This is a genomic window from Stenotrophomonas sp. YJH_SMC_122 (genome assembly GCF_059369535.1).
In genome coordinates this window covers 166507-222583 of the sequence record NZ_JCAFST010000001.1, presented here as the reverse complement: position 1 = coordinate 222583, position 56077 = coordinate 166507, and the positions used below count along the sequence as shown (strand labels likewise).

At 67.2% G+C, this 56077-nt stretch carries 55 protein-coding genes (2 of these 55 running past the window's edge); 33 read left to right on the top strand and 22 right to left on the bottom strand.

The features are described from left to right. The 3 genes in view from minD to AC5P66_RS01085 are tightly spaced (at most 46 nt apart) and all read left to right on the top strand, a layout consistent with a single transcriptional unit that may run on beyond the window. Positions 1–649 carry the 3' portion of a septum site-determining protein MinD gene (minD, locus tag AC5P66_RS01095; RefSeq protein WP_006424120.1) on the top strand. Its footprint begins 161 nt before the window's first position, so the window shows 649 of its 810 coding nt (coding positions 162–810); its start codon lies beyond the left edge, outside the window; its stop codon occupies positions 647–649. 2 nt (positions 650–651) lie between these two features. Continuing rightward, complete coding sequence (minE, locus tag AC5P66_RS01090) at positions 652–912, top strand: cell division topological specificity factor MinE (RefSeq protein WP_005408532.1); 261 nt, start codon at positions 652–654, stop codon at positions 910–912. A 46-nt stretch (positions 913–958) separates the two neighbouring features. Continuing rightward, positions 959–1438, top strand: coding sequence for a hypothetical protein (locus AC5P66_RS01085; protein ID WP_099495258.1), 480 nt, complete (start codon positions 959–961; stop codon positions 1436–1438). Between the two features lie 226 nt (positions 1439–1664). Here AC5P66_RS01085 and AC5P66_RS01080 read toward each other — a convergent pair whose 3' ends face one another. The 3 genes from AC5P66_RS01080 to AC5P66_RS01070 form a co-directional block, all read right to left on the bottom strand. Then, a complete protein-coding gene (locus AC5P66_RS01080; RefSeq protein ID WP_099495269.1) occupies positions 1665–2909 on the bottom strand; it encodes a DUF819 family protein in 1245 nt (414 codons plus the stop codon). A 140-nt stretch (positions 2910–3049) separates the two neighbouring features. Continuing rightward, a complete protein-coding gene (locus tag AC5P66_RS01075; RefSeq protein WP_099495257.1) occupies positions 3050–5128 on the bottom strand; it encodes an alpha/beta hydrolase family protein in 2079 nt (692 codons plus the stop codon). 208 nt (positions 5129–5336) lie between these two features. Continuing rightward, positions 5337–7301, bottom strand: coding sequence for an OPT family oligopeptide transporter (locus tag AC5P66_RS01070; protein WP_069139069.1), 1965 nt, complete (start codon positions 7299–7301; stop codon positions 5337–5339). Between the two features lie 199 nt (positions 7302–7500). Here AC5P66_RS01070 and AC5P66_RS01065 point away from each other — a divergent pair, with 199 nt between their 5' ends. Beyond that, entirely contained in the window at positions 7501–8649 is a 1149-nt protein-coding gene (locus AC5P66_RS01065; protein WP_099495256.1) for an acetyltransferase domain-containing protein, read from the top strand. Between the two features lie 79 nt (positions 8650–8728). Continuing rightward, entirely contained in the window at positions 8729–10483 is a 1755-nt protein-coding gene (locus AC5P66_RS01060; protein ID WP_099495255.1) for a peptide MFS transporter, read from the top strand. 56 nt (positions 10484–10539) lie between these two features. On the opposite strand, the gene AC5P66_RS01055 is transcribed toward AC5P66_RS01060, so the two are convergent. After that, positions 10540–12528: an alpha/beta hydrolase family protein gene (locus tag AC5P66_RS01055; protein WP_049438601.1), complete on the bottom strand. Its 1989-nt coding sequence runs from the start codon at positions 12526–12528 to the stop codon at positions 10540–10542. Positions 12529–12690: 162 nt separating this feature from the next. Then, on the bottom strand, positions 12691–13326 hold the full coding sequence (locus AC5P66_RS01050; RefSeq protein WP_049438600.1) for a LysE/ArgO family amino acid transporter: 636 nt from the start codon (positions 13324–13326) through the stop codon (positions 12691–12693). 138 nt (positions 13327–13464) lie between these two features. Here AC5P66_RS01050 and AC5P66_RS01045 point away from each other — a divergent pair, with 138 nt between their 5' ends. The 15 genes from AC5P66_RS01045 to AC5P66_RS00975 all read left to right on the top strand — a co-directional run bounded on the left by AC5P66_RS01045 (position 13465) and on the right by AC5P66_RS00975 (position 29259). Further along, entirely contained in the window at positions 13465–14370 is a 906-nt protein-coding gene (locus tag AC5P66_RS01045) for a LysR family transcriptional regulator ArgP (RefSeq protein WP_049416399.1), read from the top strand. A 158-nt stretch (positions 14371–14528) separates the two neighbouring features. Further along, on the top strand, positions 14529–14963 hold the full coding sequence (locus AC5P66_RS01040; protein ID WP_099495254.1) for a tetratricopeptide repeat protein: 435 nt from the start codon (positions 14529–14531) through the stop codon (positions 14961–14963). Between the two features lie 198 nt (positions 14964–15161). After that, positions 15162–15746 (top strand): hypothetical protein, encoded by a 585-nt coding sequence (locus AC5P66_RS01035; protein WP_049416396.1) that lies wholly within the window; start codon positions 15162–15164, stop codon positions 15744–15746. 174 nt (positions 15747–15920) lie between these two features. Then, positions 15921–16367, top strand: coding sequence for a GNAT family N-acetyltransferase (locus AC5P66_RS01030; protein ID WP_099495253.1), 447 nt, complete (start codon positions 15921–15923; stop codon positions 16365–16367). A gap of 191 nt (positions 16368–16558) precedes the next feature. After that, entirely contained in the window at positions 16559–18247 is a 1689-nt protein-coding gene (gene mqo / locus AC5P66_RS01025; protein ID WP_099495252.1) for a malate dehydrogenase (quinone), read from the top strand. Between the two features lie 357 nt (positions 18248–18604). Beyond that, positions 18605–20812: a TonB-dependent siderophore receptor gene (locus tag AC5P66_RS01020; protein ID WP_099495251.1), complete on the top strand. Its 2208-nt coding sequence runs from the start codon at positions 18605–18607 to the stop codon at positions 20810–20812. A 157-nt stretch (positions 20813–20969) separates the two neighbouring features. Beyond that, entirely contained in the window at positions 20970–22613 is a 1644-nt protein-coding gene (gene mdcA, locus AC5P66_RS01015; RefSeq protein ID WP_099495250.1) for a malonate decarboxylase subunit alpha, read from the top strand. 10 nt (positions 22614–22623) lie between these two features. After that, positions 22624–22944: a malonate decarboxylase acyl carrier protein gene (gene mdcC, locus AC5P66_RS01010; RefSeq protein WP_049438596.1), complete on the top strand. Its 321-nt coding sequence runs from the start codon at positions 22624–22626 to the stop codon at positions 22942–22944. Further along, positions 22941–23849 (top strand): biotin-independent malonate decarboxylase subunit beta, encoded by a 909-nt coding sequence (locus AC5P66_RS01005; RefSeq protein ID WP_099495249.1) that lies wholly within the window; start codon positions 22941–22943, stop codon positions 23847–23849. The genes mdcC and AC5P66_RS01005 overlap by 4 nt, the downstream gene beginning before the upstream one ends. A 2-nt stretch (positions 23850–23851) precedes the next feature. Further along, on the top strand, positions 23852–24556 hold the full coding sequence (gene mdcE, locus AC5P66_RS01000; protein WP_099486878.1) for a biotin-independent malonate decarboxylase subunit gamma: 705 nt from the start codon (positions 23852–23854) through the stop codon (positions 24554–24556). Beyond that, entirely contained in the window at positions 24549–25190 is a 642-nt protein-coding gene (gene mdcG / locus AC5P66_RS00995; RefSeq protein ID WP_049438593.1) for a malonate decarboxylase holo-[acyl-carrier-protein] synthase, read from the top strand. Before mdcE ends, mdcG begins: the two co-directional genes overlap by 8 nt. Then, positions 25187–26044 carry a triphosphoribosyl-dephospho-CoA synthase MdcB gene (mdcB, locus tag AC5P66_RS00990; protein ID WP_049438592.1) on the top strand — a complete coding sequence of 286 codons (858 nt, stop codon included), beginning with the start codon at positions 25187–25189 and terminating at the stop codon, positions 26042–26044. Before mdcG ends, mdcB begins: the two co-directional genes overlap by 4 nt. Beyond that, a complete protein-coding gene (gene mdcH / locus AC5P66_RS00985; protein ID WP_049438591.1) occupies positions 26041–26961 on the top strand; it encodes a malonate decarboxylase subunit epsilon in 921 nt (306 codons plus the stop codon). Before mdcB ends, mdcH begins: the two co-directional genes overlap by 4 nt. A 105-nt stretch (positions 26962–27066) precedes the next feature. After that, positions 27067–28434: an SLC13 family permease gene (locus AC5P66_RS00980; protein WP_262258142.1), complete on the top strand. Its 1368-nt coding sequence runs from the start codon at positions 27067–27069 to the stop codon at positions 28432–28434. Between the two features lie 105 nt (positions 28435–28539). After that, the gene (locus AC5P66_RS00975; protein ID WP_049414197.1) at positions 28540–29259 is read left to right on the top strand and encodes a GntR family transcriptional regulator; all 720 of its coding nucleotides are present in this window, start codon (positions 28540–28542) and stop codon (positions 29257–29259) included. Between the two features lie 92 nt (positions 29260–29351). On the opposite strand, the gene AC5P66_RS00970 is transcribed toward AC5P66_RS00975, so the two are convergent. Further along, positions 29352–29684 (bottom strand): hypothetical protein, encoded by a 333-nt coding sequence (locus tag AC5P66_RS00970; protein WP_495216044.1) that lies wholly within the window; start codon positions 29682–29684, stop codon positions 29352–29354. A gap of 152 nt (positions 29685–29836) precedes the next feature. Between AC5P66_RS00970 and AC5P66_RS00965 the strand changes: the two genes are divergently transcribed. Continuing rightward, positions 29837–30784, top strand: coding sequence for a nucleoside hydrolase (locus AC5P66_RS00965; protein WP_049414213.1), 948 nt, complete (start codon positions 29837–29839; stop codon positions 30782–30784). Positions 30785–30788: 4 nt separating this feature from the next. Here AC5P66_RS00965 and AC5P66_RS00960 read toward each other — a convergent pair whose 3' ends face one another. From AC5P66_RS00960 to AC5P66_RS00940, 5 genes are all read right to left on the bottom strand, one after another. After that, positions 30789–32048, bottom strand: a complete 1260-nt coding sequence (locus tag AC5P66_RS00960) for an MFS transporter (RefSeq protein ID WP_495216043.1) — start codon at positions 32046–32048, stop codon at positions 30789–30791. 184 nt (positions 32049–32232) lie between these two features. After that, the gene (locus tag AC5P66_RS00955) at positions 32233–33546 is read right to left on the bottom strand and encodes a sensor histidine kinase (RefSeq protein WP_495216042.1); all 1314 of its coding nucleotides are present in this window, start codon (positions 33544–33546) and stop codon (positions 32233–32235) included. Next, a complete protein-coding gene (locus AC5P66_RS00950) occupies positions 33543–34283 on the bottom strand; it encodes a response regulator (protein ID WP_005415664.1) in 741 nt (246 codons plus the stop codon). The genes AC5P66_RS00955 and AC5P66_RS00950 overlap by 4 nt, the downstream gene beginning before the upstream one ends. Positions 34284–34340: 57 nt before the next feature. Beyond that, complete coding sequence (locus AC5P66_RS00945; protein WP_099495242.1) at positions 34341–34886, bottom strand: redoxin family protein; 546 nt, start codon at positions 34884–34886, stop codon at positions 34341–34343. A gap of 3 nt (positions 34887–34889) precedes the next feature. Continuing rightward, positions 34890–35684 (bottom strand): alpha/beta fold hydrolase, encoded by a 795-nt coding sequence (locus AC5P66_RS00940; RefSeq protein WP_049416535.1) that lies wholly within the window; start codon positions 35682–35684, stop codon positions 34890–34892. A gap of 336 nt (positions 35685–36020) precedes the next feature. Here AC5P66_RS00940 and AC5P66_RS00935 point away from each other — a divergent pair, with 336 nt between their 5' ends. From AC5P66_RS00935 to AC5P66_RS00915, 5 genes are all read left to right on the top strand, one after another. Continuing rightward, positions 36021–36665 (top strand): HvfX family Cu-binding RiPP maturation protein, encoded by a 645-nt coding sequence (locus tag AC5P66_RS00935; RefSeq protein WP_049416534.1) that lies wholly within the window; start codon positions 36021–36023, stop codon positions 36663–36665. Between the two features lie 100 nt (positions 36666–36765). Then, positions 36766–37242 (top strand): HvfA family oxazolone/thioamide-modified RiPP metallophore, encoded by a 477-nt coding sequence (locus AC5P66_RS00930; RefSeq protein WP_049438583.1) that lies wholly within the window; start codon positions 36766–36768, stop codon positions 37240–37242. 56 nt (positions 37243–37298) lie between these two features. Further along, entirely contained in the window at positions 37299–38144 is an 846-nt protein-coding gene (locus AC5P66_RS00925; RefSeq protein ID WP_099495241.1) for an HvfB family MNIO-type RiPP peptide maturase, read from the top strand. Further along, positions 38137–38871, top strand: a complete 735-nt coding sequence (locus AC5P66_RS00920) for an HvfC family RiPP maturation protein (RefSeq protein WP_099495240.1) — start codon at positions 38137–38139, stop codon at positions 38869–38871. Before AC5P66_RS00925 ends, AC5P66_RS00920 begins: the two co-directional genes overlap by 8 nt. Then, on the top strand, positions 38832–39698 hold the full coding sequence (locus tag AC5P66_RS00915; protein WP_495216041.1) for a hypothetical protein: 867 nt from the start codon (positions 38832–38834) through the stop codon (positions 39696–39698). The genes AC5P66_RS00920 and AC5P66_RS00915 overlap by 40 nt, the downstream gene beginning before the upstream one ends. On the opposite strand, the gene AC5P66_RS00910 is transcribed toward AC5P66_RS00915, so the two are convergent. From AC5P66_RS00910 to AC5P66_RS00885, 6 genes are all read right to left on the bottom strand, one after another. After that, the gene (locus AC5P66_RS00910) at positions 39667–40803 is read right to left on the bottom strand and encodes a metallophosphoesterase (protein ID WP_099486820.1); all 1137 of its coding nucleotides are present in this window, start codon (positions 40801–40803) and stop codon (positions 39667–39669) included. The two genes, AC5P66_RS00915 and AC5P66_RS00910, sit on opposite strands and share 32 nt — an antisense overlap. Positions 40804–40923: 120 nt before the next feature. After that, entirely contained in the window at positions 40924–42465 is a 1542-nt protein-coding gene (locus tag AC5P66_RS00905) for a TerC family protein (protein ID WP_099495238.1), read from the bottom strand. 43 nt (positions 42466–42508) lie between these two features. Further along, positions 42509–42733, bottom strand: coding sequence for a helix-turn-helix domain-containing protein (locus tag AC5P66_RS00900; protein WP_049416521.1), 225 nt, complete (start codon positions 42731–42733; stop codon positions 42509–42511). Further along, positions 42733–43200: a DUF2975 domain-containing protein gene (locus AC5P66_RS00895; RefSeq protein WP_099486882.1), complete on the bottom strand. Its 468-nt coding sequence runs from the start codon at positions 43198–43200 to the stop codon at positions 42733–42735. Before AC5P66_RS00895 ends, AC5P66_RS00900 begins: the two co-directional genes overlap by 1 nt. Before the next feature lie 203 nt (positions 43201–43403). Next, complete coding sequence (locus tag AC5P66_RS00890) at positions 43404–43985, bottom strand: NMCC_0638 family (lipo)protein (RefSeq protein WP_099495237.1); 582 nt, start codon at positions 43983–43985, stop codon at positions 43404–43406. A gap of 95 nt (positions 43986–44080) precedes the next feature. Then, positions 44081–44512, bottom strand: coding sequence for a pyridoxamine 5'-phosphate oxidase family protein (locus AC5P66_RS00885; protein ID WP_099495236.1), 432 nt, complete (start codon positions 44510–44512; stop codon positions 44081–44083). Between the two features lie 380 nt (positions 44513–44892). Here AC5P66_RS00885 and AC5P66_RS00880 point away from each other — a divergent pair, with 380 nt between their 5' ends. Together AC5P66_RS00880 and AC5P66_RS00875 are read left to right on the top strand one after the other, a co-directional pair. After that, positions 44893–45231, top strand: a complete 339-nt coding sequence (locus tag AC5P66_RS00880) for a hypothetical protein (RefSeq protein WP_258390894.1) — start codon at positions 44893–44895, stop codon at positions 45229–45231. Between the two features lie 35 nt (positions 45232–45266). Then, complete coding sequence (locus AC5P66_RS00875; RefSeq protein WP_049438577.1) at positions 45267–45773, top strand: PaaI family thioesterase; 507 nt, start codon at positions 45267–45269, stop codon at positions 45771–45773. Between the two features lie 9 nt (positions 45774–45782). On the opposite strand, the gene AC5P66_RS00870 is transcribed toward AC5P66_RS00875, so the two are convergent. The 4 genes from AC5P66_RS00870 to AC5P66_RS00855 form a co-directional block, all read right to left on the bottom strand. Then, positions 45783–47525 (bottom strand): GGDEF domain-containing protein, encoded by a 1743-nt coding sequence (locus AC5P66_RS00870; RefSeq protein ID WP_099486884.1) that lies wholly within the window; start codon positions 47523–47525, stop codon positions 45783–45785. Positions 47526–47687: 162 nt separating this feature from the next. Continuing rightward, a complete protein-coding gene (locus tag AC5P66_RS00865) occupies positions 47688–48713 on the bottom strand; it encodes an AI-2E family transporter (RefSeq protein WP_072168658.1) in 1026 nt (341 codons plus the stop codon). A gap of 116 nt (positions 48714–48829) precedes the next feature. Then, positions 48830–49882 carry a sensor domain-containing diguanylate cyclase gene (locus AC5P66_RS00860; protein ID WP_099495234.1) on the bottom strand — a complete coding sequence of 351 codons (1053 nt, stop codon included), beginning with the start codon at positions 49880–49882 and terminating at the stop codon, positions 48830–48832. A 148-nt stretch (positions 49883–50030) separates the two neighbouring features. After that, a complete protein-coding gene (locus AC5P66_RS00855) occupies positions 50031–51035 on the bottom strand; it encodes a LacI family DNA-binding transcriptional regulator (protein WP_049438606.1) in 1005 nt (334 codons plus the stop codon). A 95-nt stretch (positions 51036–51130) separates the two neighbouring features. Between AC5P66_RS00855 and AC5P66_RS00850 the strand changes: the two genes are divergently transcribed. From AC5P66_RS00850 to AC5P66_RS00830, 5 genes are read left to right on the top strand one after another with little or no spacing between them, the layout of a single operon-like run. Beyond that, positions 51131–52183, top strand: coding sequence for a sugar phosphate isomerase/epimerase family protein (locus AC5P66_RS00850; RefSeq protein ID WP_099495233.1), 1053 nt, complete (start codon positions 51131–51133; stop codon positions 52181–52183). A 27-nt stretch (positions 52184–52210) separates the two neighbouring features. Further along, complete coding sequence (locus tag AC5P66_RS00845) at positions 52211–53428, top strand: nucleoside permease (protein WP_099495232.1); 1218 nt, start codon at positions 52211–52213, stop codon at positions 53426–53428. Between the two features lie 12 nt (positions 53429–53440). Beyond that, a complete protein-coding gene (locus tag AC5P66_RS00840) occupies positions 53441–54565 on the top strand; it encodes a Gfo/Idh/MocA family protein (protein WP_099495231.1) in 1125 nt (374 codons plus the stop codon). 19 nt (positions 54566–54584) lie between these two features. Continuing rightward, entirely contained in the window at positions 54585–55451 is an 867-nt protein-coding gene (locus AC5P66_RS00835; protein WP_049416503.1) for a sugar phosphate isomerase/epimerase family protein, read from the top strand. Between the two features lie 18 nt (positions 55452–55469). Beyond that, a complete protein-coding gene (locus AC5P66_RS00830; protein WP_099486834.1) occupies positions 55470–55766 on the top strand; it encodes a c-type cytochrome in 297 nt (98 codons plus the stop codon). 10 nt (positions 55767–55776) lie between these two features. Here the strand turns inward: AC5P66_RS00830 and AC5P66_RS00825 are convergent, their stop codons facing one another. Further along, on the bottom strand, positions 55777–56077 hold the end of the coding sequence (locus tag AC5P66_RS00825) for a 3-keto-disaccharide hydrolase (RefSeq protein WP_099495268.1). It continues 458 nt past the right edge of the window; 301 of the gene's 759 nt are visible here — the last part of the coding sequence; its start codon lies beyond the right edge, outside the window; its stop codon occupies positions 55777–55779.

Here is a 56077-nt window from a genome sequence, read left to right as displayed (position 1 = left end):
CCGCGTGGTGTATGACTTCGTCAACGTCGTGCACGGCGAAGCCACCCTCAAGCAGGCCCTGATCAAGGACAAGCGCTTCGACAACCTGTACGTGCTGGCCGCCTCGCAGACCCGCGACAAGGACGCGCTGACCCAGGAAGGCGTGGGCAAGGTCCTGAAGGACCTGGCTGCCGACGGCTTCGACTACATCATCTGCGACTCCCCGGCCGGCATCGAGAAGGGCGCCTTCCTGGCGATGTACTTCGCCGACCGCGCGGTGGTGGTGGTGAACCCGGAAGTGTCGTCGGTGCGCGACTCCGACCGCATCATCGGCCTGCTCGACTCGAAGACCCACAAGGCCGAGTCCGGGCAGGACGTGCCGGCCTTCCTGCTGCTGACCCGCTACACCCCGGTGCGCGTGGAAAGCGGCGAGATGCTGAGCATCGCCGACGTCGAGGAAGTGCTCGGCCTGAAGGCGATCGGCGTGATTCCGGAATCGGGCGACGTGCTCAACGCCTCCAACAAGGGCGAGCCGGTCATCCTGGATGTCGAATCCGCTGCCGGCCAGGCCTATGAAGACGCCGTCGCGCGCATCCTCGGCGAAGAACGCCCGATGCGCTTCACCAACGTCGAGAAGAAGGGCTTCTTCAGCAAGCTGTTCGGAGGGTAAGCATGGGCCTGTTTGATTTCCTCAAAGCGAAGAAGACCACCGCCGAAACCGCCAAGAACCGCCTGCAGATCATCATCGCGCAGGAACGCAGCCACCGTGGTGGCCCGGACTACCTGCCGCTGCTGCAGCGCGAGCTGCTGGAAGTGATCAAGAAGTACGTGAACATCGACGTCGATGCGGTGAAGGTCGACCTGGTAAAGGATGGCCAGCACGACGTGCTGGACATTTCCGTGGCGCTGCCCGAAGGCCCGGACAAACCCTGATCCCCTGCCCCGCCCGTGCCTGCATGGGCGGGGCTGCCTGACCCGCATGACCGATACGACAACCGCCGTGGACATCACCTGCGTGGGCGACATCGCCTTCGCCGACGCGCAGCGCCTGCTCGCCGCGCATGGCCTTCGGCTGCACCACGTGGCGCCCGGCGAACCGATTCCCGGCAGTTACTGGGGCGAGCCAGAGGCCGGCATCATCGCCAGCAACGTATACGTGCGCGATGACACGCCCGTGCACTCGATGCTGCATGAGGCCTGCCACCTGATCGTACTGCCGCCGGAGCGGCGTGCGCAGGTGCACACCGATGCCACCGACTCGGTGGCCGAGGAAGACGCGACCTGCTACCTGCAGATCGTGCTGGCCGGGCAGCTGCCCGGTGTCGGCAGCCAGCGGCTGATGGCCGACATGGATGCGTGGGGGTATACGTATCGGCTGGGATCTACGAAAGCGTGGTTCGAGCAGGATGCCGAAGACGCGAAGGCGTGGCTGGTCGAACGCGGCTTGCCGGTGGCGTAAAGCCGCGCGCGCGGTTGGCCACGGGCGCGTGGCGACGCGCCGGACCTTGCGGCGCCCCTCTTTTCACTCGGCGCGGTTTGAACAGGACGCCGAAGACGCGAAGGCGTGGTTGATCGAACGCGGATTGCCGGTCGCGTAACGCATCGGTAGTGCCGGCCGCTGGCCGGCAACCAGGTGATGCTTCACGGGTTCATGAGGTTGCCGGCCAGCAGCCGGCACTCCCCCATCAGCCCTGCCCGGCCAGCGTCCGCAAGGTGATGCCGACGATGTAGGCCAGGTACGTGCCGGTGGCATAGCCCATCGTCCCCAGCAGCACGCCGACCGGCGCCAGGGCAGGATGGAACGCCGCGGCCACCACCGGCGCCGAGGCTGGGCCACCGATGTTCGACTGCGAACCGATGGCGAAATAGAAGAACGGCACCTTCAGCAGCTTGCCCAGGCACCACAGCAGCACGATGTGCACGCTGATCCAGATGATGCCCAGCAGGAACAGCCACGGGCGATCCAGCAGCGCCAGCAGATCCATCTGCATGCCGATGCAGGCGATCAGGAAGTACAGCAGCAGCGAGCCCAGGCGCGATGCGCCCGCGCCTTCCAGGTTGCGCGCACGGGTGAAACTGAGGCTGAGGCCGAGCGTGGTCGACAGCACCACCACCCACACGAACGGCGCGTCCAGGCTGAACTGCGCAGCCCAGCTGACATTCGCCTTGAACCACGCCGCCAGCGGTGCGCCAATGGCGTGAGCCAGGCCGACACCGCCGAAGGCCACCGCCACGATCAGCATCAGGTCGGTGAGGCTGGGAATGCGCTCGTGTTCGGCCTGGAAGCGCGCGATGCGCTCCTTCAGCTCATCGATGGCCGAGGTATCGGCGCCACTGCGAGCGTCGATCTTCGCCGCGCGCCCGGCCAGGAAGATCAACGCGGCCATCCATACGTAGCCGACCCCCACGTCGACCACCGCGAACTGTCCGAAGGTGGTCGCATTGACGTCGAACACTTCACGCATCGCCAGCATGTTGGCGCCGCCACCGATCCAGCTGCCTGCCAGCGCGGCCATGCCGGCCCAGGTGTCGCCGGCCACGGTTTCCGGATGCACGGCACGCATCAGCAGGAACGCCACCACCGCACCGAGCATGATGCTGGCCGAGGCACCCAGGTACATCAGCACCAGCTTCGGGCCGAGCCGCAGGATGCCCTTGATGTCGACCGCAAGGGTCAGCAGGATCAGCGCCGCCGGCAGCAGGATGTCGCGCGCGATCGGGTTGTAGAGCCGGGTGTTCTGCCCGTCGATCAGGCCCACAGTGTTGTAGATGCCGGGAATCAGGTAACACAGCAGCAGTGCCGGCACGAAGGTGTAGAAGCGCTTCCACAGGCCGTGCTCCCGCGAGGCGGTCCAGAACACGGCGCCAAGGGTGGCGGCGATCAAACCGAAGACGACGATGTCGTTCTGGATCAGGGCAGTCGAAGGCATGCAGGCGCTCTGGTAGAGCCGGCCGCTGGCCGGCTGCTGTTGGCGGCAGATCAGGAAGGTGTGCCGACCAACGGTCGGCACCCACCGGTAAAGCAGATGGTGAAACAAAAGCGCCGCCCCGAAGGGCGGCGCTGCAATCATCAATTGCCGATGTGCTGCTTCAGCCAGGCATTGACGGTGTCATGCCACAGGATGCTGTTGTTCGGCTTCAGCACCCAGTGGTTTTCATCCGGGAAATACAGGAACTTCGATTCGATGCCCTGGCGCTGGGCGGCGGTGAACGCGGCCAGGCCCTGCTCGACCGGAATGCGGAAATCCTGCTGGCCGTGGATGACCAGGATCGGCTTCTTCCAGTCCGCCACGTGGTTGACCGGATTGAACTTCTCGTAGTTGGCGGCCTTCTGGTACGGCGTGCCGCCCTGCTCCCACTCAGTGAACCACAGTTCTTCGGTGGCGTAGCCCATCATGCGCTGGTCGAACACGCCGTCGTGGTTGACCAGGCACTTGAACGGGCCGTTCCAGTTGCCGGCGATCCAGTTGACCATGAAGCCGCCGTAGCTGGCGCCCAGCGCGCAGGCCTTGTCACCGTTGAGGAAGGCGTACTTCTTCAGCGCCGCATCCCAGCCCTTCTGCAGGTCTTCCAGCGGGCGGTCGCCCCAGTGCTGGCTGATCGCATCGGTGAATGCCTGGCCATAGCCGGTGGAGCCGTGGAAGTCGATCATCACCACCGCGTAGCCCTGGCCCGCGTAGGTCTGCGGGTTCCAGCGATAGCTCCAGCCATTGCCGAAGCTGCCCTGCGGGCCGCCGTGGATCAGGAACGCCACCGGGTAGGACTTGCCTTCCTGGTAGTTGTGCGGCTTGACCACGTAGCCGTGCACGGTGTCGTTGTTCCAGCCCTTGAACTCGAACTGCTCGTAGTCGCCGAAGGACACGTCCTTCAGCACCTCGCCTGCGGCCGGGGTCAGCGCGCGCAGTTCGCCGATGGCTTCGCCCGTGGCCGGCAGCAGGCCAACCAGCACCTGGTCGTTGCTCTTCAGGCTGTTGCGGGTGATCGCCACGCTGTTGCCGGCCACGTCGACTGCGGTCACGCTGCCGTCGCCGATCAGCTTGGTGGCCTTGCCGCTGGCCACGTCGATCTGGAACAGCGGGTGTTCGCCGAGGTCATCGGCAGTGGTGTAGATGCTGGCGCCGTCGGCGGACAGGGTGATGCCACCGGCCGAACGATCCCACTGCGGGGCAATCTCGCGGGTCTTGCCGCTGGCAACGTCCATCGCCATCAGGCCGAAGCGGTCGGCCTCGAAGCCCGGGCGCTTCATCGCGCGGTAGAACAGCGTCTTGCCGTCGGCACTGAACACCGGGCCGGCATCCCAGGCCGGGTTGGAGGCGGTCAGGTTGACCGGCGCCTGCTTGCCGGCAGCGTCGAAGCGGTACAGGTCGAAGTTGGTCGACCACGGCTCCTGCTTGCCGGCCACGCGGATGCTGGCCACCACGCTGGCGCCGTCCGGCGACCAAACGAAGTCGTCATTGCCGCCGAACGGCTTGGACGGCGCATCACCAACGATGGTCGCGCTCAGCGCCGAAGCGCCCTTGACCGCGCCGGCCTTGGCTGCCGGCAGCGGAGCGACGAACAGGGTGTTGCGGCGACCGTCGTTCCAGGTATCCCAATGGCGCACGAACAGCGAATCGAAGACCTTGCCGCTGGCCTTGGCGCCGGCCACGTCCTTGAGCTTCTTCTCGGTGCAGGCCAGGTCCGAGGCGCAGGCCTGGAACACGCCGGCGCTGAACAACACGCGGTCGTCCTGCGGCGACACACGGTAGCTGTCCACGTCGACCGGGAAGTCGGTCAGCTGGCGCGGGGTGCCGCCGCTGATCGGCTGCGCGTACAGCTGCTGGCTGCCGTTCCTGGCACTGAGGAAATACACGGTCTGGCCATCGGCCGACAGCGAAGCGGAATTGACGTTCCAGCCGGCCGGGGTGATCTGCTTCGGCGGCGCTGCGTCGCGGGTGCGCAGGTTGCGCGCGTACAGCGCGGTGGAGGCTTTCAGATTGGCATCCACGCTGCGCTTGGCGAACACCACGGTGCCGCCGTCTGCGGTCAGTACCGGCGCGGAGACGCGGTCCATGGCGACCATGTCGCGGACTTCCAGGCCACGGGCAGCGGCGACGCTGGGCAGGGCGGCCAGCAGGCTCAATGGCAGCAGGGCATGACGCAGTTTCATCGGGGTCTCCGCAGGACGGCAAAAAACCGATGGTAGGCCCGCATGGCCGGGGCTGCCAAGGCCATCGGTCATGGCTGCAGGCGGGCAATCGCCAGAAACAGCAAACCCCGCCGAAGCGGGGTTTTGCGGTAGTGCCGGCCGCTGGCCGGCAACCAGGGGTATCACGGGATTGCGGGATTGCCGGCCAGCGGCCGGCACTACCCGCCTTTTACGCCTTGGCGTACTTGCCGGTGCGGTAGATCAGCCAGCCGACCAAGAACAGCACGGCCAGGCCGATCCACTGTGCACCCGGCAGGTGGAACGGCACCGCCAGCACGTCGGCACGGCTGCTGACCACGATCGGAATCGCGATGGCGATGCCCATCAATGCCTCACCGGTGATCAGGCCGGCGGCAAACAGCACGCCCGGCTTGTGCACGCGGTCGCGGCCTTCTTCGTCATCGGCGCGCACCTTGTGGAAGCGCTCGACCAGATGGGCGATCAGGCCGCCGAGGAAGATCGGCACCATCAGTTCCAGCGGCAGGTAGATGCCGATGGCGGCAGCCAGCACCGGCACGCGGAAGCGCGCGTTGCGCGACTTCAGCCAGCTGTCGAAGGCGATGATGACGGCACCGACCACAGCACCGATGCCGATGAAGGTCCACGGCAGTTCACCACCGAACAGGCCCTTGGCCACCGAGGCCATCAGGTTGGCCTGCGGCGCAGCCAGCGCGTTCGGGTGCAGCTCGGACTTCACGCCGATGCCGTAGGCAGTGGCCAGCAGGTTCAGTACCGGGGCCATGATCAGCGCGCACGAGAACGCACCGATGCCCAGCATCAGCTGCTGCTTCCACGGGGTGGCACCGACGATGTAACCGGCCTTGAGGTCCTGCAGGTTGTCACCACCGACCGCAGCGGCACAGCACACCACCGCACCGATCATGATCGCGGCCACCGCACCCAGCGGCGCACCGCCGGCACCGACCGGCTTGAGGCCGTCAGCGCCCAGCAGCACGACCAGCACGGCCGAGGCGAACAGGATGGTGGAGATGGTGATGCCCGAGACCGGGTTGTTGGACGAACCGATCAGGCCGGCCAGGTAGGCCGAGACCGAGACGAACAGGAAGCCGGCGACGATCATGATGAGGGTCATCGGGATCGACACGTGCCACTGGCCGACGATGGCCTGATACAGGGCCAGCAGCGGCAGCACGAACGCCACCAGGGCGACCAGCATCCACTTCATCGGCAGGTCGCGCTCGGTATGCGCCAGCACCGGGCCGCCACTCTTGCGGGCCGCGGCAAAGCCGCTCTTGACGCCGTTGAGCAGCGACTTGCGCAGCGAGATCAGGGTCCAGATGCCACCGATCAGCATCGCACCAACGCCCAAGTAGCGCATCTTCGCGCCCCAGATGGCGAACGCGGCCTCGGTGGAGGAAGCTGCGGCGACCGACGCGGCCAGCGCCGGATCGGTGTTCATGAAGAATGCCTGGTAGATCGGAATGGCGATGTGCCAGGTCAGGATCGAACCGGACACCACCACGATGCCGACGTTGAGGCCGACGATGTAGCCCACGCCCAGCAGCGCCGGCGACAGGTTGGTGCCGATGAAGGCGGTGACCTTGGAGCTGCCGACATAGGCCGAGGTGGCCCAGGCGTCCGGGATCAGGCGCATGCCGCTTTCCGCAGCCAGCTTGACGAAGGCGCCGATCACCGCCGACAGGCCGAGGATCTTCAGGCCCGGACCCGGGTTCTCACCGGCCTTGAGCACTTCCGCCGCCGCCTTGCCTTCCGGGAACGGCAGCGGGTCTTCAACGATCATCGAACGGCGCAGCGGCACCGAGAACAGCACGCCCAGCAGGCCGCCCAGGCCGGCGATGCCCAGCACCCACCAGTACTTGAAGTCCGGCCAGTAGCCCATGATCACCAGCGCCGGGATGGTGAAGATCACACCGGCGGCGATCGACGAGCCGGCCGAGGCGCCGGTCTGCACGATGTTGTTCTCGAGGATGGAACCACCGCCCAGCAGGCGCAGCACGCCCATGGAAATCACCGCGGCGGGAATGGCGGTGGCGATGGTCAGGCCTGCGAACAGGCCGAGGTAGGCGTTGGCGGCCGACAGCACCACCGCCAGCACGATGGCCAGGGCCACTGCGCGGAAGGTGAGCTGCTTGGGCGCAGCGTCGTGGTTCATGGAAGCCCCTGCTGGCAAAAAATCCCTGCCACGCTAGCGTTCAGGGCAGATCAAGTCCAGCGTGCCAAAGGATGGGGCAGCCGCCACAGCGCAATGAGGCTGTGCGTGAAGCCGGAATCGGCAGACACGGCAAAGTCCGGCTGGGATCACCTCAATTGATATGTTATATCTTAATACTACCCTGTAGCTTCCGCATCGCATGCCCCCTTCCCCCTCCTCTCGCCTGGCCTCCATCGACCAGCTGCGCGGCACCGTCATGCTGTTGATGCTGCTGGACCACGTGCGCGAGACCTTCTTCCTGCAGCATCAGGTGAGCGACCCGATGGACGCAGCGACGGTCTCCCCCGCCCTGTTCGCGTGCCGACTGCTGGCCCACCTGTGCGCGCCCGTGTTCGTCCTGTTGACCGGCCTGTCGGCCTGGCTGTACGGCCAGCGCCAGGCGGATCCGCGCCGGGCCACGGCCGCCTTCCTGCTCAAGCGCGGGCTGTTCCTGGTGGTGCTGGAACTGACCCTGGTGAACTTCGCCTGGACCTTCCAGCTGCCGCCGGACACGCTGTACCTGCAGGTGATCTGGGCCATCGGGCTGAGCATGATCGCGCTGGCCGGGCTGCTTTGGCTGCCACGCCCGGCGCTGCCGGTGCTGGCAATCGCGGTGGTGGCCGGGCACAACCTGTTCGACGGCGTGCGGGTGCAAGGCAATGGCCTGCTGGCGGTGCTGTGGAAAGTGCTGCACCAGCGCGACTGGATCGAGGCCGGCGCGCTGCGCCTGCGCACCTCCTATCCGGTGCTGCCGTGGATCGGGGTGATCGCACTGGGTTATCTGATGGGGTCCTGGTTCGCCCGCGAGCGCGCACCGGAGCAGCGCCAGCGCTGGCTGCTGTGGATAGGCTTCGGCGCGCTGGCCCTGTTCGCATTGCTGCGGTTCGCCAACCAGTATGGGGATGCTCCCTGGTCGTACCAGACCACTACGCTGCGCACGTGGCTGAGCATCTTCAACGTCACCAAATACCCGCCGTCGCTGCAGTTCCTGCTGCTGACCCTCGGCGCTGGCCTGGTGCTGCTGCGCCTTTACGAATGGCCACCACTTGCGCGCGCGCTACGCCCACTGGCCGATATCGGCGCCGCACCGATGTTCTTCTACCTGCTGCACCTGTATGTGCTGAAGGGGCTGTACCTGGCAGCGCTGGCGGCCTGGGGGCCGACCCATGGCGGGTTGTATGCCCTGGATTCGGTCAGCGGCCTGCTGCTGGTGGCCTGTGTACTGGCAGTGGTGCTGTATCCGCCGACGCGGGCCTTCGCGCGGTTCAAAGCGCGAAGGCGCGATCTTCCGTGGTTGCGATACCTGTGATCGCCCAGGCCAGTCCGGCAATCCACGCATGGCGTGGACCTACTGAAAGCGGATCAGGCCACAGGCCTATAATTCCGCGATGAATTCCACCGCTATCGCTTCCGACGACTTCCTGGGCCATCCCAAGGGCGTCTACGTCTGCTTCTTCACCGAAATGTGGGAGCGCTTCTCCTTCTACGGCATGAAGGCGCTGCTGCTGCTGTACCTGACCAAGTACCACCTGTTCGGCGACAAGGCCGGCCTGGACCTGCTCGGCGCCTACGGCGGCCTGGTGTACTGCATCCCGGTGTTCGGCGGCATGCTGGCCGACCGCTGGCTGGGCATGCGCCGGGCGGTGCTGTTCGGCGGCATCCTGCTGGTGCTGGGCCACCTCGGCATGGCCTTCGAGGGCCACGCCGCGTACCGGGTGAATGGCGAAGTGGTGCGCGACACCTCCGCACTCGCAGTGACCTACCTGTCGCTGGCGCTGATCATCATGGGTGTCGGCTTCCTGAAGCCGAACATCTCCACCATCGTCGGCAAGCTGTACGCCAAGGACGACCCGCGTCGCGACTCGGGCTTCTCGCTGTTCTACGCCGGCATCAACCTGGGCGCGCTGTTCTCGTCGCTGGTGTGCGGCTTCCTCGGCGAGGCCTACGGCTGGAAGTACGGGTTCGGCGCCGCCGGTATCGGCATGCTGGCCGGCCTGGCGATGTTCCTGTGGGGCCAGAAGTACCTGCAGGGCCACGCCGAACCACCGCAACCGGCCGCGCTGAAGCAGAAGGTGCTGGGCCTGCCACGCGAATGGCTCATCTATCTGTGCGCGGTGCTCGGTGTGCTGCCGGTGGCGTGGCTGATGTGGGCCGCGGGCAACGGCGCGTTCGCGCTGGGCGGTGAAATCAGCCTGGCGCTGATGCTGATGCTGGTGGTGCTGGGCGGCGTGCTGGTCTGGTTCGCCTGGTTCACCGGCACGAAATGCACGCCGGTGCAGCGCCAGCAGATGATCGCGCTGATGGTGCTGATCTTCATGGCACTGGTGTTCTTCACGATGTACGAGCAGTCCTACGGCTCGTGGGTGACCTTCACCGACCGCCTGCTGACCAAGGACATCGTGCCCTCGCTGGTGATCACCGGCGGCACGCCGCTGCCGTGGTCCATCCTCTCGCTGCTGCTGGCACCGCTGGGCTTCGTGGTCAGCGCGCGCCTGTCGGAACGGCGCCCGGGTTCGGCCGCACCGCGCGCGTTCTTCGCCGCCATTGTCGTGCTGATGCTGGTGCTGCTGGTGCGCGACTGCCTGGTGATCCCGCAGACCGCAGGTTCGCTCACCTACCTCGGCGGCCTGTTCCTGGTGCTGCTGGCACCGGCCTTCGCCGCGCTGTGGACCTGGTTGGACCGCCGCGGCTGGGAACCGGGCAAGCCGGTCAAGTCGGCCTGGGGCCTGGTGATCGGCGCGCTGTCGTTCGTGCCGCTGGCACTGGCGGCGCAGCAGGTGGGCGCCACCGGCGAGATGGCCAGCGTGTGGTGGCTGGTGCTGGCCTACTTCCTGCTGGCCAGCGGCGAGATGTGCCTGTCGCCGGTCGGCCTGTCGGCGGTGACCCAGCTGGCCGTGCCGCGGGTGATGAGCCTGATGATGGGCACCTGGTTCCTGGCCACCGCGTTCTCGGAAACGCTGGCGGCGCTGTTCGGCAAGCTGGCCGCGATCGAGGTGCCGGAAGGCGAATCGCTGGACATGGTGGCTGCCGCCGGCGCCTATGCGCACCTGTTCTGGCTGCTGATGTGGATCGGCCTTGGTTGCGCACTGGCGGCCTTCATCGCCGCACCGCTGCTGAAGAAGATGATGCACGGGGTGAAGTAAACCCCGCGCCTGCGGAAAACCAGGGCGGCGGAATGGTCATCCACCGCCCTGTCAGCTCAGGGCGCCTTGTCCTTGCCGGTCGCGGGCGCGGCCGTCGCGGTCTTGCCACCCAGGCTGCGCGCCAGGAAGGCCAGCAACTTGTCGTAGTACTCGCTGCGATGGGCCTCGGTGTAGAAGCCGTGGCCTTCAGTCTTGTAGTACAGGCTTTCCACCGGCGTGCCGGCGCGCTTGAGCGCCGCTTCCATGCGCTCGGTGTGCTGGATCGGCGCGCGCTTGTCTTCGCCACCGGCGGCCAGGAACACCGGCACCTTGATCCGTTCGGCCAGGTTCACCGGCGACACCGCGCCCAGCTTGGCCGGGTCACCCAGCCATTCGCGCAGGTAGGTGACGCCTGAGCCACGGTCCTGGATGTCGCCACGGGTGTACATCATCGGCAGATCGTAGACACCCACATAGCCGGCCGCGCACTGGTACAACCCCGGTTCGCGGGCGGCCCCCATCATCGCCGAGTAGGCCCCGTAGCTGGCGCCGTAAATACAGATGCGACGGCCGTCGGCGATGCCTTCGCTGATTGCCCAGCGGGTGGCATCGGTGACATCGTCCTGCATCGCTGCGCCCCACTGCTGCGCACCGGCCTGGGTGTGGGCCCGGCCGTAGTTGCCCGAACCACGGAAGTTGACCTGCAGCACGGCATAACCGGCTGCGGCCAGCATCTGCGTTTCGCGGTCGTACTGGCCGGAATCGAAGATGTCGAACGGGCCGCCATGCGGCATCACCACCATCGGCAGGTTGCGCCCGTCGCTGCCGGCCGGCAGGGTCAGGAAGCCATGCAGCGGCAGCCCGTCGCGCGCCTTCAGTGCAATCGGCTTCACGCTGGCACTACGGTCCACATCGATCCAGTCGCTGCGGCTGATCAGGTGATCGGCCTTGCGCGCCACCGTGTCGTACACGTAGAAATCGCCCGGGTTCGAGCCCGACCAGGTTTCCACCAGCACGACACGGCCATCGCGGGTGCTGGAGGTAATGTAGACGGGCCCTCCGAAGGCGGCTTCCAGGCTGCGGTACAGGCGCGCCTCCGGCGACTTCTCGTCGAAGAATCGGGTACGCGGCGTATCGCCCAGATACAGCGCGCCCACCGGCACGTGGGTGCCGGGCCGATGGATGATGCGATACGGATTGACCACCTCGTCGCGCAGCAGCGTGGCACGCTCGCCGGTCTGCGGATTCCAGCTGACGATCGCATCCGGACCCTGGGCCTGCTCGACGTTGAGGTAGGCCAGGCTGTCATCGGCCGAGAAGCCGAGGGCGGTTTCGATGCGCTTGCTGACCGCCTCGTCGTTGATCAGCTTCCAGGTGTCGCCGCTGCGTTCGCGGAAATACAGCTTGTTGATGTTGTCGCTGCCCGAGCCGTGCACGAAGCGGACCTCGCCGGCGCCATCGGTGGTGAATTCGCCGCGCCGTACCGGCGAAGATGCCACCCGCGCACGGCGGCCGGTGGTCACATCCATGCGATCGACGCGGGTGAACGGATCCTCGGCCAGCGGCCATACGGTCACCAGCACGTTGCGCTCGTCGCCCGGCAGGTCGTCGGCCAGGAAGGCGGCCACTGCTTCGACTTTCTTCGGCTGGATGCGGGTCCCCGGGCCCTTGCTTTCGACGCGATAGCCGACCAGCAGCTCGCCACGGTTGCCGTTGGCGTCGATGGCATAGAGTTCGCCGGTGGGGTTGGGTTGGTCGAGCGAGCCCCACTTCTGGGCCAGGCCGATCAACAGGCGCTCGTTGCTGACCCAGTCGAATTCCTGCGCGTGGTTGCGGCTGGGTGGCCAGAAACTGCCGACCAGCTGCTTGTCCTTCAACCGCAGGATCGCGATCGCGGTGCTGTCTTCCTTCGGCACCGTTGCCGCCACGTACTCGCCCCCCGGCGAGATCTTGATATCGGTGAAGGTCTCCCGGCGCAGGTACTGCGCCAGGTCCACCGCCCCCGCGCTGCCTGCGGCAACGCCCCCGATGACGGCCAGTGCGGCCGCCAGAATGGTCTTGTGCATCCTTCCCCTGCTCCTGTGGACACCTTGTCCTGGTGGCCGATTCTAGGCAGGCCCGAGCGTTTGACGCCAGAGCCGGAAAAGACGACGGCACCGTTGCCGGTGCCGTCGTTGCCACTACCTTGGAGAGAGAGTCAGGACGTGGGTTCGGGGGCGTGCGCCGGGTCAGTGGACCCCGCGCACCGCCAACGTGAGGGCCAGGATGCTGAGGATCACGGCGATGGTGCCGTCGAGCACGCGCCAGGTGCTGGGCTTGGTGAACAGCGGTGCCAGCATGCGTGCTCCCAGGCCCTGCGCGGTCAGCCACAGGCAGCTGGCAGTGACCACGCCAGCAGCGAAGGCCATGCGGGCGTTGCCGAAGTTCTCGGCGATCGAGCCGATCACCATCATGTCCAGCCAGAAGTGCGGATTGATCAGCGAGAAGCCGACCGCGGCCATCAGCACCGCGCGACGGCTGCCGTCGTCGCTGTCGGCCTCGCCCATGCCACCGCCCCCGGCGATTGCACGTCGTGCCGACTTCATCGCATACCAGGCCAGGAACGCGACACCGGTCCACAGCACGGCGCTGGTCAGCCACGGCAGCGCCGAGGTGAGCGTGCGCAGGCCGGCCACGCTGGCGAAGATGAAGATGGCATCGATGGCCGCGCAGGTGGCGACCACCGGCACGATGTGCTTGCGCAGGATGCCCTGGCGCAGAATGAAGGCGCTCTGGGCGCCGACCACGGCGAACAGGCCGATGCCGGTGGCTGCACCAGAGAACCAGGCACCGAGGCCGGTGCTGGCGGAGATGACCGAGAACATGGGATTCACTGCCTTGTATTGCTTGGGGGGACGGTGCCTCGCGAAGGCGGACAGCACCGGAACGGGCGCCATTGTCGCGCCGCAACATGGAAAAGACGAGCTAAACTTCCTAAACCAACATTAGCGGAGCTTAATTCGATGCGCATCGATCATGCCCAGCTGCGCGCCCTGGCCGCGGTGATCCGCGAAGGCAGCTTCGACCGCGCCGCACAGTCGCTGAATGTCACGCCCTCGGCCATCTCGCAGCGGGTCAAGGCACTGGAGGACCGGATCGGCCGCCTGCTGGTCAAGCGCGGCACCCCGGCCACCGCCACCGCCGAGGGGCAGCTGCTGGTGCAGCTGGCCGAGCAGACCGCCCTGCTCGAACACGATGCGCTGCACCGGATGGGCCTGGCCGATGAGGACCTGCCCCAGGCCAGCATCCCGGTGGCGGTGAACCACGACAGCCTGGAAACCTGGTTTCCGCAGGCCGCCTACCAGTTCGCGCAGACCACCGGCACCACCCTGGACCTGCGTGTGGAAGACCAGGACCACACCGTGGAGCTGCTGCGCCAGGGTACGGTGCTGGGCGCAGTGACCACGCTGGACGAGCCGGTGCAGGGCTGCCAGATCCATGCGCTGGGCAGCATCCGCTATGCAGCGACCTGCACGCCGGAGTTCCGCGAACGCCACTTTGCCAAGGGCGTGACCGCGCAGGCGCTGGCGCAGGCACCGGTGCTGGTGTTCAACCGCAAGGACGAAATGCAGTCGCGCTTCGCCCGGCGCATGGCCGGCGACGACCTGCCCAGCACCGCACCGACCTGGTGGATTCCCTCCACCCGGGCCTTCGTGCAGGCCAACCTCGGCGGCATGGGCTGGACCATGAATCCCCTGCCGCTGGTCAAGCGCCACCTGGACGCCGGGCGACTGGTCTACGTACGGCAGCGCGCGTGGGAAGACGTACCGCTGTACTGGCAGCACTGGAAGGGCGACGTGCAGACCATGGCCCTGCTGACCCGTGCGGTACTGGACGCGTCCTCGGCGCTGATCCGGCGCAAGCGCTGAGTTGGCTTCTCAGGGGCTGTAGATCTTGGTTGACAGGCGCTTTCGGCTCACGGGGTCAAAATCCGAGACGATCGCGACACCAGATAGCGCACTTGCCAGCCGACAGGTGCACTTTTTTTACGTAGGCTGGAAGGCTTGTCATCTGTGAGTCAAACCGAATGGAACTTCCTGACGAAATCTATGAGCAGGTCACTGACCTCTCAGAGCAGGGAAACGTCCTCATGGATGCCAATGACCATGCTGGCGCGACTCGGTGCTGGCTGCAGGCTTTAGAAGCGTTGCCAGCTCCTGCCAAGGATTGGGAGGCCTACACTTGGCTCTGTGCTTCACTTGGAGACGCGAGCTTTCTTTCCGGTGACGTAGTGGCCGCCCTGGAGTACTTCATGGATGCATTGAATGGTCCGGACGGGCATGCCAATCCCTTCATTCTGTATCGCGCTGGCCAATGCAACGAACTTCTGGGGCAGCGGGATCGGGCCCTTGAATACCTGCTCAGGGCGTATGCACTGGACGGCGAGGACATATTCGACGCTGACGATGAAGGCGGGAAGTATCTTGCCCTGCTGCGACAGCAGGGCCTCACTCCGCCCTGATACCACCAAGCCAGCCAAGCGCTGAGAATACCGCGCCTGGTCGCCAGGACGTGGCCAGTCCTCAGCCATGGACGAATCAGGACGAGAGCGACTTAATCCCCTCCGTCCCTTTTTTCTCCGCTCTTCTGTGCGTGACCGGGGTCCGTTCCTGGGCGCCCGGTTGTGCCAGCATCGCAGCACCCGACACGGAGCGCCGCGATGCAGACCGATCCGCTGTTCCTGCACATCCGGGTGGTGATGGGCATCATCCTCGGCCTGTCGATCACCACCGTGCTCAAGGGCCTGGCGCAGATCATCGAGCATCCGCAGCGCCGCGGCTGCTCGGCCCTGCACCTGGGCTGGGTGGCGTGGACGCTGATATCGCTGGTGACCTTCTGGTGGTGGGAGTTCCGCCTCATCGAGGTGCACCGCTGGACGTTTGAAACCTACCTGTTCGTGATCGTGTACTGCGCGACCTGGTTCCTGCTGTGCGCGCTGCTGTTTCCCGACGACCTGCGTGAATACGGCAGCTACGGGAACTATCTCATGCAGCGCCGGCGCTGGATCTTCAGCGTGATGGCTGCACTGACCCTGCTCGACCTGGTCGATACCGCCATCAAGGGCAGCAGCCGCTGGAAGCTGCTGGGGGCCGCGTACCCGTTGCATGCCGTGTTGATGCTGGCGGTGGCGGTGCTCGGCTGGCGACTGCGCAGCCAACGCACACAGCTGCGCCTGGTGCTGGCAACGCTGGCTTACCAGATCGGCTACTTCGCCGTGGAGTACTTCACCGTCGGCAGTGACTGACCGGGGTGCAAGCACCTGCTGAAAGCCACGCCGCCGGGCGACATCGGCATCAGCGGCACCGGTCCCCCCTATCCCTGCTGCTGCGGGGCCTCCATCCAATCTCCATCAACCCTACACATCGATTCCATGCGCCATGCAGATACTGAGCGGCCGATCACCGCAAGGATGCCCTGCATGCCTGTATTCGTCCGCGACGCCCGCCCCGAAGATGCCGCCGCCTGCATCGACCTGCGCGGGCGCACCCGCGAGAACGCCTTCAGCGCGGCCCAGCTTGCGGAACGGGGCATCACGGTGGACAGCTGGGCGGCCGGCATCGCCCAGGGCGATTCGATCGGCCGCGTAGCCTGGGACGGCGAGCGCATGGCCGGCTACTGCTTCGCCGACCGCGACAGCGGCGAGGTGCTGGTGCTGGCCCTGCTGCCGGACTACGAGGGCCGCGGCATCGGCCGCCAGCTGCTGCAGGACGTGGTCAGCCTGACCCGCGATGCCGGCCACCAGCGGCTGTTCCTGGCCTGCTCGGCCGACCCGCGTTCGCGCTCGCATGGCTTCTACCGCCGCCTGGGCTGGCGCCCGACCGGCGGGGTCGATGAGGCCGGCGACGAGATCCTTGAGCTGGTCTGATCCCACCGCCGCCGGACGTCGCCTGCCACCCATGTGACAGCGCCGCGAAACGTCGGATGCTGCGTTGCAGCAAAAAAGGACCGGATCCGGTTAGAATGGCGGATGGATGCTGCAAGGCGTTGTTTCTTCACGCCCTTTCCCTGCCCCACGCGCATCCTGACCCCTTCCCCTCCGCCAACGATCCCGCCCCCATGAAGAAATTTGGCAAGGCTCTTCTCGCCCTGCTCGTGCTGCTGTTGCTGGCCGCCGCGCTGTTCCTGTACTGGCCGCTGACCCAGCGCTCGGTGCCCGCCGCCAGCAACGACAAGCCCGTCGACGTTGTGCTGGTCGGCGCCGGCATCATGAGCATCACCCTGGCCACCTACCTGCAGGAACTGCAGCCGGACTGGAACATCCAGGTCTACGAACGCCTCGACGGCGTCGCCGGTGAAAGCTCCGACGGCTGGAACAACGCCGGCACCGGCCATTCGGCCTTCGCCGAACTGAACTACACCCCGGAACTGCCCGATGGCAGCATCGAGACCAAGCGCGCGGTCGGCATCGCCGAATCGTTCGAGGTCTCGCGCCAGTTCTGGTCGCACCAGGTCAAGGAAGGCCGCCTCAGCCGGCCCAGCGACTTCATCAACCCGACGCCGCACATGAGCTTCGTCTGGGGCGATGACAACATCGCCTACCTGCACAAGCGCCAGCAGGCGCTGGTGAAGAACCCGCTGTTCTACGGCATGCAGTACTCTGAAGATCCGGCGCAGATCAAGCAGTGGGCCCCGCTGCTGATGGAAGGCCGTGACCCGAAGCAGAAGGTTGCCGCGACCTGGATGCCGCTCGGTACCGACGTCAACTTCGGTGTGATCACCCGCCAGCTGACCGCCGGCCTGCAGCGCAACCCGAACTTCAGCCTGCACCTGAACCATGAAGTGACCGCGCTGCGGCAGAACGCCGACAAGAGCTGGAACGTCACGGTGAAGGATCTCAAGGCCGGCACCGAAACCACCACCCACACCCGCTTCGTCTTCATCGGTGCCGGTGGCGCCGCGCTGAAGCTGCTGCAGATGTCGGGCATTCCGGAATCGAAGGACTATGCCGGCTTCCCGGTCGGTGGCCAGTTCCTCGCCTTCCAGGGCCAGGACGTGACCTCGCGCCATGGCGTGAAAGCCTACGGCATGGCCGAGACCGGTTCGCCGCCGATGTCGGTGCCGCACCTGGATGCGCGCAAGCTGGACGGCAAGCCGGTGGTCCTGTTCGGGCCGTTTGCGCTGTACAGCACCAAGTTCCTCAAGCACGGCTCGTGGTGGGACCTGTATTCCTCGGTGACCCACAACAACGTTGGCCCGATGCTGGAAGTGGGCAAGGACAACCTGGACCTGGTGCAGTACCTGATGGGCCAGGCGCGCCTGAACGATGCCGACCGCCAGGCCGAGCTGGTCAAGTACTTCCCCAATGCCAAGCCGGGCGACTGGAAGCTGGTGACCGCCGGCCAGCGCGTGCAGATCATCAAGCGTGACCCGCTGAAGGGCCCGGTGCTGCAGTTCGGCACCGAGATCGTGACCGACAAGGACCACACCCTCGCCGCCCTGCTCGGCGCCTCGCCGGGTGCGTCGACCTCGCCGCCGATCATGCTGGACCTGATGGCCAAGGCCTTCCCGGAGCAGATGAAGGCCGGCTGGGAAACCCGCCTGCGCGAGATCGTGCCATCGTACGGGCGCAAGCTCAACGACAGCCCGGCGCTGGTGAACGAGATCCGTACGCTGACCAGCCAGACCCTGCAGTTGCCGTACCTGGAGGTGCCGGTGGATGCGAACGCGGCATCGCCCGCGGCGGCCACGGTGCCGGCACAGACCAAGGAAAAGCGCAACGCCAATGAGGAACTGCAGGCGCTGTAAGCCCGCACGTTCCTTTCGATGCAAACGGACGGCCACCTTCGGGTGGCCGTTCGCGTTTGTGCGGTGACAGGTCGGATCCCTCCCGCACGTGAGGGCTCTGACCTGCGCCTGGGCACCGGGGTGGAGCCAGGGCCCATTGCCTCCGTCAACGGGATCCGACCCCGGCCCAGCCGCTGCCATGCGCCTGGAAGCCCTTCCTCAGTGACACGAATTGTAATGTTGTTAAGAATTATTTACATTTGCACCCCGCGCAGTGACCGCGCGCCTTAGCAGCCGGACCTGACCGTGCCCGAAGCCGCCGCCCGGGTGCCGGACGACTGTTGCCGCCCTTCCCCGCCTCCACGCTCCGAGCCGCCCATGTCCCCGAATTTCCCCAATCGCCAGCCCCGCCGCGCGCTGCTGCCGGCCGCCCTGCTTTCGTCGCTGACCGTGCTGGGCGCGCCCAGCGCGTTCGCCGCCGCCGAAGGCGCCGCCGACGCCAAGACCCTTGATCGGGTCAGCGTGCGTGCCGAGCAGTCCGCTCCGCCGGCCAGCACTACGCGCCTGCCGATCACCCTGCAGGAAACCCCGCAGTCCGCCACCGCCATCAGCCTGCAGCGCCTGCAGGACGAATCACTGTTCAGCATCAACGATGTGATGCGCAACGTGACCGGCGTCAGCGTGTCCTTCTATGACACGCAGCGTCCGCTGTACTACGCGCGTGGCTTCGCCATCACCGACTTCCAGGTCGACGGCATCCCCACCTACAGCGGGTCCACCAACCAGGAATACGACACCGCCTTCTACGACCGCATCGAAGTGATCCGCGGCGCCAACGGCCTGCTCAGTGGCGCTGGCGTGCCGTCGGCCACGGTCAACCTGCTGCGCAAGCGCCCCGGCAAGGAATTCGACGCGTCATTCGCGGTCAGCGCCGGCAGCTGGGACTTCCGCCGCATGGAAGCCGACGTGACCGCGCCGCTGACCGATGATGGCCGTTTCCGCAGCCGCGTGGTCGCCGCCTACACCGACCGCGGGCTGTACTACGACCGTTACGACGAGAACAAGATGGCCGGCATGGCGGTGCTTGAAGGCGATGTCACCGACAGCACCACGGTCACCGTCGGCTACCAGACCCAGGACAACAACCCGACCGGTTCGACCTGGGGCACCGTGCCGTTCTTCGACAACCAGGGCAATTTCGCCCATCTGCCGCGCTCGACCAACCTGTCGCCGAAGTGGAGCTACTGGAAGCGCGAGAGCAACACCGCCTTCGCCAACCTGGAACAGCGTTTCGGCGACAACTGGCTGTTGAAGATCAACACGGCCTACACCCGCGGCAACGTGCAGAACGTGCGCCTGTACGGCACCGGCAACCCGGACCCGGTGACCGGATCGGGCATCTACCTGCGTGCCGCCGCCGGTGATTCGAAAGACACCCGCCGCAATGTCGATGCTTACCTGACCGGCAGCTTCCCGCTGTTCGGCCGCGACCACGACCTCACGGTCGGCGCCCAGTGGTCGGATCTGGAAGGGACCACGAACACCGTGGCGCTGAACTTCCCCGGCGACTGGGCAACGTGTGTCAGCGCCACGGGTGCACGCGAGCGCTGCTACTACATCCCCAACGTGTACTCCTGGAACGGCGACATTTCCGAGGTGACCTACACCCGCACCGGCGCACGCCGTGTAGCGAAGACCACGCAGAGCGGCGTCTATCTGGCCACCCGCCTGCACCTGGCCGATCCGCTGTCGCTGATCGCCGGTGCACGCCTGAGCCGGTGGGAAACCCTCACCCGCTCCTACAACGCCGCCGGCGCCTATACCGGCACCAGCGGTGCGTACAAGGTGAGCGATGAAGTCACTCCGTACGTGGGCCTGGTCTACGAGATCACCCCGAACGTGTCGGCCTATGCCAGCTACACCGAGATCTTCAATCCACAGAACTACAAGGACCGCAACGAAAACCTGCTGGCGCCGGTGCAGGGCTCGAACCTGGAAGCGGGCATCAAGACGCAGTGGTTCGATGGCCGCCTGACCGCAAATGCCGCTGTGTTCGAGGCCAAGCAGGACAACTATGCTGTGCGTGACATGGGTGTGCCGGAGGGTTCGCTCAGCGACGGCACCTCGGCCTACATCGGCGTCAACGGTACCAAGGCGCGTGGCTGGGAGATGGACATCAACGGCGAGATCCTGCCGGGCTGGACGGTCAATGCCGGCTACACCCACGTCAAGGTCACCCGCGCCGCCACCGACCTGCTGTACGCCAACCCGCCCAAGGATCTGCTGCAGCTCAACACCCAGCTGCAGCTGCGCGGTGCGCTGGAACGCCTGAGCGTTGGCGGTGGCCTGCAGTGGCAAAGCAAGGTGCAGGGCTACAACATCGCCTACCCGCTGGGCGGCACGGTGACGGTGAACCAGCCGGCGTACATGCTGGTGCAATTCAATGCCAACTACCGCATCAGCGACAGCTGGACCGCAACGCTGAGCGTGCGCAACGCGCTGGACAAGACTTACTGGGCCAACCTGGACTACAACAACTACGGCGAGCCGCGCTTCGTGTCCGCCAGCCTGCGCTGGAAGTTCTGAGGCACCTGCGAACCGGTGGGTGCTGACCGTTGGTCGGTACACCCCACACCCTGAATGGGCCCGCCTCCGCGCGGGCCCTTCTTTTTTGCTGCACTGCAGGTTGTACCCACTTCGTAATTATGCCGTAATTATCCCAACACCCGTCGGAAGCCGGTCAATGAACCCGAGCTGGGATACGTTGGAACGCAGTCGCCAGGCCCGCCTGGAACGTGCCGCGCCGTGGGCCCGGGGACGCGAGGTCGCCAGCAGCGACGTCGGCAAGTTGCTGCACGCAGTGCTGGAGCCAGGCGACAAGGTCTGCCTGGAGGGCAACAACCAGAAGCAGGCCGATTTCCTCGCCCAGGCGCTGGCCGACCTCGACCCCGCCCGCGTGCATGATCTGCACATGGTGCAGTCGGTCCTCTCACTGCCCTCGCACCTGGACGTGTTCGAGCGTGGCATCGCCTCGAAACTGGATTTCTCGTTCTCCGGCCCGCAATCGGTGCGACTGGCCAACCTGGTAGCCGAAGGGCGCATCCAGATCGGTGCCATCCACACCTACCTGGAATTGTTTGGCCGCTACTTCATCGACCTGACCCCGCGCGTGGCCCTGGTGGCCGCGCAGGCCGCAGATCGGCACGGCAACCTCTATACCGGCCCGAACACCGAAGACACGCCGGTGATCGTCGAGGCCACCGCCTTCGGTGGCGGCATCGTCATCGCCCAGGTCAACGAGATCGTCGACAGCCTCCCCCGCGTCGATATTCCTGCGGACTGGGTCAACTTCGTGGTGCAGGCGCCGAAGCCGAACCATATCGAGCCGCTGTTCACCCGCGACCCGGCGCAGATCTCCGAGATCCAGGTGCTGATGGCGATGATGGCCATCAAGGGCATCTACGCCGAGTACGGCGTGAATCGTTTGAATCACGGCATCGGCTTCGATACCGCCGCCATCGAACTGCTGCTCCCCACCTACGCCGAATCGCTCGGGCTGAAGGAAAAGATCTGCCAGCACTGGGCGTTGAACCCCCACCCGGCACTGATTCCGGCGATCGAATCGGGCTTCGTCAGATCGGTGCATTCGTTCGGTTCGGAACTGGGCATGGAGAAATACATCGCCGCGCGAGGCGATGTGTTCTTCACCGGCGCCGATGGCTCGATGCGTTCCAACCGCGCGTTCTCGCAGACCGCCGGCCTGTATGCCTGCGACATGTTCATCGGTTCCACATTGCAGATCGACCTGCAGGGCAACAGCTCCACCGCCACCCGCGACCGCATTGCCGGCTTCGGTGGCGCACCGAACATGGGCTCGGACGCACGTGGCCGGCGCCATGCCAGCGACGCCTGGATCAAGGCCGGCCAACAGGCCGCGCGCCCGGGCGAGATGCCGCGCGGGCGCAAGCTGGTGGTGCAGATGGTGGAAACCTTCCGCGAGCACATGGCACCGGCCTTCGTCGAACGGCTCGATGCTTGGGAACTGGCCGAGCGCGCGCAGATGCCGCTGCCGCCGGTGATGATCTATGGCGACGACGTCAGCCATGTGCTGACCGAGGAAGGCATCGCCAACCTGCTTTTGTGCCGCACCCCTGAGGAACGCGAACAGGCGATCCGCGGCGTGGCCGGCTATACCGCCGTGGGCCTGGGCCGCGACCGCGCGATGGTGGAAAACCTGCGCGACCGCGGCGTGATCCGCCGTCCCGATGACCTTGGCATCTCCGTGCGCGATGCCAGCCGTGACCTGCTGGCGGCGCGTTCGGTGAAGGACCTGGTGCGCTGGTCCGGCGGCCTGTACGACCCGCCCAAGCGCTTCCGCAACTGGTAAGGGGCTGAGCATGGAAACCCTCGACTATCGATTCGAAGGACACACTGCGGTGCAGTTCCCGCGCGAAGCGGTGCTGGTCGGCGTGCTGGCCTCGGGCAACCTGGAAATCCTGCTGGAACCCGCTGCGCTGGAAGGCGCGATGACGGTGCGCATCATCACCGCCGCGAAGGGCTTCGGCAGCGTGTGGCAAGCGGTGATCAACGACTTCGCACAGCGTCATCCGCTACGCGATGTGCGCGTCTCGATCAACGACGCCGGTGCGACCCCGGCCGTGGTCAGCCTGCGCCTGGACCAGGCCGTGGAAACCCTGCTGGCCGGAGGCGCGCCATGAACCACGTACAGCGCCACAGCTATTACGAAGCCAATGCGCGCGAGCGCATCGCCGGGCTGGTCGACGCCGACTCGTTCCACGAGTTCCTCGGCCCGGCGCGACGGATGATGAGTCCGCACCTGGCCCAGCTCGACCAGCCGGCCGCGTTCGACGATGGCATCGTGGTCGGCGAGGCCAGGCTGCAGGGCAAACACGTGCTGCTGGCCGCACAACAGGGTGAATTCATGGGCGGAGGCGTGGGCGAAGTACATGGCGCCAAGCTGACCGGGCTGCTGCGCCGTGCGGCGCACACCCGCCCTGACGGCGTGCTGCTCCTGCTCGATACCGGCGGTGTGCGGCTGCACGAAGCCAATGCTGGGCTCATCGCCATTTCCGAGATCATGCGCGCCACTCTGGACGCGCGTGCAGCGGGCGTGCCGGTGATCGCGCTGATCGGCAGCGGCAACGGCGCCTTCGGTGGCATGGGCATCGTTGCTCGTTGCTGCGGCATGGTGATCATGTCCGAGGAAGGCCGGCTGTCGCTGTCCGGGCCAGAGGTGATCGAAACCGTACGCGGCGTGGAAGAGTTCGATTCCCGCGACCGCGCACTGGTCTGGCGCGTAACGGGAGGCAAGCACCGCTACCTGATCGACCAGGCACAGGTGCTGGTGCCCGATGCCATCGAGGCGTTCGCGCAAGCGGCATTCAATGCGCTGCAGCCGGATACCAGCAGTACCGATCCGGATACTGCACTGGCCGCGCTGCAGCAACGCCATCTGGCATTGAAGGCGCGCGTGCAGGCTTGGAGCGATTGCCGCGATGGCCTGGAAATCTGGGCGCGGCTGGGCATTTCCCACCCCGAACGCCTGCCACTGCTCGACACCGATGAATTCCTCATCGCCACCGCCGACCGGAGCCTGCCATGAGCATGCCGTTGCAGACACTGCTCGATGCCCTGTTTCCGCATGGGCATGCCGTTGCGGTGAACGATTCGGTGCTGACCGGCAGCGCCACCACCGACGACGGCGACGTGACCGTGATCGGCACCGCCGACAAGCTCGAGGTGGGCGTGGACCATGCACTGGCACTGGCCGAAACGGTGCTGGCCAGCACCGCCGCGCATCCGCAGCAACCGATCGTGATGCTGGTCGACACCGCCGGCCAGCGCCTGGCACGCCGCGACGAACTGCTCGGCATCAACGGCTGTTTCGCGCACCTGGCGCAGACGCTGGATCTCGCGCGTCGACGTGGCGCGCGACTGGTCACGCTGGTCTACGGTGAATCCGTCAGTGGCGGCTTCCTCTCGTTCGGGCTGATGGCCGACCACATCCACGCCCTGCCGGATGCGCAGGTGCGGGTGATGGACCTGCGCGCGATGGCCCGGGTGACCAAGCAGCCGCTGGATAGACTGCAGGCGCTGAGCCAGACCTCACCGGTATTCGCACCGGGCGTGGAGAACTACGTGGCGATGGGTGCGGTGGAATCGCTGTGGGAGGGCGATCTTGCCCAGCACCTTCTGCAGGCCCTGCGCACGCCCGCCGATGGCGACCGCCGCGCCCTGCGCGGAGCCGAACGTGGCGGGCGCATGCTGGCCGCACGCGTGGCTGAAGCGGTGAGCCAGGGCGATGCCTGAGCGGCTGCCCCGCCATACGCTGGTCTGGCTGTCAGCGCACGCCGGCTGGCAGGCGGACATCGCCGCGCATGAGTCGCGCCTGGCCGACTGGTTTGCGCAGGGCCGCCCGGCCATCGTCGCGCGGCGTACCGCCGACGATGCCGATCCACGCCTGCGTCTCGGCGTGCCGCTGCCGCCCGCCGAGGGCAAACTGCGCCTGGCCCTGCGCGTGCCAGCACGCGATGTGCTGCGCACCACGCCGCCGCCGGCACTTCAGACGGTGCTGAAAGGCGACATTCCACAGGACTGGCGGCGGCCCCTTGAAGTGCTGCAGAACATCGCTGAGGCGCGCGTATTCGGTGCCTTCGCGTGGCAGCACCTTACTGGCCTGCGCTATGTGCACGCGCGCTCGGACGTCGATCTGCTGTGGCCGATCGACACCACCGCGCAGGCCGATGCCCTGGCTGCACGGCTACAGGCATGGGAAGCCGAACACGACCGGCGGGTCGATGGCGAGCTGTGCCTGGGCCGCGACGCCGCCGTGAACTGGCGGGAGTACGCCGGACGCAGCCGCGAGGTACTGGTCAAGCGCCTCGATGGTGCCGCACTGGAACTCCGCGATGCGTTGTTCGCCTCCGCCGGGGTGAGCGCATGAACGCCGTCGTGCGATCGGCAGTCAGGCCGGCAGCTGCCGTGGACAGCGCGCGTCTGGGGCGCCTCGCCGTCGCCAGCCTGCATGCGGAGCTGGCGCTGGCACCCAAGCCCGGACTGGTCACACCATTCGACAGCGGCAGCCATCACGACATGGACGCCGGCACGTTCCTGCGCAGCCTGTTCGCACTGCGCCACTACTTCACCGCCGTGGCCCGCCTCGGTGCAGCCGGGACGGACTTCGACGCCTTGCGCCGGTGTGGCATCGCCGCCGAGATCGCGATGCTGCGCGCGACCGCCGGCGTCAATACCCATCGTGGCGCGGTCTTCAGTCTCGGCCTGCTGGTGGCGGCCGCCGCGGCCTGTCGCTCCCGCTTGGGCCATGCCGCCACGGGTGAGCAGGTCTGCCAGGAAGTGTGCCGCTGGTCTGCCGAGCTCGCCGACGCACCCCTGGATGCCAACAGCCCTGGCCAGCGCGCGCGTGCACGGCACGGCGTGCAGGGTGTGCGCGAACAAGCGGCCGCCGGCTATCCGCTGCTGCGCGAAGTGGGACTGCCTGCCCTGCGCCACGCAGTGGCCAACGGACTGCCGCGCGAGGCCGCGATGTGCCAGGCCCTGATGCAGCTGGTCGCATGCGTGGATGACCTCAACCTGCTGCACCGTGGCGGCGCCGACGGCTTGCGCTGGGCACAGCGACAGGCGCATGGTTTCCTCGACGGCGGCGGTGCGTTCGTGCCCGGCTGGCAGGCACGCCTGCACGGCATCGGTGAGCGCTTCGTCGCACGCCGCCTGAGTCCCGGTGGCAGTGCCGACCTGTTGGCCTGTGCCTGGTTCCTGCTACAGCAGGAGGACGCATGAGCCTTGCCCTGCTCTGCTCCGGCCAAGGTGCGCAGCATGCGGCGATGTTCGACCGCGTGCGCGATCTTCCGGCCGCACGCCATACCCTTGATGTGGCCAGCACGGTACTCGGCCGCGATGTGTTTTCCGCCGCTGCGGCCGACGACCGTTTCGACAATGCGCAGGCGCAACCACTGCTGTGCGCGGCCACTCTGGCGCAGTGGCAGGGGCTGCGCGACAACGTGCCAACGCCGACGCTGGTCGCCGGCTACAGCATCGGCGAGTTGGCCGCGCATGCCATCGCCGGCAGCTTCGATGCGACCACCTGCCTTGCCCTGGCTGCGCAGCGCGCGCAGTTGATGGACGGCGCCAGCCCCGCCGATGCAGGCCTGCAGGCCGTGCTCGGCCTGGAACGCCATGTACTGCAGCCGCTGTGCGATCTGCACGGTGCGCACATGGCCATCGCCAACGGGCAGGACCATTTCATCGTGGGCGGCACGCACGCCTCGTTGCTGCGGCTGGCCGATGCAGCGCAGGCGCAGGGTGCGGACATCCGTCCGCTGCCGGTGCACGTGCCTGCACACACACCGTTGCTGGCGGCAGCGGTAGCACCGTTTGCTGCCGCACTCGATGCCTCGCCACTGCAGGCCCCACGCCTGCCGCTGCTGGCCGGCATCGATGCGCGACCGGTGCGGGATCGCGCAATGGCGGTCCACACGCTGTCGGCGCAGCTGGCGCAGACCATCGAATGGGCGCAGGTGATGCGCCAGGCCTTCGAGCGCGGCGCGCGGGTTTTCCTGCAGCTGGGCCCGGGCAACGCGCTGGCGCGCATGGTCGCACCGGCCTATCCGTGCTGCGAAGTGCGCGCGGTGGAAGAGTTCCAGAGCCTGGAAGGCGCCGCGGCGTGGGTCCGCAGTGCGCTGGAGCGGCTGCAGTAACGGGTTCGAGCAGTACGTATCACGCATCACGCAGTACGTCGCCTTACCCCGGGGATGGCGGGTCTCCATCCGCGCTGTACGTGAGTCACGTGTCTGGGAGGGCGCATGAGTCCACAAATCGCAACGATCATCGGTCTGGTGATCATGTTCATCGTCGCCACGGCGATGCCGATCAACATGGGCGCGGTCGCCTTCGCGTTGGCCTTCATCATCGGTGGGCTGTGGGTCGACATGGGCGGCAAGGAGGTCCTGGCAGGCTTTCCCGGCGATCTGTTCCTGACCCTGGTCGGCATCACCTACCTGTTCGCCATCGCGCAGAAGAACGGCACCATCGACCTGCTGGTGCACTGGGCTGTAAAAGCCGTGCGCGGCCATATCGTGGCCATCCCGTGGGTGATGTTCGTGATCACCGCGGTGCTCACCGCGTTCGGTGCGCTGGGCCCGGCAGCGGTCGCGATCATCGGCCCGGTCGCGCTGCGCTTTGCCAAGCAGTACAACATCAACCCACTGATGATGGGCCTGCTGGTCATCCATGGCGCGCAGGCGGGCGGCTTCTCGCCGATCAGCGTGTACGGCAGCATCACCAATGGCGTAGTGCAGAAGGCCGGGCTGGAAGTGACCGAGATGGCGGTGTTCCTGACCAGCCTGGGCTTCAACCTCATGATGGCGACGATCTGCTTCTTCGCCTTCGGTGGCATCGCCCTGCTGCGTCGCGGCTCGATCACCGCAGCAGGAACGATCGGCAATGCCGAACTGGCGATGGCCGGTGGCCCGCAGGCGTCGTCGCGCCAGTTCGCGATCGAAGGCCATGGCGCGCTGGTCGCAGCAGGCGGCGGCACGCTCAGCAATGATCCGGCGGCACTGGATGCGGTGGGCCTGACCCGCGAACGGTTGTTCACCCTGATCGGCCTGCTCGGCCTGGGCGTGGCCGCGCTGATCTACAACCTCAACGTCGGTCTGGTCTCGATCACCGTGGCGGTGGCACTGGCGCTGCTGTCGCCACAAAGCCAGAAGGGTGCGGTCGATGGCATCAGCTGGTCCACCGTGCTGCTGATCTGTGGCGTGGTGACCTACATCGGCGTGCTGGAACATGCCGGCGCGGTGGACTTCATCGGCAATGGTGTGTCCGACATCGGCATCCCGCTGCTGGGTGCACTGCTGGTCTGCTACGTGGGTGGCATCGTCTCTGCATTCGCCTCGTCGGCCGCAGTGCTGGGCGCCACGATTCCGCTGGCGGTACCGTTCCTGATGCAGGGTCACCTCAGCGCCGCCGGCGTGATCTGCGCGCTGGCGGTGTCGTCCACCATCGTCGATGTCAGCCCGTTCTCCACCAATGGCGCACTGGTGGTGGCCTCGGCAGCGAAGGAAGAGCGCGAAACCCTGTTCCGCCGCTTCCTGGTCTACAGCGGTCTTGTGGTGGCGCTTGGACCGCTGCTGGCCTGGCTGGTATTCGTGGTGCCCGGCTGGATGTAACCACCCAGCGGTAGTGCCGGCCGCTGGACGGCAATCTCATGAAGCCATCCAGCGATCACGGGTTGCCGGCCAGCGGCCGGCACTACCTGGCGGTACACTTCCTCCATGGCCATTGCCCCTGCCCCGCGATCACCGAAGAAGCGCGCGCCTCTGTATGAAGAGGTGGCCGACCACGTGCGCGAGCGCATCTACGACTACCGGCTGCCGCCGGGCGAGTGGATCGACGAGCCCGCGCTGTGCGAAGAACTGGGCATCAGCCGCACGCCGCTGCGCGAGGCCTTGAAGCTGCTGGCCGCCGAAGGCCTGGTACAGATCGACGCAGGTCGTGGCAGCAGGGTCACCCGGTTGACGCTGGAAGACCTCAACCAGCTGTTCCCGGTAATGGCCATGCTGGAAGGCCGTTGCGCACACGAGGCGGTCAGGCACATCGATGATGCCGGCGTGCAGCAGCTGGAAGACCTGCATGCGGCGATGGAAACCGCGGCGGCCGAGGGCAACATCGCCGAGTACTACCGCAACAACTACCTGATCCACGAAACCGTGCAGCATTACGCGGGCAATCCGTGGCTGATCCGCATCACCCACGACCTGCACCGCATCCTGAAGATGCATCGCGGCCGCCAGCTGCTGACCCCGGGCCGCACCGCGCAGTCGCTGGCCGAACACCGCGAGTTGATGGAGTGCTTCCGCCGCCGCGACGCGCAGGCTGCCGAACGCACCATGGAACGCCATCTGCTCAGCCAGGGCCAGGCCCTGGCCGCCTATGTGGCAGCGGGCGGGCTGTTGAACGTGCCGGCGCCCTTGCCGACCGAAGGCGGCGGTTGAGCGGATGAGGGTGTCGGCCAGCGGCCGGCACTACCCAGCCGAGGTCACGCCCTGGTAGTGCCGACCGCCGGCCGGCATCCCGGAACATCTCGTCAATCGCCGCCACCGCAGCTGCCGCCGTCACCGCTGCCACCGTCGCTGCTGCAGTCGGAGCTGCTGTGGCTGTGATGGCTGTAGCTGTCGCCGGAATGGCCGCCCGGATGGTCGTAGCCACCGCCGAAACTGTTGTCGCCCCGGATCCCGGAGCCATCGGCCGTGGCCACCGCCATGCACAGGATGGCGCCGACCGGCGGCAGCAACCAGACCAGCAGCAACTGCACCGTCCGGCCACCCGCCGACAGCCCATCACGCCTGACGATCACCACGGTGGCCACCACGTTCAGGCCCAGCACCAGCAGGACCAGCAGAAGGGCAACGATCAGCATTCGGCGACTCCATGCCTGGACTGGGGGCATTATGGCCTGCCACCCCGGCAATGGCCCTGCCTGTCATGAAGATGGGACAATGTGGGGGCGCGCCGGCCTGCCCCGTGGCCGCCGGCGCCCCCCGCACCACACGGAAGAAGAAGAACAACAACATGCTGAAAGTCATTTTCGATACCGACCCGGGCGTCGACGACGCCCTGGCCCTGCTGTACCTGCACAAGCACGCCCAGATCGACCTGATCGGTGTCACGACCACCTTCGGCAATGCCTCGGTGGAGTCGACCACGCACAATGCGCTGTACCTGAAGCAGGCCTGGGGCTTTGCCGCCCCGGTCGCGCGCGGCGCCGGTGGCCCGCTGCAGCCGGAAGCCACCCCCGAAGCCTGGCCGGTCCACATCCATGGCCACAACGGCCTGGGCAACCACCCGGTGCCGGCCGAACTGGACGTGGCCGCCGACACGCGCCCCGCCCACCAGCTGATCATCGACCTGGTCCGCGCCCATCCGGGCGAAGTGACCCTGGTCGCGGTCGGCCGCATGACCAACCTCGCGCTGGCCCTGCAGCAGGCCCCGGACATCGCCGGCCTGGTGCGCGGCGTGGTGATCATGGGCGGCGCCTTCCACGTCAACGGCAACATCACCCCGGCCGCCGAGGCCAATATCTGGGGCGATGCCGAAGCGGCCGACGTGGTGTTCACCGCCAGCTGGCCGGTCACCGCGATCGGCCTGGACGTGACCACCCGCGTGGAAATGGACCGTGACGGCCTGGATAAGCTGGCCGCCATCGGCGGCGCCGACGCCGAGCTGGTCCGTGCGCTGTCGCAGGATTACGTGGACTTCTACCTGCAGGCCGGCCACAAGGGCATGGTCGTGCACGACTGCTGCGCGTGCATCGCGCTGACCCGCCCTGAGCTGTTCCAGTTCGAGCGCGCCAGCGTGCGCGTCGCCACCGACGGCGTTGCCCGCGGCATGACCATTCCCAAGCCGGAAGGCCTGGCCTTCGGCCCGAGCGTGTGGGACGGCCACGTGGTGCAGTCGATTGCCATCGGCGTGGATGCGGCTGCGGTACTGGCCGACATCGAGCAGACCCTGAAGGTCTGACCGGCTAGCGCATGGCCCTGCCCGGGACCGTCTCGGGCAGGGTCCACAGCACCGGCAGCACCAGCACCGCCACCAGCGCGATCATCGCGCCTGGCGCCGCCGCCCAGCCGCTGCGTTCCACCCACCATTGCGCCAGCCACGGCGTCGCACCGCCGAACACCGCCGTGGCCATGGTTACGCCCAGTGCCAGCCCGCTGACCCGGCCTTCGCCGGGGAACTGCTCTGCCGTGGCCGGCGCCGCCACCGCGCTTACACCGCCGGCCACGCAAGCCAGCAGCACCGCAGCCAGCACGATGCCCAGCGCCGTCGCCTGTGCCATCCACGCAAACAGGGACAGCGGCAACAGCGCTGCCAGCAAGGTCAGGCCCAACAACACCGGCCGTCGTCCAACGCGGTCCGACAATGCGCCACACAGGGGCGTGATCGCGATCACTGCCACCGCCGCGATCGTCGACAGCCACAGTGCGTCACCCTCATTGTGGCCCTGCGCGTGCAGGAATGCAGGCACATAGGTGATGCCCACGTAGTAGGTGATCGATCCCAGCGCCGAGATCGCGAAGGTGCGTGCCACCGCTAGCGGATGGTTGCGCAGTACGTGGCGAAGCGGTGTAGCCGGAATGCTGCCCTCGCGCCGCTGGCGCTCGAACTCCGGCGATTCGTGCATGCCCGAGCGTGCGACCAGGATCACCAGTGCCAGCGCCGCGCCGACGAAGAACGGAATACGCCAGCCCCAGCTGTCCAGCTGCACGGTGGGCAGCAGCGCGACGGTAAGTGCAGAGATCGCCACCGCCAGCAGTGCGCCCACCTCACTGGCGGCCGAGGCCAGCGAGGTCACCAGGCCGCGTCGCCGCGCCGGTGCGCTTTCCAGCAGGTACGCCACCACCCCGGTGTACTCACCGCCCACCGAAAACGCCATCACGCAGCGCAGGATCAGCAGCAGCACGCCGGCCGTCGTACCGGCCGTGGCCGCTGTCGGCAGCAGTGCAGTGGCCAGCATCGCCGCTGCCATCAACGCCATCGACGCCAGCAGCATCCAGCGCCGGCCCAGGCGGTCGCCCAGGTGGCCGAAGCACAGCGCGCCCAGCGGACGCATCAGGTAGGACACCGCGAAGCCAGCCAAGGTCACCAGCAACGCCTGCTCGCCACCGCCGAAGAACACCCGCGACAGCACCGTGGCGAAGTACAGGTACAGGGTGAAGTCGTACCACTCCACCACCGTGGACAGGCCCGCCACCCACATCGAGCGCTGCCGCGCCGCGGTCATTGCGTATTCGCCTTCAACAGCCTCTATCCCGGTTGGGCAGGTTCCGCGCAGCGTGGCATGGACCGGGTGAAATACCGGTCATCGGCTGTCGGCTGCCTGCATGTACTGGGTTTCATGGCCGGCGAAGCGCTCACCGCCAAGGCCGAAGCAGAAGCATCCTTGCTGGAACACAAGGCCGGGCAACTCAGCCCGGCAGCTGCAGTTCCGCCCGCAGCCCGCCACCCTCGCGGTTGTGCAACCTCAGCGAACCACCCAGCGACTGCGCCAGCTGCACCGCGATGGCCAATCCCAGGCCGGTGCCCCCGGTATCACGATTGCGCGAGCTTTCCAGCCGGTGGAACGGCGCCAGCACTGCCTGCAGCTGGTTCTCGGGAATGCCGGGGCCACGGTCGGAAATGCTGATCCACACCCTTCCGGCCTTATCGCGGCCCGCCTCGATCTCGGCGGCGCCGGCGTAGCGCAATGCGTTGTCGACCAGATTGCCGACCACGCGGCGCAGCGGCTGCGGCCAGGTCTGCACGACCAGTCCAGCGGGCGCACCGCCAGTGACCGGCTTGCCCATGTCCTCGTAGTCGCCGACCACACTGGCGAGGAACGCGCCCAGGTCCATCGACACCGGCGCGCCAGCGGCAACGTGGCTGCTGCGCGCATAGGCCACGCCCTCGCGCACCAGTTGCCCAAGGTGATCGAGGTCGGCCAGCAGGCGCTGCTGGGTGCCGTCTTCGGGCAGGGTCTCCACCCGCAGCTTCATGCGCGTGATGGGGGTCTGCAGGTCATGGGAGATCGCGGCCAGGATCTGCAGGCGTTCACTGACATGGCCACGAATGCGTGCCTGCAGTGCATTGAGTGCGGCCGCCGCGCCGCCCACTTCGGCAGGGCCATCTTCAGGCAGTGCGGGCCCGTCCTTGCCCGGCTGCAGATGCTCCACCGCATGCGACAGCTGTTGCAGCGGGCGCAGGGCCAGACGCACCGCCAGCCACGCGCACACCAGCAGCAGCGCCAGCTGCACCAGCAGCACGGCGGGCAGCCAACGTGCCAGCGGCAGGCCCGACGGGGTGACTTCAATGGTCAAGGGTGTGCCGTCGTGCAGGCGCAGTTCCACCTCGAACCGCTCCGGCAGGCGAGCCACCTGGCGCGCCTGCAACGGATAGCGGTGCTGCAGGCTGTCGTCGATGATCGCCGTGACCTGGCGTGCACGATCGGTCTGCAGCCCTGGTCCGGCCGCAGCCGGGCGCAGCAGATAACGGTAGGTGCGCCGCTCCAGCCGCGGCACCCAGGCCTCACGCTGCTCCGCAGGCAGGTGTTCCAGCAGCGCGACACTCACCGCCACATCCTCGTCGAGGTTGCGCAGCATCATGCTGCGGGTGGACTGGTAGCGTTCGAAAAAGAGCAGGCCGAAGGACAGTGCGTGGGCCAGGGCCAGTCCGCCCAGCAGCACCAGCAGCAGACGCGCCGACAGCGTGCGCGGCCAGCGTGGACGGCGCGCGTCGGTGTTCATTCGTCCGGCCCCAGCAACTGCACCGGCACGCTGAACACATACCCTTCGCTGCGCACGGTCTTGATGTAGGTCGGCTCGCGCGCGTCGTCACCCAGGCGCTGGCGCACGCGGCTGACCAGCAGGTCGATAGAGCGATCGAACAGTTCGGCATCGCGGCCCTGGGTGAGGCTGAGCAGCTGGTCGCGGCTGAGCACCCGATTGGCGTGGTCGAGGAACACGCGCAACAGGCGGAACTCGGCGCCGCTGAGCGGATATGCGGTGTCCTGTGCGTCCAGCAGGTGGCGGGCGGTGGTATCCAGGCGCCACTCGCCGAAGGCCAACTGGCGGCCAGCTTCGCTTACCTGCAGATTCGGCGGCAGCATCTGCGTGCGACGGATCACCGCATTGATGCGTGCCAGCAGCTCGCGCGAAGAAAAGGGCTTGGTCACGTAGTCGTCGGCGCCCATTTCCAGGCCGATGATGCGGTCGGTCTCGTCGTCGCGCGCGGTCAGCAGCACCACCGGTACCGCCCGATGCTTGCCGGCGCGCAGGTTGCGGCACAGGCTCAGGCCGTCCTCGCCCGGCATCATCACGTCCAGCACCACCAGATCCACGGCATGGGTATCCATCAGCGCGCGCATCGCGCGGCCACCGTCGGCCTGGCTCACGCGCAGGCCGTTGCGCTGCAGGTAGTCGGCCAGCATCTGGCGGATCTCGCTGTCATCGTCGACGACCAGGATGTGCGGTACATGGTTCATTGCGTTCTCGATGAAGACGGAGGTCAGGGCCGCGCGGCGCGGCCATGGTAGCGCGGCTCAGGGGCTGGCCAGCAGGCGCTGGATCTCGCTTTCGGTACGTGCGTAGTCGCCCTCGCCGTAATGGCGGTAGACCACCCGCCCCTGCCGGTCGAGCAGGTACAGTGCGGGCCAGAAGCGGTTGCCCCAGGCGTTCCAGATCCGGTACTGGTTGTCCTGCACCACCGGCCAGGTGATATCCAACCGTGCGATGGCCTTGCGCACGTTGCCGGGCAGCCCTTCATGGGCGAACTCCGGCGTATGCACGCCGATCACCCTCAGGCCCTGCGGCGCGTAGCGTGCATGCCACTGGTGGACATACGGCGCCACGTTGAGGCAGTTGCTGCAGGTATAGGTCCAGAACTCGACCAGCACGACCTGCCCCCGCAACTGCTTCAGTGTGAGCGGCGAGCTGTTGTGCCAAGGCCCGCCACCGTCGAACCCGGCGGCGGGAAGGGCCTGTGCCGACTGCGCACCGGCCTCCGGGCCGGGCCAGGCCAGCAACAACGCTGCTCCGCCCAGCAGGCCCAGCAGCAACGGCAGTGCGTACCCTCGCAGGGCGGCCATCGTTCAGCCCCCCTGCTCGGCCAGCGGCAGTTCCGCCGGCTTCACCCCCGCCGCTTCTAAGATGCTGTCGGCCACCTGCGCCGGATGCGAAAGCAGCGACACATGGCTGCTGCCGATCGATTGCAGCTGTGCACCGATGCGACGTGCGGTCGCGGCCTGCAGCTGTGGCGACAGCATGCGGTCATCACGACTGAGCACGTACCAGCTCGGCTTGCTGCGCCACGCCGCAACGTTCACCACCTCGCCCAGCGCGCTGGCCTTCAACGGGACCTGCGTGCTGTACAGCAGTGCGGCCGACTTTTTCATCACGTCCGGCGCGAAGTCCTGGGCGATGGCATCGGCCGGCAACGTCAGGTAGCCATCCCTCTCCTGCAGCCGGGCCAGGCCCGGCCCGACCGGGAAGCCTTCGCCCTGTTGCGCTGAAGACTGCCCTGCATCCGGTGCGAAGGCCGCCACGTACACCAGCGCCTGCACCTTCGGGTCATTGCCCGCTTCAGTGATGACCGTGCCACCCCAGCTGTGGCCGACCAGCACCACCTTGCCGGGCGCGGCGGCAATCGCGCGGCGGGTGGCGGCCACATCGTCGGCCAACGAGGTGAGCGGGTTCTGCACCGCCACCGCCGGCACCTTCCAGTCTTGCAGCGTGGTGATGACCTTGCTCCAGCTGGAGCCATCGGCAAACGCGCCGTGCACCAGGATGACGGTGGGCGGTGCAGCGATATCGGCCTGGGCAGCGAAGGCGGGGGCGGCAGCGCTGGCCAGGGCGAGAGCGGCGGCAAGCAAGGAGATACGGATCATGGGTGGCACTCCGGTGTTGGGAGTGGCCATTTCCGCCTGCCGGTGTATCGGCGCTGTTTCTCCGTAGCGCGGAGTTGTACCGGACTGTAGGGCGCAGGCGGGTTTCTACAGTGGGATACATTCGCGCGCCGGGCCAGGCCGGCCGCTACCGGCTGGATATCGTTCCCCGCGCGCGCAACGCCCCGATGTGCATCCACGCATCGTCTTTGTATCCGACTGTACGAAACCCCGGTCGCGGCCACAGTCGCTGACAAAACCCCGGGCAACGGCACACGTTGCCGATACCTGCACCGCCTGGAATGGCCTCCATCGACCACTGGCCCGCAGGACACCACCATGATCAGCACCGCCTCTTCCGTGTATACCCCCCGCCTGGACGCCGTCGGCCGCTGGCTCTCGCCACTGGCGCTGCGCACGCTGCTGGCCTGGGAGTTCTTTGAGTCCGGCCGCGAGAAGCTGGGCGGCCAGAACTGGTTCGCCGACCTGGAAGGCCGCTTCCCGTTCCCGTTCTCCACCCTGCCCGCATCGTTGAACTGGCAGCTGGCCACCTGGCTGGAACTGGTGGGTGCGGTGATGCTGCTGCTCGGCCTGGCCACGCGCTCGGTGGCCTACGTCTTCTGGGTGTTGACGGTGGTCGCCATCGCCGCCGTGCACTGGCCCGACCAGTGGAACGGCCTGGGTGAACTCTGGCAGGGCTATGCGATCACCGACCAGGGTTACGGCAACTTCAAGCTGCCGCTGCTGTTCCTGGCCATGCTGCTGCCATTGATCCTCAACGGCGGTGGCGCGCTCAGCGTGGACCGGCTGCTGGCCGGCCCACAGCATGCCCCCGTCGGCAGTGACGGCCTGGGCTGGGGCGTCAGCCTGATCGCCCTGTTGCTGCCGGTTGCCGCGCTGTTGCCCGGCATCGGCTTCGGTGGCGCCCTGCTTGGTGGCGTGCTGCTGCTGGGCTACGTGCTGCGCCGTCGTCGCACCGCCTGACCTGCTTCGCCCCATCCCGCGCTTCTTCCTTTCGTTTCCGTCGCCTTCAGGCGGCGTCCATCCCGCACGCCTGGCGTGCCATTCCCAAGGAGTCACCACCATGTCCGCCTCGACCAAGAACACCCCCTCCTCCCGCCTGCCGCGCATGGGTGCCATCGGCATCGCCCTGGCCGGTGGCCTGCTGCTGGCCGGCCAGGCCGCAGCGATCCAACCGCTGGCGATCAGCGCCGTAGCCATGAGCGCCGCCGCCGAAGGCAAGTGCGGCGAAGGCAAGTGCGGGGCCAACAAGGCCACCGCCGGCAAGCCCGCCGGCAAGGCCAAGGTGGCCGAAGGCCAGTGTGGTGAAGGCAAGTGCGGCGACGCCTCGTTTGCCCGCACCGACCGTGACCACGACGGCAAGGTCTCGCGTGCCGAGTTCAACGCCGTGGCCGCCAAGCGTGCTGCCGAGTTCGACCGCATCGACACCGACCACGACGGTTACATCAGCGAGCAGGAAGCGCACGACTACCTGCGCAGCGTCTACACCGCCAACGGCAAGCCGATGCCGAAGGGCCTGTTCTCCCGCGTTGCCGATTGATCGACGTCCAACCGGCGCCGCCTTCAAGGCGGCGCCCTTTCTCTGGAGCATCCGCCATGTCCCTGCCCCTGCCCTTCAATGCCGCCGGCCTTGGCCTGCGCCGTGGCCTGATCGACGAACTGCTGGCAATGCCGGCCGGTGCCATCGACTTCCTCGAAGTCTCCCCTGACAACTGGATCGGCGTCGGCGGTGCACACGGCGCCGCACTGCGCCAGCTCAGCGAGCGCCATCCCCTGACCTGCCACGGCCTGTCGCTGTCGCTGGGAGGTCCTGATCCGCTGGACCGCACCCTGCTGGCACAGACCCGTGCCTTCCTCGACCTGCACCAGGTGCAGCTGTACAGCGAACACCTGAGCTACTGCGCTGCCGGCGGCCATGTCTACGACCTGCTGCCGCTGCCGTTCACCACCGAGGCTGTACACCATGTCGCCGGTCGCATCGCCCGGGCACAGGACATGCTGGGCCGACGCATCGCCGTGGAGAACATCTCCTACTACGCCGTTGCCGGCGCGGACATGAGCGAGATCGACTTCATCAACGCCGTGCTCGCCGAAGCCGACTGCGACCTGCTTCTGGACGTCAACAACGTTTTCGTCAACGCCTGCAACAACGGTTACGACGCCTTCGAATTCCTGGCCCGCGTGCCGTCCCACCGTGTCGCCTCGCTGCATGTGGCCGGCCATTTCGATGAAGACGATGGCTTCAAGATCGATACCCACGGTGCCCCGGTGAAAGGCGTGGTCTGGGCGCTGTTGCGCGAGGCCTATGCGCGGGTCGGCGTGCGCCCCACGCTGCTCGAACGCGACTTCAACTTCCCGCCGCTGGCGGAGTTGCTGACCGAGGTTGCGCAGATCCGCCAAGCGCAGGTCGAGGCACGTTCACCCGAGGTGGCCCATGGCTGAGTCGCTGGCTACGCTGCAACGGCGCTGGGCCGATCATGTGCGCGACCCAGCAATGGCCGCACCCGACGGCGTCGAGGCGGCCAGGCTGGCGGTTTACCGCCGCCTGTGCATCGACAGCCTGGACACTCTGCTGGCCGGCAGCCTGCCGCGCCTGCAACAGCAGTTGGGCACGCCACGCTGGCGTGACACAGTGGAGCACTACTACGCCCGCCACGCCTGCCAGACCCCGTTGTTCCCACAGATCGCCGGCGAGTTCGCGGCCTGGCTGGCAGTGCAGGACACGCTGGCACTCCCGGCCTGGGCAGCGGAACTGGCGCACTACGAGAGCACGCAGCAGTCGCTGCACATTGAAGCGCGTGACGCCGGGCGGTCGCTGCACCGCGTTCCCGGGGGCAGCGATGTGCTGGCGGTTTCGCCGCTGGTGCGGGTGCTGGGCTACCAGTGGCCGGTGCACGAGGACGAGGCCCTGGAGCCGGTGCTGAGCGCAGCTCCCACGCTGCTGGTGATCCGGCGCCGCGCCGATTTCAGCCTGCAGGTCGAGCAACCGTCACCGCTGGCCTACGCGCTGCTATCGGTCTTCGGTGACGACGGCGCGCCGGTGGATGAGGCACTGCTGGTGCTGTCCGAAACACATGGCATGGCAACGGACGCATTGCGCGTGGCCTGCGTGCCCGTTCTGGGCGAGCTGTGCGCGGCGGGCGTGCTGGTTGCATTGCCTGCTTTCTGAGGTTGCCGGCCAGCGGCCGGCACTACCCGTTCCTTGACCGGCCAGCGGCCGGTGCTACCCATCCCCTACTTCGAGGTCTGATCATGGCCGTTTCCAATCCCCCTCTGCTGCACGGCTGGCGCCTGTTCGTGGCCATCGCCGTGGTCCTGATCGCATTCGCGCTGGCGGCCTTCGCCCTGTATCCCGATGCAGCCGAAGGCAGCCGTGCGGCGATCCGGGTCACTGCACGCACATCGTTCCTGCTGTTCCTGGCGGCGTTCACCGCATCGTCGTTCGCCAGCCTTCTGCCCGGCCCGTTCACCCGGTTCCTGCTGCGCGAACGGCGCACCGTCGGTTTGTCCTTCGCGTTCTCGCACCTGCTGCATGCCATCGCCATCATCAGTTTCGGCATCCTCAACCCGGCGTTCTGGCCAGCACGATCCGCGCTGGCCAACCTTCCGGGCACGGTGGGCTACATCGCCATCCTGGCGCTGGCCATCACCTCGCATCGGGGGATCGCCCGGCGCATGGGCCCCACCGCCTGGCGTCGCCTGCACCTGACCGGCATGTGGATCATCGCGGCGGTGTTCACCTACTCGTACTTCAAGCGCGTGCCGGGCAACTTCTGGTATGCGGTGCCGTCGGCACTGCTGTTCACCGCCTTCGTGGTGCGCTGGATCGCCAAGCGGGCGCAGGCGCTGCGCCGAAGTGCGCATGCGCGGCCACCGCTGCGGAGTTCTCAAGGAGGCTCTACAGAGGGATCCCAGCACGATAGGCAGCCAATTCTCGGCGGAAAGGGATCTGCCCCACTTCAGGTCACGGCGCGCGGCGCAATGTTACCAGGGTGATCTCCGAAGGCACGCCGATGCGTGCCGGGAAACCGGCCCAGAGGCCCGCACCATTGCTCACGTACAGCGTCATCCCATCCACGTCGTAGCGGCCGGACACGAAGCCACCATTGGCCCGCTTCACCAGTTGGTCCATGCCGATGATCTGCCCGCCGTGGGTATGGCCGGACAGCTGCAGTTTGACGCCGCGCGCCGCTGCCGCACGTGCATTGCGCGGGCGGTGATCGAGCAGGATCACGGGCGCAGCGGGATCGGCGCCGGCCAAGGCGGCGTCCAGATCCGGCAGCGGCAGGCCGTAGCGTGCGGCCACCGGATCGGTGACCCCGGCAATGGTCAGCGCCGCGTCGCCACGGCGTACCTGCATGTGGCTGTTCTCCAGCACCTGCATGTGCAGCGCGCGGAACGCCTGCATCCACGCTTGGTACTGCGCGTAGTACTCGTGGTTGCCGGTGATGGCGACGACGCCGTCCGGCGCCCGCAGGTCCGCGAGTGGACGCGCGTCGTCACGGCGGGCCTCGACACTGCCGTCGATCAGGTCGCCGGTGATCACGATCAGGTCCGGCGTCAGTGCGTTGCTCTCATCCACCACCTTGCGCACCCAGTCGCCGGTCAGCAGGCGACTGGCATGGATGTCGGTCAGCTGCAGCACGCGATAGCCGTCGAACGCAGCGGGCAGCCCGGCGATGCTCACCTCGATCTGCCGGGGCTTGGGCACCGCCATGCCCTGGCTGACGCCATACCCACTGACCAGCAGGGCCAGCACGCCGGCCGCCGGCCGCAAGCGCCGCGTGCGCAATGCGGCTACCGCACGTGGCCAGCGCAGCAGGCGGGACGCGAGCAGGCCCACATCCATCGCCAGCATCAGCAACGCCAACAGCAACACCGCCGTGGAGCCGGTGGCCAGCGTGGCGATGGCCAGTTTCGGAATTTCCGGCGACGCCATGGTGCCCCAGAAGGCGGCGACGATACGCAGCTGCACGGCTACGCCCACCAGCAGCAGCGACAGCACGACCTTCAGCCAAGTGGGCATGCGCTGTGGCCAGAACAGGCGCCAGGCCACATACAGGCCCATCAACAAACCGATCGTACTCAGCACTGCAACCATCCTGGAAAGAAAGCGGGCCGCCATGGTGACCGCTGCGGGCGGTGTTGTGTAGCGCCGAGCCCATGCTTGGCATTTCAACCTGCAGCCGAGCATGGGCTCGGCGCTACAACAACAGGTGCGTCAAGCCATTCCGTCGAGGCGCTGCACCCGCAGGCGGGCGATACGGCGTTTTTCCATCGCCAGCACGGTGATCCGGAAACCGGCCACTTCCACGCTGTCGCCCACGTCGGGCAGGCGCCCCAGCTGGTCCAGCACCAGGCCGGAAATGGTCATGTAATCGGCGCTGCGCGGCAGATCCACGCCAGTCATCCGCTGCAGGTCATCGAGAGTCAGCGCGCCATCGGCCTCCCATTCGTCCTCGCCCTGCGCCACCGCGCCGTAGCGTTCGTCCTGGGTGTCGGCCAGGTCGCCGGCAATGGCCGCCAGCAGGTCATTGGCGGTCACCAGGCCTTCCACGCTGCCGTACTCGTCCACGGCCACCGCCAGCGGCACCGGATGCTGGCGGATCAGCTCCAGCGCCTGCAGCGCACTGGCACTGGACAGTACGTACTGCGGCGCGCGCAGGTTGCCTTCCAGCTGTAGTGGCTTGCCCTGCAGCAGGTCGGCCAGCAGGTCGCGGCTCTGCACCACGCCACGCAGGCTGTCCAGGTCACCCTCACCCACCAGCAGGCGGGTATGCGGCGATGCCACCAGGCGCGCCACCACATCCTCGTGGCCACGGGCCAGGTCGATCCACTGCACGTCGGCGCGCACGGTCATCACGCTGGACACCGGGCGATCGGCCAGGCCCAGCACGCTGCGGATCATCTCGTGCTCGGCCGGCTGCAGCCGCTCCTCGTCTGCATGTTCTTCCTCGCCGTGGCCATCGACGTGGCCGTTGGCCGGGCGTGCCCCCAGCATGCGCAGAACGGCGTCGGCGGTGCGCTGGCGGAACGGCTGGCGGCGCTCGTTGCGCTCACGGTTGAAACGCACCCACTGGTTGAAGGCTTCCACCAGGATCGAGAACGCGATGGCCGCGTACAGATAGCCCTTCGGGATCTTGTAGCCCAGGCCTTCGGCCACCAGGCTGAAGCCGATCATCAGCAGGAAGCCCAGGCACAGCACCACCACTGTCGGGTGCTTGTTGACGAAGCGGGTGAGCGGCTTGCTGGCCAGCAGCATCAGCGCCATGGCGATGGTCACCGCGGCGTACATCACGCCCAGGTTGTCGACCATGCCGACGGCGGTGATCACCGAATCCAGCGAGAACACCGCGTCGAGCACCACGATCTGCGCCACGACCATGGCGAAACTGGCGTAGACCTTCTTGCCATCGTCGTGGTGCTCGCGGCCTTCCAGCCGTTCGTGCAGCTCCATGGTGCCCTTGAACAGCAGGAACAGGCCACCGCCCAGCAGGATCAGGTCACGCCCGGAAAAGCTGTGCTCGAACAGCGTAAGCAGCGGCTCGGTCAGTTTCATGATCCAGGCCAGCGCCGCCAGCAGCACCAGCCGCATCAGCAGCGCCAGTGCCAGGCCGATCACCCGCGCGCGGTCGCGCTGGTGTGGGGGAAGCTTGTCGGCCAGGATCGCGATGAACACCAGGTTGTCGATGCCGAGCACGATCTCAAGCACGACCAGGGTTGCAAGGCCCATCCATATCGAGGGGTCAGCCAACCATTCCATTTCAGGTCCGTTTCGTCAGTAGGTAAGGGAGAAGAACAAACACTCAGTCTGCGTCCTGCGCGCGCGACGGGTCGTGCCCGAGCAGGTCGCCAGGCGTGCACTGCAGCTCGCGGCAGATCGCATCGAGCGTGGAAAAGCGGATGGCGCGCGCCTTGCCGGTCTTCAGGATCGACAGGTTGGCCAGGGTGATGTCGATGCGCCCGGCCAGCTCGGACAGGGTCATGCCCCGTTCCTGCAGCACGCGGTCCAGGGTGATGATGATTGCCATCAGATGACACCGTCGAGGTCATCGCGCATCGCCGCCCCCACGGCGAAGACGCGTGCCAGCACGAACAGCATCAGCACCGCCACCAGCCCGGTGATCGACATGCCGCCGCCCACCTCCATCCAGGTGAAGTCGGGGCCCATCCAGGCCGCGTAGGCGCCGATCAGGATAGACAGCAGCTCCATCGCCAGCATCAGCCACGCCATCCGTTGCAGGCGCTGCGCATTGGCGTGGGTGAACGGCCTTTCGCGCGCCGCCGATTTCAGCAACCGCAGCAGATGGCGCAGGAACAGCAGGCACAGCACCAGCAGCGCGACGATCGCAGCCAGCCCCAGGCAGAAGTGCAGGAACAGAGCGTTGCCGTGTGCAGCAGCGGCAGCGGCATCGTGGACGTTGTCGAGCAGCCAGCGGCGGTCGTGGGCGACCAGCGGCACCGCCAGCAGTGCGGCCAGGATGCCCAGCCAGCACATCGCCCGGACGGCCTGGACGGCGGCCTGGGCCAGGGTGAACAAGCCTCGCGCGGGCCTGGCGCGGGCGGGACGAGCGGTCAAGCGGCCTCCGGCATTGGGGCGGCCTCGCCGCCCCGGGTGGGTTTATCGATAAACGATATATCACAACCTGCGTGAAAGGCTGAATCGCAGGCAGGGGCGGTCTGCGCGGCGCGGGGCCAGCGTTACCGGCTGGGTGCAGCCTGCTCCAGCATCGCTTCGCCCGGCGTCACCGAGGCCATCGCCTGCACGCCGGCCTCGGCTGCCTGCCGCGTGACCAGCCGGAAACGCACCTGCAGCTTGGCCTGCCCCGGCGTGGCCCAGCCGTACTGGATCGCCACCTGGTCCGCCGACAGCGGCCCACGGCCTGGCAGCGAGCGCGCCTGCAACGGCTTCGGCGCCGCCTGCACCAACCGGGCAAAGCCCTTCTGCACGACCGCCGCGTCGGCCTTTTCGGCGTAGACCGTGCACGTGCCATCGTCAGCCCAGCTGACCGCATAGCGGCCGCTGGCCAGCGGCACCATCCAGGCCACGCCCGACTGCCCCTGCAGCAACGTTGCCGCCTCGGCAGGCTGCAGCGGTGACAGCCCGTTTGATTCCATCAACGACTGCAACCGCGCCGGCGCGCCGATGTGCTGCATGCAGGCGGTATCGAACAACTCACTGAAAGGGTCCTGCGCCTGTGCGCTGGCCTTGGGTGCACGCGCAGGCTGCGCCGCCGCCAGGGCAGGCAGCAGGGCCAGGATCAGCCAGGAGGCAGGGCGCATTGGAACTCCACGGTACGGAACGCAGCGGGGAGGATGGCAAAGCCCGGGCGTGGCGTGCAACGGCCGCGTTGCCGCCGGCCCCCCCCGCGCCGGGATCAGGCTGTGATTTCGCCCTCGTCCTCGCCATCCCAGTAGTGGATGCGGCTGGCGCGCACATGGATCAGTACCAGTCCCGGTGTATCCACTCCCTGTTCGAACCACCGTTCCAGGTCCTTCACCCAGTGCTCGCGCATCGTGGCCCGATCGCGCACCAGCGCCGCCCTTCCCTGCACGTGCACGAACAGCGGCGGCTTGCCCAGCAGCGACTTGCTGCCGGAGAAACCCAGCGCGACGCTGGGGTCAGCCTCGATCTCGCGCACCATGTCGGTGTCTTCCATGGTGAAGAACCAGCTGTCACCGTCATAGTCCACGTCACCGTTGTTGCTCATCGGGCGACCGGCAATTTCTCCACCGGCGTGGGTCTGCAGCATCGTGAAATCGATGTCGGCCATTTTCTTGGCAAGTTCTGGGAGGGTGAGCTGGGTCACGGCGCGGTCCTTGATCGGAGGGACGCCCAGCGTCTGCGCAGAGCGGTGACCGGAAAGTGGATGAGCGCTTGCGGCCTCTTCACGGGAAACGAGATAGGGCGCGTGGTCTGTGTGTGACGTACTCCACACCACCACACCCACGTTAAAAGCAGATGGAGGAACGCCCCTGCGAAGCACCACAGCCGGCTAACAGGGGGGTGTCCGAGAATCGCGCAACCCCGTGGCATGACCGGCATGGCAGGCGGCGTGCACGCGGCGACTCCTCTGCAACCGCATGGCCTCCACATGGATCTGTTCGCCTGGCTCGCGTTCGGCTGCTACCTGTTGGCGTTCTTCATTGTCTCCCTGTTTGCTGGGCCTATCTGAAACGTTCCGACTTCATGCCCTACCACGCGCAGGCCGTGGGCATGTCGTGGGCGGAGATCGAACCGCGCATGCAGGTGCTGCTGATGGCACTCATCCGCGTAGTCGGCGCTGGGTGGATCGCACTGGCCGGCGCCGGCGTGATGCTGGCCTGGCTGATCTTCTTCGGCGGACACTTCGCGCTGCCGCAACTGCTGGCCTTCCAGTTGTTCTGCCTGGTCGCCACCGTGCCGCCGGTACTGGTCGCTTCCGGCGTGCGGCGACGCACCGGTGCACGCACACCCGTCCCCGCTGGCGCCATGGTGGCGCTGCTGTCGGTCATCGGATTCGTGCTGGCCCTGTTGGCACTGTCCTGATGCGTGCTCCCTCCTCTCCCTCCATCGAGGCTCCCATGAATCCCGAATCGATCTTCTACAGCGTGGTCAACGGTGATCTGCCGCCCTCCCAGGCGGGCACCCTGCTCGGCTGGCGATTCGTCGACTACGACGATGCGCTGCGCCGCATCCATGTCGAGTTCGACGCCGGGCCGATGCTGACCAACCCGATGGGCAACGTGCAGGGAGGCTTCCTGTCGGCGATGCTGGATGACTGCATGGGGCCGGCGATCTACGCCACACTGCCCGCCAACCGCATCGCGGTCACGGTGGAATCCAAGACCAGTTTCGTCAGTCCGGCGCGGCCCGGGCGGATCATCGGCTGGGGCGAGGTCGAGCACAGCAAGGGCAGCATCGCCTTCACCCGTGGCTGGCTGACCGACCCGGGCGGCAAGGTACTGGCTACCGCCAGCGCTACCTTCCGGGTGGGTGCGCTGCGCTGGCGCGGGCTCTCGGTGCCGCGTCCCATCGCGCGCCGGATGATCGCGCGCACGCTGCGGCGCGTGCATGCGCGCGTCGGCTGATGCGTGTGCTCAACGTGCGTTGCGGCCGCCGCCGGCCACCCGCACGCGGTCGCGGCCCTGCGCCTTGGCCTGGTACATCGCCGCGTCGGCGGCACGCAGCAGGGTGCGCCAGCCCAGCGCATCGGTGCCCCCCTCGGCGACGCCGAAGCTGGCAGTGACCCGCAGCACGTTGCCTCCGGCCAGTGCGATGTCCAGCTGCCGCATGGCCACGCGCAGCGACTCGGCCAACTGGCGGCCGCCGGCCAGATCGCCGTCTGCCAGCAGCACCAGGAATTCCTCGCCACCGTAGCGGGCGATGCTGTCGCTGCGGCGCAGGTGGCGCTGCAGCAGCTGTGCCACCTGCACCAGCACCTGGTCGCCAGCAGCATGCCCATGGCCGTCGTTGATGGCCTTGAAGCGATCGACGTCAAGCAGGATCACCACCGCGCTGTTGCCACCGTCGGCATGGCGCTGCTGCACCCTCTGGTCCAGCGCGCGCCGGTTCAACAACCCGGTCAGTTCATCGGTGCCGGCCAGCTGGCGCAGCTCGCTGGTCAATGCCGAGCGCTCGCGCGACTTCTCGCGCAGCACTTCGATGGCATCGAACAGGCGCTGCATCTCGGCCAGCGGGTGGGTCACATGCTGCTCCGGGCCGGGGGCTTCCGAGGCGATCTGGATGACCTGCTTCTGCGCCTGCAGCAGCGGCCGCAGGATCTGCAGATGGGCAATGCGCAGCGCCACGCCCAGCACCACCAGCGTGCCCAGCACTGTCGCCACCAGCACCACCAGGCGCGTCGCTTCGCGGTTGCGGGTGCGCTCGAAACGGGCGATGGACACGCTCAGGTAACCATCACGCAGCGCTTCCAGCGACCGCAGGGTCGGTACGTAGCGCGTGGTGAACTCGGCGGCGGTCCACGGCGGCGGCACGCCACGCCGTCCATCTTCGATCAGCTGTTCGATCATCGGTAGCGATTCGCCGAAGAACTGGCGGCGTGCCATGTCCCAATGCCAGGACAGCGTCGGATCGCTGCGGAACACGGCTTCATGGCTGCCTGCCAGCCGCCACAGTTCCAGCAGGCGTCCTTCGGTCTGCAATGCAGCCCGCACCTGTTCGTCACGCCAGGCCCCCGGTACCGCCACCGGCGCCATCACGTTCGAGGCCAGGCGGCCGCCATGCTCGCGCAGGTCGATCAGCACCTGGCCCTGCATCGCCGGGATCGCCGCTTCGCGGTCGGCACTGACCAGCACGCTGATCTGCGCCGAGGTCAACACGTGCAGGCGATCGACCACGGCGAACATGCTGCTGATCGCGCGCTCCACGTCTTCCACCCGGCGCGCGTCGTGCGGCTGTGCCGCCACCTGGTCCACCGCGGCCCGCGCCAACTGCAGGCGACGTTGCACGTCGGCCAGCAGCCCATGCTCGTCGACCACGCCCGGATCGGCCTTGAACACGGCGTCCAGTTGCAGCAGGGCAGTGTCGACCCGCTTGCGCGCAACCGCCAGCTGCGCGGCCAGCCGGGCCTGTTCGGCCGCATCGGCCGTATTGGCTCCCAGCAGGCTGTTGGCGGGGCCGCGCTCGGCCGACACCCGGTTGGCCAGGTCGAAGGTCTGCCGCAGCTGGCGCAGGCTGGCCAGGTTGTCCTCGGCGGCGGTGAAGCGCAGCGTGCCCTGCACCAGTGCGATGGCCATCAGCGGCAGCGTACAGAGTACGAACAGCCCGGCCAGGATCCAGACCCAGGTCCGCAATCCGATGGGCGACGCCTTGCGGGCCATGCACATTTCCCCTGTCGTGCGGAACACTGTAGCGGCCGCCTGCACAGGCGCCAAGCCGCTAATGGGCCAGCCGTGGCCGTGGGTATATCGTGCCCGCCGCGAACGCACCGGCAAGGTCGTGCGAACGCTGGAACCGGGGCGAACACATCATGCCCCGCCGCGTCAGATCCAGCGCTGGTCGACCAGTTCGCGCTTCACGTAGGCATAGAACACCGGCGCGGCGACCAGGCCCGGCAGGCCGAAGGCCGCCTCCATCACCAGCATTGCCAGCAGCAGCTCCCAGGCCCGCGCCTGGATTTCACCACCGACGATGCGTGCGTTGAGGAAGTACTCCAGCTTGTGGATCACGATCAGGTAAAGCAGCGCCGCCACCGCCACGTAGAACGAGACCGACAGTGCGACGATGGTGATGATCGTGTTGGAGATGATGTTGCCCACCACCGGCAGCAGGCCGGCCAGGAAAGTGATCAGCACCAGGGTCTTGGACAGCGGCAGGTGCACGCCGAACAACGGCAGCACGCCCAGCAGGAAGATCGCGGTGAACACGGTGTTGAGCAGCGAGATCTTCACCTGCGCGAACACCACCTGGCGGAACGCGGTGGCCAGGCGGCTGGTGCGCCCGATCAGCTCCTGCGCCAGCGGGCCCATCTTCGGCAGCGGCAGTTCGTCATACAGCGCGATCATGGCGCCGAGCACCATGCCGATCAGCACGCGCACACCGACCTGTACCACCGAGGTACCGGCCACGCCCAGCTGGCGCTGATGCTCGGCGGCCCAGTCGTTCAGCGCCGCGCGCAGTGCCGGCATGTCCTCGGGAATGTAGGGTTGCAGCAGCGCCGGCACCTGGTGCCGCGAGGTGTTGAGAATCTCCATCAGGCGCGCCAGCAATGCATCCGGGCCGCCGGTCTCGTTGCGGAAGAACGAGGCCACGCCGATCCCGGCCAGTACCAGCGCGCTGATGATGATCGCCGACAGCACGATCACTGCGATCGCCCGTGCGCGTCCCGGCGGCAGCCTGCCTTCCACGGTGGAGGCCAGCAGGTGGGTCAGCTGGAACACCAGCAGGCCGGACAGAAGGGTGACCACCAGGCCTAGTTTCAGCGCCAGCCACATGCCCAGCAGCATCATCAGCCACGCCGCGATCCTTGGAATGGGGGGCTTGGGCTGGGCAACGAGAGCGTCTTGCATGGGAGCGCGTCCGGGCGGGGTGGCCCATGGTAGAGGATTGGCGTGCTGATTCCGCGTGCAGGATGAATGGGCATTTCATCCTCGGCCGGCAGCAGCCGTGCCGTCCCCACGCGCGCTCACTCGCCGTAGCTGGCGGTGTTCTTGCCCTGGCGCTTGGCGTGGTACAGCGCGCGGTCGGCCAGTGCCAACCAGTCCTCGACACTGCCGCCACGCGGCGTGGCCGCAATGCCGATACTGACGCTGAATTCCACACCCGGCGTGGCCTGCCGCGCGGCCTCGAGCAGGTGCAGGCGCACCCGCTCGGCCACGTGCATCGCATCCACAGGCGCGCAGTCGCGCAGCAGCACCACGAACTCATCGCCCCCCAGCCGCGCGGGCGTATCACCGGGCCGGGCAACGGTGCGCAATGTCGCCGCGATATGCCGCAGCACCTCGTCACCGGCGCGGTGGCCATGCGAGTCATTGATGCGCTTGAAGTCGTCCACATCGAGCATCAGCAGGCAGGCAAGGCCGCCCTGGCCCTGGGCCCGGTCCAGCGCCTGCTGCGCACGCAGGATCAGGAAACCACGGTTGGCCAGCTCGACCAGCGGATCCATCCGGCTGAGCCGCTGCAGCTGGCGGTTCTGCGATTTGACCCGGCGCGCCAGCTGCCAGCTGAGAATGCTCAGGCCGATGCCATACACGAACAGGAACGGGACACTCAGCACGATCGTGCGCTGCGAGGTGACCGGCTGGTAAGGGAAGCCGAGCGTCCACCAGGTCAGAGCGAAGCCCAGCAGCAGGGCCAGCGTGGCACGCATCGCCAGGCGAACGCCACCGGCAGCGATCTTGTCGGCCACCAGCAGTGCGGTGAACAGTGCACTGGGCACCGCGCTCAACGCCATGAAGGCGATCCAGCCACCGCCGAAAAAGGAGTCGGCCACCATGCAGCGGAACTGGACGAGCGCGGGCTGGGCGGAGCGCTGGGTCAGCATCAATGCCAGCGCAGGCCACGCCAACGCGTTGAGCAGCAGCAGGGCCCATGCCAGCGGCCCATCGTGGCGTTCGAGGATGATCGAAGCGATGGGGATTGCCCCCAGTCCATTGCCGACGAAACGCATCCAGCCGATGCGACGTGCCGCGCCAATGCCTTCGACCGCGCCTTCCGCCGAATCGGTGAAGAATGGCATTGCCCCCCCCTGCGCGATCGCACCTGCTGCTACGGCCCTTGCCGGGCTGCCTGCGATGAGTCTGACAGCTTTGCGTCAATTCGGGATCAAGGTCGTGGCACGGCGCGCGGGCCGGCCGCCCTGCTCCGGCTGCCCTGCCTCGCCTCCGCTACCGCCTGGGCACCGCCGTCGAACCGCGCAGCATGAAGCTGAACTCCAGCGTCTGCTGAAGCGGTACATCGACCTGTTCGATGATGGCGAGCAGCAGGTTGACCGCGCGCTCGCCGATTTCACGCATCGGCTGCCGGACGGTCGTCAGCGGCGGGGTGAGGTAACGCGAAGAGGCCAGGTCGTCGAAGCCGACGATGGAGAGCTCGTCCGGAATGCGGATACCCCGGTCGCGGCAGGCCGCCAGTGCCCCCAGTGCCATCTGGTCGCTGAAGCAGAACACCGCGGTCGGCACGGGCGTGCCGTCCAGCAGCGCAATCACCGCCGCATGCCCGGACTCAACGGAAAAGTCCCCCGGCACGATGCTCAGCTGGCGCAGGCGACCCCGCGCCTTGCCGGCGGCCCGGACCCCTTCCAACCGCTGCTGGTGCAGGGGGTTGTCAGGTGGCCCGCCGACCACGGCGATCCGTTCGTGCCCCAGGCCGTACAGGTGCTCCATCACCGCGCGTGCGGCGGCCGCGTTGTCGATGTGGACGCTGGGGATGCCCAGTGCGGGGTCGAACTCGCATCCATTGACCACCGGCGCAGCTGCGCCGCGCTGCTCGACGATCTCGCGCGCGGTCGGTGGCAGGCGATGGCCCAGCACGATCATGCCGTCCGCCTCGTTGCGCCGGAGCATCTGTGCGTAGCGCTCCTCACGATCGGGTTGATGCTGGGTATCGCCCAGCAGAACCGCGTAGCCGACCGCCTGCGCGGCCTCCTCCGCACCCTGCAGGATCTGTGCGAAGAACGGATTGGCGATGTCCGGGACGGTGACCAGGATCTTGCCGCTGCGCTGGGTCTTGAGCGTGCGCGCCACCGTGTTGGGCACATAGCCCAATGCGGCGGCGGCCTGCTCGATGCGCGCACGGGTGGCCGGCAGCACCTTGTCCGGCCGGGAAAGCGCCCGTGACACCGTGCCTGCGGAGACGCCGACGTGCCTGGCGATGTCGTAGATGGTGGCGATGGCGTTAGTTCTCCTGTCCGCTGTGCAGTGCACAACAGGTCCTGCGTGCGCCCCTGCTAGGATAATGCAATCGATTGCATCGAGGGCGAATCACGTTGAAGACGCTCAAGGGTCCAGCGCTGTTCCTGGCGCAGTTCATCGGCGACACGGCTCCTTTTGATCGGCTGGACACGCTGGCCGGATGGGCCGCGGGTCTGGGCTATTCTGGCGTACAAGTCCCCACCTCCGCGCCCCACCTGTTCGACCTGGCCGAGGCGGCACGCAGCCAGGCGTACTGCGACGATGTTGCCGGCATGCTGGCCGGGCACGGCCTGCAGATCACCGAACTGTCAACCCACCTGCAGGGGCAGCTGGTCGCGGTCCATCCCGCCTACGACAGCCTGTTCGACGGATTCGCACCCATAGACGTGCGCGGCAACCCGCCGGCGCGCCAGGCCTGGGCCGTGGAGCAGCTGCGGCTCGCTGCGCAGGCCAGCCAGCGCCTGGGGCTGACCGCGCACGCCACGTTCTCCGGTGCGCTGGCCTGGCCCTACTTCTATCCGTGGCCGCAGCGCCCGCCGGGACTGGTGGAAGAAGCCTTCGCCGAACTCGGCCGTCGCTGGCGCCCGATCCTGGATGCGTTCGATGCCTGCGGCGTGGACCTGTGCTTCGAACTCCACCCCGGCGAGGACCTGCACGACGGCGCGACCTTCGAACGCTTCCTCGATGTGGTGGATCACCACCCGCGCGCGAAAATCCTGTACGACCCCAGCCACCTGCTGCTGCAGCAGATGGACTACCTCGGTTTCATCGACCGCTACCACGCCCGCATCGGCATCTTCCACGTCAAGGACGCGGAGTATCGCTCCAGCGCGCGCAGTGGCGTGTACGCGGGCTACCAGGACTGGATCGATCGTCCGGGCCGTTTCCGTTCACTGGGCGACGGCCAGATCGACTTCAAGGCGATCTTCTCGAAGTTCGCCCAGTACGACTTCCCGGGCTGGGCGGTACTGGAATGGGAGTGCTGCCTGAAGCACCCCGAGGACGGCGCGCGCGAGGGTGCCGCCTTCATCCGCGATCACATCATCCATGTGACCGAACGCGCCTTCGACGACTTTGCCGGGAGCGACACGGACGCTGGATCACTGCGCCGCATGCTGGGAATCTGAGCCAAGACCGCCCCGGGAGGGCAAGCCATGACGCACGCCATGTCGCGCCTGGGCGCGATGATGTTTCTGCAGTTCTTCATCTGGGGGGCGTGGTTCGTCACCCTGGGCACCTACCTGGTACAGGGCCCGCTGCAGGCCAGCGCAAGCCAGGTGGCAACGGCGTTTCTCAGCCAGTCCATCGGTGCCATCGTGGCGCCGTTCCTGGTCGGCCTGATCGCAGACCGCTATTTCGCGGCACAGCGCATCCTGGCGGTACTGCACCTGGCCGGCGCGGTGCTGATGTGGCTGGCGTCCACCGCCACCAGCTTCAGCGTGTTTTCCGCGTGCGTCATGGGCTACATGCTGCTGTTCATGCCGACGCTGGCACTGGCCAACAGCGTCGCCATGCGGCACATGCAATCGCCGGAGAAGCAGTTCCCGCTGGTACGCGTGGCCGGCAGCGTCGGCTGGATCGTCGCAGGGGTGCTGATCGGCTGGCTGGGCTGGGAACAGGCGCATCGGCTTGAACAGACCTTCCGGATGGCGGCGGCGGCATCGCTGGTGCTGGGCCTGTATGCGTTCACCCTGCCGCACACGCCGCCACTGGCACAGCAGCGCGATGCCGGGCTGGGGCAGATCCTGGGGCTGGATTCGTTGCGGCTGCTGAAGTCGCGTGCCTACCTGGTGTTCTTCCTGGCCTCCATCGCCATCTGCATCCCGTTGTCGTTCTACTACAACTTCACCAATCCGTATCTCAACGACCTGGGCGTGCAGGGCGCCGCCGGCCTGCAGTCGCTGGGCCAGGTGTCCGAAGTGCTGCTGATGCTCGCCATGCCATTCCTGTTCGTGCGGCTGGGGGTGAAGACCATGCTGGCGGTCGGCATGGCCGCCTGGGTGGTGCGCTACGCCCTGTTCGCCTTCGGCGATGCGGGCAGCGGCTTCCCGCTGCTGGTGATCGGCATCGTGCTGCACGGCATCTGCTACGACTTCTTCTTCGTCACCGGCCAGATCTACACCGACGCACACGCCGGCCCCACCGCGCGCAGCAGTGCGCAGGGTTTCATCACCCTGGCCACCTATGGCGTGGGCATGTTGATCGGTACCTTCCTGTCCGGTGCGGTGGTGGAGCACTTCACCACTGCAGCGGGCCCGGACTGGCAGCAGATCTGGTTGTTCCCTGCCGGCGTCGCACTGGTGGTGCTGATCGCCTTCCTGCTGCTGTTCCGCGACCGCCCGGTAGCGGCGGCGGCGTCGTCCACACCCTGAGGAGACCAGCCGATGCCCCCGCTTGGAATCGCCATCGTTGGTACCGGCATGATCGGCGCAGTGCATCGCCGCGCAGCACTGCTGGCTGGCGCCGAGGTGCGCGGCGTGGCCGCCTCGTCGCCGCAGCGCGCGCGCGAGGTGGCGCACGTGTGGAATGTCCCGCGCGCCTATCGCGATATCGAGGACGTCGTCGCTGATCCCCAGGTACAGGTCGTGCACATCTGCACGCCCAACCACCTGCACCGCGCGATGGCGCAGGCCGCACTGGAAGCCGGCAAGCACGTGATCTGCGAGAAACCGTTGGCGACGACGCTGGACCACGCGCAGGCGCTGGCGGCGCTGGCCGCCTCGACCGGATTGGTCGCCACCGTCCCCTTCGTCTACCGCTACCACCCGGTGGTCCGCGAGGCGCGTGCGCGCATCGCGCAGGGCGACCTGGGGCCGCTGCACCTGATCCATGGCAGCTACCTGCAGGACTGGCTGCTGGACCCGGCCAGCAACAACTGGCGGGTTGACCCGGCACTGGGCGGCACATCGCGCGTGTTCGCCGACATCGGGTCGCACTGGTGCGACCTGGTTGAATGGGTCAGCGGCGAGTGCTTCGCCGAAGTGAACGCGGCGTTTGCCACGGTGATCGCCGAGCGCAGCGCAACCACTTCCCAGAGTTTCAGCACGCCGGCGACAGACGGCGCAAAGCAAGCGGTCGAGAGCGAGGACGTAGCCGCAGCGATGTTCAGGACCGGCGCGGGCACGCTGGCGTCATTGACGGTCAGCCAGGTCTCGGCCGGACGCCACAACCGGCTCTGGTTCGAGATCGACGGCGCCAACGCCAGCGTGGCGTTCAACCAGGAGGATGCCGAGCGGCTGTGGATCGGCCTGCCCGAGCAGCGCGAGGAAATCTTCGTGCGCGGCCCGGGCGCCGGCAGTGCCGAACAGCGCCGGTTGTCGCCGCTGCCAGCGGGACACGCGCAAGGCTACGGCCAATGCTTCGAAGCGTTCGTGGCCGACACCTATCGCGCCATTGACGGCGAGCGGCCGCAGGGCCTTCCCACCTTCGAAGACGGCCTGCGCTCGGCGCAGATCGTTGATCGTGTCATTGCATCGGCCAGGTCACGCACCTGGACCGCCATCGGTTGAATCCCGGGAGGATCTGTTGATGAACATCCCTGTCCGTAGAACTGCAACCCTCGTCCTGCTGCTGCTCGCAGTCCTGCCCGCCTTCGCAGGAAACACAGCCGGTGCGCAGAAGCCCATCGCCGTGCAGATGTACACGCTGCGCAACGCCGGCCCGCTCGACCAACAGCTGAAGATCGTCCACGACGCGGGCGTGCGTGCGGTGGAGACTGTCGGTACGCAGAATGCAAGCGCTGCGGAACTGAAACAGTTGCTGGACCGTTACTCGATCAAAGCGGTTTCGTCGCACGTTCAGCTGGCCGAGCTGCGCGACAACCTGGATGCCGTGGTGGCCTTCAACCGCTCGATTGGCAACAGCACGCTGGTGGTGCCCTACCTGGACCAGAAGGATCGTCCGCGCGATGCCGCCGGCTGGACCGCATTGGGCCGGGAGCTGGGCCGGATTGCCAGGCAGGTGCGCGGCAAGGGCATGCAGCTGGCCTACCACAACCACGACTTCGAGCTGGTCGACTTCAATGGCAGGACCGGACTGGAGCTGCTGTTCGCCGCCGCCGGCCCCGAGCTGCAGACCGAACTGGACCTGGCCTGGGTCGCGCGCGCGGGACTGGACCCGGTGGTGATGCTGGGTAAGTTCCGCGGCCACGTATTTGCGGTACACGCCAAGGACAATGCGCCCAAGGGCCAGGCCGAAGACGAAGGTGGATTCGCTGCGGTCGGCCAGGGCGTGCTGGACTGGAACGCGATCCTGCCGGCCGCCGCCACCGCTGGCGTGCAGTGGTACATCGTGGAACACGACCAGCCACGCGACCCGGCCAAGGTCATCCAGGCCGGCGCGGACTACCTGCGTGGACACCTGACCACCAACCTGCCCACCCGTGCCCACCGCTGACGCATCAAGGAGCCCCACATGAAAATGATCCTGGCAGTGGCCGTGGCCCTGGGCGGCATGAACGTTGCGACGGCAGCGTGGGCCAAGGACGACCCGGCCGCCGGCGCGAAACTCTACGCCCAGCACTGCACCGCCTGCCACGGTGCTGAACGCACCGGTGTACCGCCGACGTTCCCGGCGCTCACCGATGTCGGCAAGCGGCTGCAGCCCGCCCAGGTCAAGGACAAGATCAGGAAGGGCGGCGGCCTGATGCCGCCCTTCCCGCAGCTGTCACAGCAGGAGATCGATGACATCGCCAGCTACCTGGCGAAGTAGCGGGTGGGCGCTACAGCTCGCGCACCCAGATGTTGCGGTAGCTGACCTTGGAGTCATGTTCCTGCAGATACAGCGGCGCGCACCCATGCGGTGCGTACGAAGGCGCACCGATGTATTCGGTCTTGCCTGCCAGCACGGTATCGTCCTGTACCAGCACGCCGTTATGCAGCACGGTGATCCGCGCGGGCGACGTCAGGCCGCCGCCCGGCGAGAAGCGCGGGGCCTTCCAGATGATGTCGTAGGCCTGCCACTGGCCCGGTGCGCGCGAGGCGTTCACCCGTGGCATGGCCTGCTTGTAGATCGAACCCGCC

Coding starts and splice junctions, on each gene's coding strand:
- AC5P66_RS00840 (WP_099495231.1), top strand. CDS start 53,441: ATGCCCCCGCTTGGAATCGCCATCGTTGGTACCGGCATGATCGGCGCA.
- AC5P66_RS00925 (WP_099495241.1), top strand. CDS start 37,299: ATGTCCCTGCCCCTGCCCTTCAATGCCGCCGGCCTTGGCCTGCGCCGT.
- AC5P66_RS00970 (WP_495216044.1), bottom strand. CDS start 29,684: ATGCTGATCGTTGCCCTTCTGCTGGTCCTGCTGGTGCTGGGCCTGAAC.
- AC5P66_RS00955 (WP_495216042.1), bottom strand. CDS start 33,546: ATGAACACCGACGCGCGCCGTCCACGCTGGCCGCGCACGCTGTCGGCG.
- AC5P66_RS01020 (WP_099495251.1), top strand. CDS start 18,605: ATGTCCCCGAATTTCCCCAATCGCCAGCCCCGCCGCGCGCTGCTGCCG.
- AC5P66_RS00890 (WP_099495237.1), bottom strand. CDS start 43,985: ATGCGCCCTGCCTCCTGGCTGATCCTGGCCCTGCTGCCTGCCCTGGCG.
- mdcB (WP_049438592.1), top strand. CDS start 25,187: ATGAACGCCGTCGTGCGATCGGCAGTCAGGCCGGCAGCTGCCGTGGAC.
- mdcC (WP_049438596.1), top strand. CDS start 22,624: ATGGAAACCCTCGACTATCGATTCGAAGGACACACTGCGGTGCAGTTC.
- mdcA (WP_099495250.1), top strand. CDS start 20,970: ATGAACCCGAGCTGGGATACGTTGGAACGCAGTCGCCAGGCCCGCCTG.
- AC5P66_RS00920 (WP_099495240.1), top strand. CDS start 38,137: ATGGCTGAGTCGCTGGCTACGCTGCAACGGCGCTGGGCCGATCATGTG.
- AC5P66_RS00835 (WP_049416503.1), top strand. CDS start 54,585: ATGAACATCCCTGTCCGTAGAACTGCAACCCTCGTCCTGCTGCTGCTC.
- AC5P66_RS01070 (WP_069139069.1), bottom strand. CDS start 7,301: ATGAACCACGACGCTGCGCCCAAGCAGCTCACCTTCCGCGCAGTGGCC.
- AC5P66_RS00950 (WP_005415664.1), bottom strand. CDS start 34,283: ATGAACCATGTACCGCACATCCTGGTCGTCGACGATGACAGCGAGATC.
- AC5P66_RS00880 (WP_258390894.1), top strand. CDS start 44,893: ATGCCCTACCACGCGCAGGCCGTGGGCATGTCGTGGGCGGAGATCGAA.
- AC5P66_RS00900 (WP_049416521.1), bottom strand. CDS start 42,733: ATGGCAATCATCATCACCCTGGACCGCGTGCTGCAGGAACGGGGCATG.
- minE (WP_005408532.1), top strand. CDS start 652: ATGGGCCTGTTTGATTTCCTCAAAGCGAAGAAGACCACCGCCGAAACC.
- AC5P66_RS00905 (WP_099495238.1), bottom strand. CDS start 42,465: ATGGAATGGTTGGCTGACCCCTCGATATGGATGGGCCTTGCAACCCTG.
- mdcE (WP_099486878.1), top strand. CDS start 23,852: ATGCCGTTGCAGACACTGCTCGATGCCCTGTTTCCGCATGGGCATGCC.
- AC5P66_RS00980 (WP_262258142.1), top strand. CDS start 27,067: ATGAGTCCACAAATCGCAACGATCATCGGTCTGGTGATCATGTTCATC.
- AC5P66_RS01065 (WP_099495256.1), top strand. CDS start 7,501: ATGCCCCCTTCCCCCTCCTCTCGCCTGGCCTCCATCGACCAGCTGCGC.
- mdcH (WP_049438591.1), top strand. CDS start 26,041: ATGAGCCTTGCCCTGCTCTGCTCCGGCCAAGGTGCGCAGCATGCGGCG.
- AC5P66_RS00875 (WP_049438577.1), top strand. CDS start 45,267: ATGAATCCCGAATCGATCTTCTACAGCGTGGTCAACGGTGATCTGCCG.
- AC5P66_RS01005 (WP_099495249.1), top strand. CDS start 22,941: ATGAACCACGTACAGCGCCACAGCTATTACGAAGCCAATGCGCGCGAG.
- AC5P66_RS00945 (WP_099495242.1), bottom strand. CDS start 34,886: ATGGCCGCCCTGCGAGGGTACGCACTGCCGTTGCTGCTGGGCCTGCTG.
- AC5P66_RS00870 (WP_099486884.1), bottom strand. CDS start 47,525: ATGGCCCGCAAGGCGTCGCCCATCGGATTGCGGACCTGGGTCTGGATC.
- AC5P66_RS01085 (WP_099495258.1), top strand. CDS start 959: ATGACCGATACGACAACCGCCGTGGACATCACCTGCGTGGGCGACATC.
- AC5P66_RS01055 (WP_049438601.1), bottom strand. CDS start 12,528: ATGCACAAGACCATTCTGGCGGCCGCACTGGCCGTCATCGGGGGCGTT.
- AC5P66_RS01030 (WP_099495253.1), top strand. CDS start 15,921: ATGCCTGTATTCGTCCGCGACGCCCGCCCCGAAGATGCCGCCGCCTGC.
- AC5P66_RS00845 (WP_099495232.1), top strand. CDS start 52,211: ATGACGCACGCCATGTCGCGCCTGGGCGCGATGATGTTTCTGCAGTTC.
- mdcG (WP_049438593.1), top strand. CDS start 24,549: ATGCCTGAGCGGCTGCCCCGCCATACGCTGGTCTGGCTGTCAGCGCAC.
- AC5P66_RS00930 (WP_049438583.1), top strand. CDS start 36,766: ATGTCCGCCTCGACCAAGAACACCCCCTCCTCCCGCCTGCCGCGCATG.
- AC5P66_RS00935 (WP_049416534.1), top strand. CDS start 36,021: ATGATCAGCACCGCCTCTTCCGTGTATACCCCCCGCCTGGACGCCGTC.
- AC5P66_RS01075 (WP_099495257.1), bottom strand. CDS start 5,128: ATGAAACTGCGTCATGCCCTGCTGCCATTGAGCCTGCTGGCCGCCCTG.
- AC5P66_RS00960 (WP_495216043.1), bottom strand. CDS start 32,048: ATGACCGCGGCGCGGCAGCGCTCGATGTGGGTGGCGGGCCTGTCCACG.
- AC5P66_RS00895 (WP_099486882.1), bottom strand. CDS start 43,200: ATGTGCTGGCTGGGCATCCTGGCCGCACTGCTGGCGGTGCCGCTGGTC.
- AC5P66_RS01050 (WP_049438600.1), bottom strand. CDS start 13,326: ATGTTCTCGGTCATCTCCGCCAGCACCGGCCTCGGTGCCTGGTTCTCT.
- AC5P66_RS00860 (WP_099495234.1), bottom strand. CDS start 49,882: ATGCCATTCTTCACCGATTCGGCGGAAGGCGCGGTCGAAGGCATTGGC.
- AC5P66_RS00830 (WP_099486834.1), top strand. CDS start 55,470: ATGAAAATGATCCTGGCAGTGGCCGTGGCCCTGGGCGGCATGAACGTT.
- AC5P66_RS01045 (WP_049416399.1), top strand. CDS start 13,465: ATGCGCATCGATCATGCCCAGCTGCGCGCCCTGGCCGCGGTGATCCGC.
- AC5P66_RS00975 (WP_049414197.1), top strand. CDS start 28,540: ATGGCCATTGCCCCTGCCCCGCGATCACCGAAGAAGCGCGCGCCTCTG.
- AC5P66_RS00940 (WP_049416535.1), bottom strand. CDS start 35,684: ATGATCCGTATCTCCTTGCTTGCCGCCGCTCTCGCCCTGGCCAGCGCT.
- AC5P66_RS01060 (WP_099495255.1), top strand. CDS start 8,729: ATGAATTCCACCGCTATCGCTTCCGACGACTTCCTGGGCCATCCCAAG.
- AC5P66_RS00865 (WP_072168658.1), bottom strand. CDS start 48,713: ATGCAAGACGCTCTCGTTGCCCAGCCCAAGCCCCCCATTCCAAGGATC.
- AC5P66_RS01080 (WP_099495269.1), bottom strand. CDS start 2,909: ATGCCTTCGACTGCCCTGATCCAGAACGACATCGTCGTCTTCGGTTTG.
- AC5P66_RS01040 (WP_099495254.1), top strand. CDS start 14,529: ATGGAACTTCCTGACGAAATCTATGAGCAGGTCACTGACCTCTCAGAG.
- mqo (WP_099495252.1), top strand. CDS start 16,559: ATGAAGAAATTTGGCAAGGCTCTTCTCGCCCTGCTCGTGCTGCTGTTG.
- AC5P66_RS00910 (WP_099486820.1), bottom strand. CDS start 40,803: ATGGTTGCAGTGCTGAGTACGATCGGTTTGTTGATGGGCCTGTATGTG.
- AC5P66_RS01035 (WP_049416396.1), top strand. CDS start 15,162: ATGCAGACCGATCCGCTGTTCCTGCACATCCGGGTGGTGATGGGCATC.
- AC5P66_RS00965 (WP_049414213.1), top strand. CDS start 29,837: ATGCTGAAAGTCATTTTCGATACCGACCCGGGCGTCGACGACGCCCTG.